The 53,226-nt window shown below is 62.6% G+C and carries 62 protein-coding genes (2 of these 62 running past the window's edge); 24 read left to right on the top strand and 38 right to left on the bottom strand.

Annotated elements, in window-relative coordinates; genetic code table 11:
- The 3 genes in view from AC3EMP_RS28995 to AC3EMP_RS28985 are tightly spaced (at most 3 nt apart) and all read left to right on the top strand, a layout consistent with a single transcriptional unit that may run on beyond the window.
- On the top strand, positions 1-1,450 hold the 3' portion of the coding sequence (locus AC3EMP_RS28995) for an ABC transporter ATP-binding protein (protein ID WP_352712000.1). 434 nt of this gene lie to the left of the window's left edge; only the last 1,450 of its 1,884 coding nucleotides appear in the window; its start codon lies off the left edge, out of view; it ends in the stop codon at positions 1,448-1,450.
- A gap of 3 nt (positions 1,451-1,453) precedes the next feature.
- The gene (locus AC3EMP_RS28990; RefSeq protein ID WP_352712002.1) at positions 1,454-1,930 is read left to right on the top strand and encodes a GNAT family N-acetyltransferase; all 477 of its coding nucleotides are present in this window, start codon (positions 1,454-1,456) and stop codon (positions 1,928-1,930) included.
- 1 nt (position 1,931) lies between these two features.
- Positions 1,932-2,240 (top strand): DUF6665 family protein, encoded by a 309-nt coding sequence (locus AC3EMP_RS28985; protein WP_023691589.1) that lies wholly within the window; start codon positions 1,932-1,934, stop codon positions 2,238-2,240.
- A 20-nt stretch (positions 2,241-2,260) separates the two neighbouring features.
- Here the strand turns inward: AC3EMP_RS28985 and AC3EMP_RS28980 are convergent, their stop codons facing one another.
- From AC3EMP_RS28980 to AC3EMP_RS28970, 3 genes are read right to left on the bottom strand one after another with little or no spacing between them, the layout of a single operon-like run.
- Positions 2,261-2,605: a cupin domain-containing protein gene (locus AC3EMP_RS28980; protein WP_023683696.1), complete on the bottom strand. Its 345-nt coding sequence runs from the start codon at positions 2,603-2,605 to the stop codon at positions 2,261-2,263.
- Positions 2,606-2,610: 5 nt separating this feature from the next.
- A complete protein-coding gene (locus AC3EMP_RS28975; RefSeq protein ID WP_023691588.1) occupies positions 2,611-3,033 on the bottom strand; it encodes a type II toxin-antitoxin system VapC family toxin in 423 nt (140 codons plus the stop codon).
- Positions 3,033-3,308 (bottom strand): type II toxin-antitoxin system Phd/YefM family antitoxin, encoded by a 276-nt coding sequence (locus AC3EMP_RS28970; RefSeq protein ID WP_352712003.1) that lies wholly within the window; start codon positions 3,306-3,308, stop codon positions 3,033-3,035. Before AC3EMP_RS28970 ends, AC3EMP_RS28975 begins: the two co-directional genes overlap by 1 nt.
- Before the next feature lie 259 nt (positions 3,309-3,567).
- Here AC3EMP_RS28970 and petA point away from each other — a divergent pair, with 259 nt between their 5' ends.
- From petA to AC3EMP_RS28945, 5 genes are all read left to right on the top strand, one after another.
- Complete coding sequence (gene petA, locus AC3EMP_RS28965; protein ID WP_023670027.1) at positions 3,568-4,128, top strand: ubiquinol-cytochrome c reductase iron-sulfur subunit; 561 nt, start codon at positions 3,568-3,570, stop codon at positions 4,126-4,128.
- 16 nt (positions 4,129-4,144) lie between these two features.
- Entirely contained in the window at positions 4,145-5,488 is a 1,344-nt protein-coding gene (locus tag AC3EMP_RS28960; protein ID WP_023683697.1) for a cytochrome b, read from the top strand.
- 23 nt (positions 5,489-5,511) lie between these two features.
- Positions 5,512-6,384, top strand: coding sequence for a cytochrome c1 (locus AC3EMP_RS28955; protein WP_023670029.1), 873 nt, complete (start codon positions 5,512-5,514; stop codon positions 6,382-6,384).
- Between the two features lie 186 nt (positions 6,385-6,570).
- The gene (locus tag AC3EMP_RS28950; protein WP_023686136.1) at positions 6,571-7,716 is read left to right on the top strand and encodes an alpha-hydroxy acid oxidase; all 1,146 of its coding nucleotides are present in this window, start codon (positions 6,571-6,573) and stop codon (positions 7,714-7,716) included.
- Between the two features lie 9 nt (positions 7,717-7,725).
- Positions 7,726-8,271 (top strand): adenine phosphoribosyltransferase, encoded by a 546-nt coding sequence (locus AC3EMP_RS28945; RefSeq protein ID WP_013529989.1) that lies wholly within the window; start codon positions 7,726-7,728, stop codon positions 8,269-8,271.
- A 116-nt stretch (positions 8,272-8,387) separates the two neighbouring features.
- On the opposite strand, the gene AC3EMP_RS28940 is transcribed toward AC3EMP_RS28945, so the two are convergent.
- From AC3EMP_RS28940 to AC3EMP_RS28910, 7 genes are all read right to left on the bottom strand, one after another.
- Positions 8,388-8,852, bottom strand: coding sequence for a MaoC family dehydratase (locus tag AC3EMP_RS28940; RefSeq protein ID WP_023828124.1), 465 nt, complete (start codon positions 8,850-8,852; stop codon positions 8,388-8,390).
- Complete coding sequence (locus tag AC3EMP_RS28935; protein WP_023670033.1) at positions 8,849-9,310, bottom strand: MaoC family dehydratase; 462 nt, start codon at positions 9,308-9,310, stop codon at positions 8,849-8,851. Before AC3EMP_RS28935 ends, AC3EMP_RS28940 begins: the two co-directional genes overlap by 4 nt.
- Positions 9,311-9,388: 78 nt before the next feature.
- Complete coding sequence (gene corA / locus AC3EMP_RS28930; protein ID WP_023701569.1) at positions 9,389-10,363, bottom strand: magnesium/cobalt transporter CorA; 975 nt, start codon at positions 10,361-10,363, stop codon at positions 9,389-9,391.
- A gap of 209 nt (positions 10,364-10,572) precedes the next feature.
- Positions 10,573-11,676, bottom strand: coding sequence for a redox-regulated ATPase YchF (gene ychF, locus AC3EMP_RS28925; RefSeq protein ID WP_023701570.1), 1,104 nt, complete (start codon positions 11,674-11,676; stop codon positions 10,573-10,575).
- A 95-nt stretch (positions 11,677-11,771) separates the two neighbouring features.
- A complete protein-coding gene (pth, locus tag AC3EMP_RS28920) occupies positions 11,772-12,512 on the bottom strand; it encodes an aminoacyl-tRNA hydrolase (RefSeq protein WP_352712006.1) in 741 nt (246 codons plus the stop codon).
- Between the two features lie 21 nt (positions 12,513-12,533).
- The gene (locus tag AC3EMP_RS28915; RefSeq protein WP_352712008.1) at positions 12,534-13,178 is read right to left on the bottom strand and encodes a 50S ribosomal protein L25/general stress protein Ctc; all 645 of its coding nucleotides are present in this window, start codon (positions 13,176-13,178) and stop codon (positions 12,534-12,536) included.
- 265 nt (positions 13,179-13,443) lie between these two features.
- Positions 13,444-14,676, bottom strand: coding sequence for an ROK family transcriptional regulator (locus AC3EMP_RS28910; protein ID WP_023701572.1), 1,233 nt, complete (start codon positions 14,674-14,676; stop codon positions 13,444-13,446).
- Between the two features lie 242 nt (positions 14,677-14,918).
- Here AC3EMP_RS28910 and AC3EMP_RS28905 point away from each other — a divergent pair, with 242 nt between their 5' ends.
- The 4 genes from AC3EMP_RS28905 (at position 14,919) to AC3EMP_RS28890 (ending at position 20,355) form a co-directional block, all read left to right on the top strand.
- Positions 14,919-17,480 (top strand): ATP-binding cassette domain-containing protein, encoded by a 2,562-nt coding sequence (locus AC3EMP_RS28905; protein ID WP_352712010.1) that lies wholly within the window; start codon positions 14,919-14,921, stop codon positions 17,478-17,480.
- Positions 17,477-18,466 (top strand): ABC transporter permease, encoded by a 990-nt coding sequence (locus AC3EMP_RS28900; RefSeq protein WP_023670040.1) that lies wholly within the window; start codon positions 17,477-17,479, stop codon positions 18,464-18,466. Before AC3EMP_RS28905 ends, AC3EMP_RS28900 begins: the two co-directional genes overlap by 4 nt.
- Before the next feature lie 46 nt (positions 18,467-18,512).
- Complete coding sequence (locus AC3EMP_RS28895) at positions 18,513-19,514, top strand: rhamnose ABC transporter substrate-binding protein (RefSeq protein WP_031203833.1); 1,002 nt, start codon at positions 18,513-18,515, stop codon at positions 19,512-19,514.
- Positions 19,515-19,593: 79 nt separating this feature from the next.
- The gene (locus AC3EMP_RS28890) at positions 19,594-20,355 is read left to right on the top strand and encodes a glutamine amidotransferase (RefSeq protein ID WP_023670042.1); all 762 of its coding nucleotides are present in this window, start codon (positions 19,594-19,596) and stop codon (positions 20,353-20,355) included.
- 22 nt (positions 20,356-20,377) lie between these two features.
- On the opposite strand, the gene AC3EMP_RS28885 is transcribed toward AC3EMP_RS28890, so the two are convergent.
- The gene (locus tag AC3EMP_RS28885; protein WP_023670043.1) at positions 20,378-20,809 is read right to left on the bottom strand and encodes a MarR family winged helix-turn-helix transcriptional regulator; all 432 of its coding nucleotides are present in this window, start codon (positions 20,807-20,809) and stop codon (positions 20,378-20,380) included.
- 150 nt (positions 20,810-20,959) lie between these two features.
- Between AC3EMP_RS28885 and AC3EMP_RS28880 the strand changes: the two genes are divergently transcribed.
- Positions 20,960-21,802: an alpha/beta fold hydrolase gene (locus AC3EMP_RS28880; protein ID WP_155923213.1), complete on the top strand. Its 843-nt coding sequence runs from the start codon at positions 20,960-20,962 to the stop codon at positions 21,800-21,802.
- Positions 21,803-21,899: 97 nt separating this feature from the next.
- Here AC3EMP_RS28880 and AC3EMP_RS28875 read toward each other — a convergent pair whose 3' ends face one another.
- Complete coding sequence (locus tag AC3EMP_RS28875) at positions 21,900-22,814, bottom strand: alpha/beta fold hydrolase (RefSeq protein ID WP_352843011.1); 915 nt, start codon at positions 22,812-22,814, stop codon at positions 21,900-21,902.
- Between the two features lie 141 nt (positions 22,815-22,955).
- Positions 22,956-24,200, bottom strand: a complete 1,245-nt coding sequence (locus tag AC3EMP_RS28870; protein WP_352712013.1) for an MFS transporter — start codon at positions 24,198-24,200, stop codon at positions 22,956-22,958.
- Positions 24,201-24,403: 203 nt separating this feature from the next.
- Here AC3EMP_RS28870 and AC3EMP_RS28865 point away from each other — a divergent pair, with 203 nt between their 5' ends.
- Positions 24,404-25,276 (top strand): AraC family transcriptional regulator, encoded by an 873-nt coding sequence (locus AC3EMP_RS28865; RefSeq protein WP_488494703.1) that lies wholly within the window; start codon positions 24,404-24,406, stop codon positions 25,274-25,276.
- 35 nt (positions 25,277-25,311) lie between these two features.
- On the opposite strand, the gene AC3EMP_RS28860 is transcribed toward AC3EMP_RS28865, so the two are convergent.
- The 9 genes from AC3EMP_RS28860 to AC3EMP_RS28820 all read right to left on the bottom strand — a co-directional run bounded on the left by AC3EMP_RS28860 (position 25,312) and on the right by AC3EMP_RS28820 (position 33,143).
- Complete coding sequence (locus tag AC3EMP_RS28860; protein ID WP_352712015.1) at positions 25,312-26,283, bottom strand: Bug family tripartite tricarboxylate transporter substrate binding protein; 972 nt, start codon at positions 26,281-26,283, stop codon at positions 25,312-25,314.
- Positions 26,284-26,429: 146 nt separating this feature from the next.
- Positions 26,430-26,945, bottom strand: coding sequence for a hypothetical protein (locus AC3EMP_RS28855; RefSeq protein WP_023686120.1), 516 nt, complete (start codon positions 26,943-26,945; stop codon positions 26,430-26,432).
- 92 nt (positions 26,946-27,037) lie between these two features.
- Positions 27,038-27,973 carry a ribose-phosphate pyrophosphokinase gene (locus AC3EMP_RS28850; protein ID WP_023686119.1) on the bottom strand — a complete coding sequence of 312 codons (936 nt, stop codon included), beginning with the start codon at positions 27,971-27,973 and terminating at the stop codon, positions 27,038-27,040.
- A gap of 141 nt (positions 27,974-28,114) precedes the next feature.
- Positions 28,115-28,702: a hypothetical protein gene (locus AC3EMP_RS28845; protein ID WP_352712017.1), complete on the bottom strand. Its 588-nt coding sequence runs from the start codon at positions 28,700-28,702 to the stop codon at positions 28,115-28,117.
- Positions 28,703-28,757: 55 nt separating this feature from the next.
- Positions 28,758-29,909: a M24 family metallopeptidase gene (locus AC3EMP_RS28840; RefSeq protein ID WP_023695794.1), complete on the bottom strand. Its 1,152-nt coding sequence runs from the start codon at positions 29,907-29,909 to the stop codon at positions 28,758-28,760.
- The gene (gene pgeF / locus AC3EMP_RS28835) at positions 29,909-30,703 is read right to left on the bottom strand and encodes a peptidoglycan editing factor PgeF (protein ID WP_023695793.1); all 795 of its coding nucleotides are present in this window, start codon (positions 30,701-30,703) and stop codon (positions 29,909-29,911) included. The genes AC3EMP_RS28840 and pgeF overlap by 1 nt, the downstream gene beginning before the upstream one ends.
- Positions 30,704-30,854: 151 nt before the next feature.
- The gene (locus AC3EMP_RS28830; RefSeq protein WP_031201313.1) at positions 30,855-31,919 is read right to left on the bottom strand and encodes a class I SAM-dependent methyltransferase; all 1,065 of its coding nucleotides are present in this window, start codon (positions 31,917-31,919) and stop codon (positions 30,855-30,857) included.
- On the bottom strand, positions 31,916-32,800 hold the full coding sequence (gene lgt, locus AC3EMP_RS28825; protein WP_352712019.1) for a prolipoprotein diacylglyceryl transferase: 885 nt from the start codon (positions 32,798-32,800) through the stop codon (positions 31,916-31,918). The genes AC3EMP_RS28830 and lgt overlap by 4 nt, the downstream gene beginning before the upstream one ends.
- A 103-nt stretch (positions 32,801-32,903) precedes the next feature.
- Positions 32,904-33,143 carry a BrnA antitoxin family protein gene (locus AC3EMP_RS28820; RefSeq protein ID WP_023821596.1) on the bottom strand — a complete coding sequence of 80 codons (240 nt, stop codon included), beginning with the start codon at positions 33,141-33,143 and terminating at the stop codon, positions 32,904-32,906.
- Positions 33,144-33,540: 397 nt separating this feature from the next.
- Between AC3EMP_RS28820 and AC3EMP_RS28815 the strand changes: the two genes are divergently transcribed.
- The 3 genes from AC3EMP_RS28815 to AC3EMP_RS28805 all read left to right on the top strand — a co-directional run bounded on the left by AC3EMP_RS28815 (position 33,541) and on the right by AC3EMP_RS28805 (position 35,026).
- Entirely contained in the window at positions 33,541-33,843 is a 303-nt protein-coding gene (locus AC3EMP_RS28815; protein WP_023711152.1) for an accessory factor UbiK family protein, read from the top strand.
- A 316-nt stretch (positions 33,844-34,159) separates the two neighbouring features.
- Positions 34,160-34,660, top strand: a complete 501-nt coding sequence (locus AC3EMP_RS28810; RefSeq protein ID WP_006202532.1) for a type III secretion system chaperone family protein — start codon at positions 34,160-34,162, stop codon at positions 34,658-34,660.
- A gap of 6 nt (positions 34,661-34,666) precedes the next feature.
- The gene (locus tag AC3EMP_RS28805; RefSeq protein WP_023672028.1) at positions 34,667-35,026 is read left to right on the top strand and encodes a tRNA-binding protein; all 360 of its coding nucleotides are present in this window, start codon (positions 34,667-34,669) and stop codon (positions 35,024-35,026) included.
- Between the two features lie 10 nt (positions 35,027-35,036).
- On the opposite strand, the gene AC3EMP_RS28800 is transcribed toward AC3EMP_RS28805, so the two are convergent.
- The 4 genes from AC3EMP_RS28800 to AC3EMP_RS28785 form a co-directional block, all read right to left on the bottom strand.
- Entirely contained in the window at positions 35,037-36,059 is a 1,023-nt protein-coding gene (locus AC3EMP_RS28800) for a glycosyltransferase family 4 protein (protein ID WP_023691567.1), read from the bottom strand.
- A gap of 222 nt (positions 36,060-36,281) precedes the next feature.
- Positions 36,282-37,697, bottom strand: a complete 1,416-nt coding sequence (locus tag AC3EMP_RS28795) for an ATP-binding protein (protein ID WP_352712021.1) — start codon at positions 37,695-37,697, stop codon at positions 36,282-36,284.
- Between the two features lie 88 nt (positions 37,698-37,785).
- The gene (locus tag AC3EMP_RS28790; protein ID WP_023672025.1) at positions 37,786-38,505 is read right to left on the bottom strand and encodes a response regulator; all 720 of its coding nucleotides are present in this window, start codon (positions 38,503-38,505) and stop codon (positions 37,786-37,788) included.
- On the bottom strand, positions 38,492-39,025 hold the full coding sequence (locus tag AC3EMP_RS28785) for a MarR family winged helix-turn-helix transcriptional regulator (protein WP_023683723.1): 534 nt from the start codon (positions 39,023-39,025) through the stop codon (positions 38,492-38,494). The genes AC3EMP_RS28790 and AC3EMP_RS28785 overlap by 14 nt, the downstream gene beginning before the upstream one ends.
- Positions 39,026-39,269: 244 nt before the next feature.
- Here AC3EMP_RS28785 and AC3EMP_RS28780 point away from each other — a divergent pair, with 244 nt between their 5' ends.
- The 3 genes from AC3EMP_RS28780 to AC3EMP_RS28770 all read left to right on the top strand — a co-directional run bounded on the left by AC3EMP_RS28780 (position 39,270) and on the right by AC3EMP_RS28770 (position 41,492).
- Positions 39,270-40,163 (top strand): branched-chain amino acid aminotransferase, encoded by an 894-nt coding sequence (locus tag AC3EMP_RS28780; RefSeq protein WP_488473729.1) that lies wholly within the window; start codon positions 39,270-39,272, stop codon positions 40,161-40,163.
- Between the two features lie 145 nt (positions 40,164-40,308).
- Positions 40,309-40,623, top strand: a complete 315-nt coding sequence (locus tag AC3EMP_RS28775; protein ID WP_023672022.1) for a hypothetical protein — start codon at positions 40,309-40,311, stop codon at positions 40,621-40,623.
- Positions 40,624-40,853: 230 nt separating this feature from the next.
- Positions 40,854-41,492 (top strand): MBL fold metallo-hydrolase, encoded by a 639-nt coding sequence (locus AC3EMP_RS28770; protein ID WP_023695789.1) that lies wholly within the window; start codon positions 40,854-40,856, stop codon positions 41,490-41,492.
- Positions 41,493-41,557: 65 nt separating this feature from the next.
- On the opposite strand, the gene AC3EMP_RS28765 is transcribed toward AC3EMP_RS28770, so the two are convergent.
- From AC3EMP_RS28765 to AC3EMP_RS28755, 3 genes are all read right to left on the bottom strand, one after another.
- Positions 41,558-41,983, bottom strand: a complete 426-nt coding sequence (locus AC3EMP_RS28765; RefSeq protein ID WP_023672020.1) for a BA14K family protein — start codon at positions 41,981-41,983, stop codon at positions 41,558-41,560.
- A 192-nt stretch (positions 41,984-42,175) separates the two neighbouring features.
- Positions 42,176-42,388, bottom strand: coding sequence for a cold-shock protein (locus tag AC3EMP_RS28760; protein WP_023672019.1), 213 nt, complete (start codon positions 42,386-42,388; stop codon positions 42,176-42,178).
- A 352-nt stretch (positions 42,389-42,740) separates the two neighbouring features.
- Entirely contained in the window at positions 42,741-42,953 is a 213-nt protein-coding gene (locus AC3EMP_RS28755; protein ID WP_006202520.1) for a cold-shock protein, read from the bottom strand.
- Positions 42,954-43,437: 484 nt separating this feature from the next.
- Between AC3EMP_RS28755 and AC3EMP_RS28750 the strand changes: the two genes are divergently transcribed.
- Positions 43,438-43,851 (top strand): Kazal-type serine protease inhibitor domain-containing protein, encoded by a 414-nt coding sequence (locus tag AC3EMP_RS28750; protein WP_023672018.1) that lies wholly within the window; start codon positions 43,438-43,440, stop codon positions 43,849-43,851.
- Between the two features lie 363 nt (positions 43,852-44,214).
- Here AC3EMP_RS28750 and AC3EMP_RS28745 read toward each other — a convergent pair whose 3' ends face one another.
- Genes AC3EMP_RS28745 through AC3EMP_RS28735 form a run of 3 tightly spaced genes read right to left on the bottom strand, consistent with a single transcriptional unit; the run spans position 44,215 to position 44,922 of the window.
- Entirely contained in the window at positions 44,215-44,352 is a 138-nt protein-coding gene (locus tag AC3EMP_RS28745; RefSeq protein ID WP_023683725.1) for a hypothetical protein, read from the bottom strand.
- A 37-nt stretch (positions 44,353-44,389) separates the two neighbouring features.
- Entirely contained in the window at positions 44,390-44,656 is a 267-nt protein-coding gene (locus AC3EMP_RS28740; protein ID WP_023683726.1) for a hypothetical protein, read from the bottom strand.
- Positions 44,653-44,922 (bottom strand): hypothetical protein, encoded by a 270-nt coding sequence (locus AC3EMP_RS28735; protein WP_023701590.1) that lies wholly within the window; start codon positions 44,920-44,922, stop codon positions 44,653-44,655. The genes AC3EMP_RS28740 and AC3EMP_RS28735 overlap by 4 nt, the downstream gene beginning before the upstream one ends.
- Before the next feature lie 332 nt (positions 44,923-45,254).
- Between AC3EMP_RS28735 and AC3EMP_RS28730 the strand changes: the two genes are divergently transcribed.
- Positions 45,255-45,428, top strand: a complete 174-nt coding sequence (locus tag AC3EMP_RS28730) for a hypothetical protein (protein WP_245260589.1) — start codon at positions 45,255-45,257, stop codon at positions 45,426-45,428.
- A gap of 203 nt (positions 45,429-45,631) precedes the next feature.
- On the top strand, positions 45,632-47,266 hold the full coding sequence (locus AC3EMP_RS28725; RefSeq protein WP_352712024.1) for a tetratricopeptide repeat-containing sulfotransferase family protein: 1,635 nt from the start codon (positions 45,632-45,634) through the stop codon (positions 47,264-47,266).
- A 7-nt stretch (positions 47,267-47,273) separates the two neighbouring features.
- Here AC3EMP_RS28725 and AC3EMP_RS28720 read toward each other — a convergent pair whose 3' ends face one another.
- Together AC3EMP_RS28720 and AC3EMP_RS28715 are read right to left on the bottom strand one after the other, a co-directional pair.
- Positions 47,274-47,627 carry a DUF1428 domain-containing protein gene (locus AC3EMP_RS28720; protein ID WP_023711158.1) on the bottom strand — a complete coding sequence of 118 codons (354 nt, stop codon included), beginning with the start codon at positions 47,625-47,627 and terminating at the stop codon, positions 47,274-47,276.
- A 71-nt stretch (positions 47,628-47,698) separates the two neighbouring features.
- A complete protein-coding gene (locus AC3EMP_RS28715) occupies positions 47,699-48,127 on the bottom strand; it encodes a VOC family protein (protein ID WP_023691563.1) in 429 nt (142 codons plus the stop codon).
- A gap of 200 nt (positions 48,128-48,327) precedes the next feature.
- Here AC3EMP_RS28715 and AC3EMP_RS28710 point away from each other — a divergent pair, with 200 nt between their 5' ends.
- Positions 48,328-48,942, top strand: a complete 615-nt coding sequence (locus AC3EMP_RS28710; protein WP_023672010.1) for a glutathione S-transferase family protein — start codon at positions 48,328-48,330, stop codon at positions 48,940-48,942.
- Positions 48,943-48,991: 49 nt separating this feature from the next.
- Here AC3EMP_RS28710 and AC3EMP_RS28705 read toward each other — a convergent pair whose 3' ends face one another.
- The 4 genes from AC3EMP_RS28705 to uvrB form a co-directional block, all read right to left on the bottom strand.
- The gene (locus tag AC3EMP_RS28705; protein ID WP_023672009.1) at positions 48,992-49,165 is read right to left on the bottom strand and encodes a hypothetical protein; all 174 of its coding nucleotides are present in this window, start codon (positions 49,163-49,165) and stop codon (positions 48,992-48,994) included.
- 145 nt (positions 49,166-49,310) lie between these two features.
- Positions 49,311-50,837: an ABC-F family ATP-binding cassette domain-containing protein gene (locus AC3EMP_RS28700; RefSeq protein WP_352712026.1), complete on the bottom strand. Its 1,527-nt coding sequence runs from the start codon at positions 50,835-50,837 to the stop codon at positions 49,311-49,313.
- A 305-nt stretch (positions 50,838-51,142) separates the two neighbouring features.
- Positions 51,143-51,478, bottom strand: coding sequence for a hypothetical protein (locus AC3EMP_RS28695; protein ID WP_023728225.1), 336 nt, complete (start codon positions 51,476-51,478; stop codon positions 51,143-51,145).
- Positions 51,479-51,693: 215 nt separating this feature from the next.
- On the bottom strand, positions 51,694-53,226 hold the 3' end of the coding sequence (gene uvrB / locus AC3EMP_RS28690; RefSeq protein WP_352712028.1) for an excinuclease ABC subunit UvrB. 1,638 nt of this gene lie beyond the right edge of the window; 1,533 of the gene's 3,171 nt are visible here — the last part of the coding sequence; the start codon falls outside the window, past its right edge; the stop codon is at positions 51,694-51,696.

Here is a 53,226-nt window from a genome sequence, read left to right as displayed (position 1 = left end):
CGCCGGCCGTATCGCGACAAAGGTCTGGCAGGCGGGGCAGGCGACCGGCGACCTGATGGAGAGCTTCATCGAGGTCATCTGGTTCATGCTCATCTATACGGTGACGACCTTGGCGCTGGTCGCCGGGCTGGATCTGCGCCTGGCCGTGCTGGTGGTGATCTGGATCCTCGCTTTCGCCTGGCTGGCCAAGCTCTATCTGCCCTCGATCCGCAGGCATGCCGAGGCCACGGCCGAAGCGGGCTCGATGATCAATGGGCGCATCATCGATTCCTATTCCAACGTGCAGACGCTGAAGCTGTTCTCGGCCGATGGCGACGACCGCTACATCAAGAACGGCTTCGACATCTATCTCGATGCACTACGGCCCTTCACCCGCCGACTGACCGGCGTGCGCATGGCGCTGACGACGCTGTCGGGCATCATGATCACCGCGATTGGCTGCTTTGCCGTCTATCTCTGGGTCGAAGGGTCGATCACCGTCGGCGCCGTCGCGTTCACGCTGTCGCTGGTCTTGCGGCTCAACATGCTGCTCGGGCGCGTGATGATGCAGCTCAACGGCATATTGCGAAATCTCGGCGTCCTGGAAAACTCCAAGGCGCTGATCTCGCAGCAGCTTGGCCTTGTCGATGCGCCGGATGCGAAAGAGCTTGTCGTCGCCGGCGGCCGCATCGAGGTGAAGAATGTCGAGTTCCACTACGGCAAGGGTTTTGGCGTGCTGAATGGCATCGACCTTGTGGTCAAGCCTGGCGAGAAGGTCGGGCTGGTCGGGCCGTCGGGCGCGGGCAAGACGACGCTCGCCAACCTCATCTTGCGCCTCTACGACCTCGAGAGCGGCAAAATCCTGATCGACGGGCAAGACGTCGCCGAGGTGACGCAGAACTCGCTGCGCGCCAATATCGGCGTGGTCAGCCAGGAGACGGCGCTGTTCCACCGCTCGCTACGCGACAACATCAAGCTCGGCATGCCGGATGCAACTGACGCCGAGGTGATCGCGGCGGCGAAGAAGGCCGAGGCGCACGAGTTCATATTGGGCCTGCGCGATAACCGGGACCGTACCGGCTACGAGGCTTTTGTCGGCGAGCGCGGCGTGAAACTGTCGGGCGGCCAGCGCCAGCGCGTCGCGATCGCCCGCGTCTTCCTCAAGGATGCGCCGATCCTGATCCTCGACGAGGCGACCTCGGCGCTCGATTCCGACATCGAGGCGGCGATCCAGGAGAATCTGGCCAGGCTGATGGAGAACAAGACGGTCATCGCCATAGCGCACCGGCTGTCGACCATCGCCGCGCTCGACCGTCTTGTGGTGCTGGACGGAGGCCGCATCGTCGAACAGGGCACGCATGACGAGCTGGTGGCGCTCGACGGGCTCTATGCGCGGCTGTGGAAGCGGCAGTCCGGCGGCTTCCTCTACCACGAGGAAAGCGTGCTGGAAGAGACACGGCCGGCGGAGTAGGGCATGGCAGGGTCGCCTGATGTCGGCTACGTCCTCAAGCGGCTGCGGCCAACCGCGCCGGCCTTCGACGCGCTGAAGGAGGAGAGCCGGCTGGAGGGCTACTGGATGCTGGTGCGGCTGGCGGATGGCTGGGCGGGCGGCCGCGACAAGTTCCTGAAACGAGGCGAGGCGCTGTTTGGCGCATGGCATGGCCGAGAACTCGCTGGTGTGTGCGGGTTGAACATCGATCCTTATTTCGAAGGCAGGGACCACGGCCGGGTCAGGCACCTGTTCGTCAGCGCGCGTCATCGCCGCAGCGGCATTGGCCGCATGCTGGTCGAGACCGTCATTGACAGGGCACGTCAGCATTTTGCCGTGCTGAACACCCGCGCGCCACAAGAAGCCTTTGGGTTCTATGAACGGCTTGGCTTCCAGCCGGTGGTGGGCGAAGAATTCGTCACGCACCGCATGATGCTCTCTCAAGACAGAAAAGGAGGCTGAGATGTCACTGCGTCCGCCATCCCTAGGCGCCTCGGCTGCCGAAGCCGCGTTCGACGCCCTCGGCCATGAGATACTGGCTGAAAAGGCCGCAGCGCTCGGCCGTGCCGGCCAACGGGTCGAGGAAACGCTGGCCAAGCTCCGTCAGAACAACGACGACGAGGAGCAGCGACTGCGGCTGCTCAAGGAGGCTGCCGCAGCGGTGCACGCCTATTTCATCCAGCGTGAACTCTGCGGCCTGCGCCGGCATGAGTCGGTCATCCGCGAATACGATATCCCAAGGGCCGTGCTGGTCAGGCTCGGTGCAAGCTAGAGGTCATCAGCCGGCAACAATCATTCCAGCCATTCGGTGATGAAGCTGCCGTTTTCGTGGATGTCGGTCGTTTCGAGCGGGCCTGGGCCGAGATTGGTGAATTTGTGCGGCGTATCAGGCGGCACGATCAGGATCTGGCCGGCCGTGGCCTCGATCTGCTGGTCGCCGATCGTGAACAGGCCGGTGCCTTGCCGGATGATGAAGATTTCACAATAGGGATGCGTGTGCAGGCGCGGGCCGCCGCCAATCTCTTCCTGATAGTTGAAAATCAGGCAGGAGTTGGAGTCGTAGGCGCCGCATTGCAGTTCGCCCTGCCAGCGGCCGGGCGTCCTGGTCCAGGTCTCGCGGTCGATGATGTGTGCCATAGCCTCTAACCCTTCGTCGGTATCCAGGGGTTGAAAAGCTTCACGCCGGTGCCTTCAAAATCCTTGGTGTTGCGGGTCACGACTGTCAAGTTTTTGACGAGCGCGGTAGCGGCTATGAGGGCGTCGCGCTCCGGCTTTGGATCGGGAACGTGGAGGTTTGCGCAACGCACGACAACAGCCTTGTCTATGCTCAATATCCGGTCGTCAAACTGTGGAATGAGTGTCTGATCCAACCACTCACGGTACATGGTGGCCTGGCGAGTATCCTTCCTCGACAAGAGCAATGTTCCGATTTCGAGTTCCAGGATCGAAATGACCGACATGAAAAAGCTGGCGATGTCGTGGGTCTCTGACCAGGCCAAAACGTTGCGATCGGCCTTGTCCCGACGACGCAGATTCGAAACGACATTGGTGTCAAGAATGAACATCAGTCGAGTTCGGGAATCTTGAAAAACGGTCCTTCCAGGCGAGGTGGTTCCCAGTCGAAATCTGCTTCGGGGCGATCATCGGCAATCGCGTCCGCGAGGCTTCTCGGCTTCTTCTCTAAACGCTGATATTCCTCCATCGACATCAGCACATGGGAGGGCTTGCCGCGGTCGGTAATGATGACCGGCCCGTTCTTGGCTGCCCGTTTGGCATGCGCCGTCTCCTGGTTGAATTCACGGCTCGACATGATGGTTATCGTCTTCGTCGAGATATTCATATCAACACCTCCATCCGGAAGATGTAGACATATTGCTACATTCGGCCAAGCTCGTCAAATTTCTCTTCGTGCGGAACGCCCGCGACAATCTGCCCTTGTGGCCTCAGCCCGCTGGACAAAAACGGGCTTCACGCATAAACCGAAATCCAAATGCCGGAGGAATTCGCTAGCTTGTTCGCCATGCGCTGTCGGGCCGGCGCGATGGAGCGGGGACAAAGCTCGGCCGCCGGCTCGGAAGAGGCGAAAGGATCAGGCACCCGTGAGCGCAACCGACACCCAGGATCCCAACCGTCGTGATTTTCTCTACGTCGCCACCGGCATGGCCGCAGTGGTTGGCGCAGGCGCCGTTGCCTGGCCCTTCATCGACCAGATGCGCCCTGATGCCTCGACGCTGGCGCTGGCCTCGGTCGAGGTTGATGTCGCCTCGCTGACGCCTGGCATGTCGCTGATCGTCAAATGGCGCGGCAAGCCGGTCGTGGTGCGCAATCGCACCGAGCAGGAGATGAAGGACGGCGAAGCCGTGAACCTTGCCGATCTCAAGGATCCTATTGCCCGCAACGCCAATCTGCCCGCCGATGCGCCGGCGACCGATGCCAACCGCACCACGCCCGGCAAGGAAGCCTGGATGGTGATGGTGCAAGTCTGCACGCATCTGGGGTGCATTCCGCTTGGCCAGGAAGGCGATTTCGGCGGCTGGTTCTGCCCGTGCCACGGTTCGGTGTACGATACCGCCGGCCGCATCCGCAAAGGCCCGGCGCCGGAAAACATGGCCGTGCCGGTATTCAAGTTCATTTCCGATACCAAAATCCTTATCGGTTGAGGCAGGGGATAATTCGATGAGCGAGGGACACTCGACCTATACGCCCAAGACCGGTATCGAACGCTGGTTCGACGCCCGCATGCCGCTGCCGCGCATGATCTATGACAGCTTCATCGCTTATCCGGTGCCGCGCAACCTCAACTATGCGTGGACCTTCGGCGGCATCCTCACGATCATGCTGGTGGCGCAGATCCTGACCGGTATCGTGCTCGCCATGCACTATACCGCCGACACCAATCTCGCCTTCAATTCGGTCGAGAAGATCATGCGCGACGTCAATTCCGGTTGGCTGTTGCGCTACATGCATTCCAACGGCGCCTCGTTCTTCTTCGTCGCCGTCTACATCCACATCTTCCGCGGGCTTTATTACGGCTCCTACAAGGCGCCGCGCGAGCTGCTGTGGATCCTCGGCTGCATCATCTATCTGCTGATGATGGCGACCGGCTTCATGGGCTATGTGCTGCCCTGGGGTCAGATGAGCTTCTGGGGCGCCACCGTCATCACCGGCTTCTTCAGCGCCATTCCGCTGGTCGGAAACTGGATCCAGGAACTGCTGCTCGGCGGTTTCGCCGTCGACAACCCGACGCTCAACCGCTTCTTTGCGCTGCACTATTTGCTGCCGTTCATGATCGCCGGCGTCGTCGTGCTGCACGTCTGGGCGCTGCATGTGGTCGGCCAGTCGAACCCGACCGGCATCGAGGTGAAATCGAAAACCGACACCGTTGCCTTTACGCCCTATGCGACCATCAAGGATGCATTCGGCATGATCGTGTTCCTGTTCTTCTTCGCCTATTTCGTCTTCTACCTGCCGAACTTTCTCGGCCATCCGGACAATTACACGATCGCCAACCCGCTGAAGACGCCGGCCCACATCGTGCCGGAATGGTACTTCCTGCCGTTCTACGCGATCCTGCGCGCGATCACCTTCAACATCGGGCCGATCAACTCCAAGCTCGGTGGCGTGCTGTGCATGTTCGGCGCCATCGTCATGCTGTTCCTGGTGCCGTGGCTCGACACCTCCAAGGTGCGCTCGGCGGTCTACCGGCCCTGGTACAAGCTTTTCTTCTGGCTGTTCGTCGCCGACGCTGTCCTGCTTGGCTGGCTTGGCTCGCAGCCGGCGGAAGGTGGCGGTCTGTTGACCCTCCTGATAGGTGAGGTCTCGGGCAACTACGTTGGCTACGCTCAAGCGGCGACACTGTTCTACTTCGCCTTCTTCCTCGTCATCCTGCCGGTGCTTGGCCTGATCGAGACGCCACGCAGACTGCCGAATTCGATCACCGAGGCGGTGCTGGAGAAGAACAAGGGTGCCGGAGGGGGACATCCGGCCGGTGCGACCGCGGCGCCGGAAACCAAAGGCTGAGTGAGAATCTAAGGGGATTTGGCATGAAAAAGATTCTCACCTCGCTCGCCCTGCTAGGCGTGTTTGCCGCTGGCATCGGAGCCGTCGGCAGTGTGGCGATCGCCGCTGAAGAGGCGCACAACGCGGCGGCACCGACGCATTTCCCGATCCACGAGCCGAAGGAGATGGACTGGACTTTTGCCGGTCCGTTCGGCACCTACGACAAGGCGCAGCTGCAGCGTGGCTTGAAGGTCTACAAGGAAGTCTGCTCGGCCTGCCACTCGATGAATTTGGTGGCGTTCCGCACGCTAGAGGACCTCGGCTATTCGGAAGCGCAGATCAAGTCGCTGTCGGCTGAGTACACCATCCATGATGGACCCAACGATGCCGGCGACATGTTCGACCGCCCGGGCAAGCCGTCCGACCATTTCCCGGCGCCGTTCGCCAATGAGGAGGCGGCTGCCGCTTCCAACGGCGGCGCTGCCCCACCGGATATGTCGCTGCTGGCCAAGGCGCGCGGCGTCGAGCGCGGCTTCCCGCGCTTCGTCTTCGACATCTTCACGCAATATGCGCAGGGCGGCCCGGACTACATCCATTCGCTGCTGACCGGCTACGACGAGACGCCACCTGCCGGCATGGTGATCCCCGAAGGCACCCACTACAATCCATACTTCATGTCCGGCGTGTCGCTGAAGATGCCCAAGCCGCTCTCCGACGGCCAGGTCACCTACGATGACGGTTCGCCGCAGACGATCGACCAGTATTCGCGCGACGTCTCGGCGTTCCTGATGTGGGCGGCCGAGCCGCATATGGAAGACCGCAAGAAGACCGGCTTCCGCGTTCTGGTGTTTCTGCTTCTGTTCGGCGCGCTGATGTATCTGACCAAGCGCAAGGTGTGGGAAGGCGTGGCGCACTAAGCCGCATCTTATTCCTCGGAAATGGAAAGGGCGTCTTCGGACGCCCTTTTTGCTTGCCAAACCGGGCATGGTTCGCATCTTGGCGCAGCAGCCGTCCAGTAAGAAGTCCGTTGGCACGGCGCCATGCGATTGGTATTGCACGCGCGCCCGGCGGATCGCCGGCTAAAGGGGCATTTGGGATCGATGATGCGGCTACGCGACTGTCACAACTTTTCCGATTTCCGGCGCATGGCCCAGCAGCGGTTGCCGGGGCCAATCTTCAACTACATCGATGGCGCGGCCGACGACGAGGTCACCTACCGCCGCAACACCGAGAGCTTCGAGCGCTGCGACCTCGTTCCCAACGTGCTGCGCGGGGTAAGCGAGATCGACATGTCGGTGACGGTGATGGGCCAGAAGCTGGCCATGCCCGTCTATTGCTCGCCGACCGCCTTGCAGCGGCTGTTCCATCATCAAGGCGAGCGCGCGGTGGCCAAGGCTTCGGCCAAATTCGGCACGATGTTCGGCGTGTCCTCGCTCGGCACTGTCAGTCTTGAGGAAGCGCGCAAGATCAGCAGCAGCCCGCAGGTCTACCAGTTCTATTTCCACCGGGATCGCGGCCTCAACCGGGCGATGATGCAGCGGGCGAAAGCGGTTGGAGTCGAAGTGATGATGCTGACCGTCGACAGCATCACCGGAGGCAACCGCGAGCGCGACAAGCGCACCGGCTTTGCCATCCCCTTCAAGCTCAACCTTGCCGGCATGCTGCAGTTCGCGCTGAAGCCGGGCTGGGCGATCAACTATTTCACCCATGAGGGGTTCAAGCTGCCGCAGCTCGACGAGCATGTCGACATGGGCGGCGGCACGATGTCGATCAGCCGCTACTTCACCGAGATGCTCGATCCGTCGATGACCTGGGACGATGTTGCCGAGATGGTCAGACTGTGGGGAGGTCCGTTCTGTCTCAAGGGCGTCATGTCGGTGGAGGATGCCAAGCGCGCCGTCGAGATCGGCTGCAGCGGCATTGTGCTGTCCAACCACGGCGGCCGGCAGCTGGACGGCTCGCGGGCGGCGTTCGACCAACTGGCCGAGATCGTCGATGCCGTCGGCGACAGAATAGACATCATCATGGATGGCGGCGTGCAGCGCGGCACCCATGTGCTGAAGGCGCTGTCGCTCGGCGCCAAGGCTGTTGGCGTCGGCCGCTATTATCTGTTCCCCCTGGCGGCGGCCGGACAGCCGGGCGTCGAGCGGGCGCTGGAGCAGATGCGGATCGAGATCGAGCGCGGCATGAAGCTGATGGGCTGCAGTTCGATCGAACAATTGTCGCGCAACAACCTCCGTTTCAGGTAATCTCGACCCATGAAATCCTCGCTCGAAGACACGCTGCTCGCCGCGATCCGCACCATTCCGGACTACCCCAAGCCCGGCATCCTGTTTCGCGACATCACCACTTTGCTCGGCAATGCGCGCGCCTTCCGCCGGGCCATCGACGAGCTGGTGCATCCCTATGCCGGGCAGAAGATCGACAAGATCGCCGGCATTGAGGCACGCGGCTTCATCCTCGGCGGTGCGGTCGCGCACCAGCTTTCGGCCGGTTTCGTGCCGATCCGCAAGAAGGGCAAGCTGCCTTACGAGACGGTACGCGTCGCCTACAGCCTGGAATACGGGCTGGACGAGATGGAGATGCACAAGGACGGCGTTGCGCCGGGCGAGAAGGTGATCCTGGTTGACGACCTGATCGCGACCGGCGGCACGGCGGAGGCGGCGGTCAAGCTGCTGAGGCAGATCGGCGCCGATATTCTTGCCGCGTGCTTCGTCATCGACCTGCCGGATCTCGGCGGACGGGCGAAGCTCGAAGCGCTGGGCGTGCCGGTGCGGACGTTGATCGGGTTTGAGGGGCATTAGGGAGTAGGGAGTAGGGAGTAGGGAGTAGGGAGTAGGGAGTAGGGAGGGAAGCTCCGCATTCCGTGCAAGGAGCAGCACCCACTGCTGCCTAATCCCTACTGCCTAAAACCTACCCCCTACCCAGCCTTCACCAGCACCGCGCTGTCGAACTCCAGCACCTTGTCGCCCGTAGAATCGAATCCTTCCGAGCGCAGCGCGAGCAGCCGCCAGCCGGGGCGGGTGGCGAGCGGGCGGTGGGACAGGGCCGTGCGCATGAAGGTGACGGTTTCTCCGGCATAGACCGGCTTTGGCCATTTCAGGTTCCTGAAGCCGGGGGAGGGGCCGAATTCTGGTACCGGGCCGGGTCCGGTCCATTGAGAAGCGTCCATAGGATTTTTGAGATTGAGCTTCATCCAGGTGGCCGCGGTGTGCCAGCCTGAGGCGCAGAGGCGGCCGAACACGCTTTTCTTTGCGGCCTCCTCGTCGACATGAAAGACCTGTGGATCGTATTTGCAGGCGAACGCCTTGATCGCCTCGGTTTCGAATGTGTGCGAACCGAGGTTGATGGTATCGCCGATGCGGAAGAACGCGTCGAGGCTCATGCGCCGGCCTCGCGGGTCAAGAACATGACAGTGTTCTCAAGTTCGAAGACGCTTTCACCGCGCTGGTTGAACAGTTCGCTGCGCAAGGTGACGAGGCCGAGCTGAGGCCTGGATTTCGACAGGCGCCTGGCAAGCACGCTGGTGCTGCCGGCCAGTGTGTCGCCGGCCAGCACCGGCTTCTTCCATTTGACCTGGTCGATGCCGGGCGCGCCTTGCGCGGTCGAGTCGAGCAGGAAGGCGTCGCACAGCATGCGCATGAAGATCGCGCAGGTGTGCCAGCCGGAGGCGGCCAAGCCGCCAAGGATGCTGGCCTTGCCGGCGGCTTCGTCGAGATGCATCGGCTGCGGGTCGAATTCGGTGGCGAATTCGATGATTTCGGCCGCACTCACCTGCTTGGCGCCGAGGTCGATCGATGCGCCCTCGGTGAAATCCTCGTAGGCCCAGCTTTTTGCGGTCATGATCTCAATCCGGTTGTACGATCACCGGGCATCCGGATGCCGTCCGGGCGGCGTTTGGTCAAGCGAATTCTATTGGGCCTACAACCAGCCGCGGCGGCGGAAATACCAGAACGGCAGGATCGCCGACAGGATCATCAGGCCGATGGCGAAGGGATAGCCGAGCTCCCATTTCAGCTCCGGGATGACGTCGAAATTCATGCCGTAGATCGAAGCCACCAGCGTCGGCGGCAGGAAGATGACGGCGGCGACCGAGAAGATCTTGATGATGGCGTTCTGCTCGATCGAGATCATGCCGAGCGTCGCGTCGAGCAGGAACGAGATCTTCTGCGACAGGAAGGTGGCATGGTCGGCGAGCGACAGCACGTCGCGCGATACTGTCTTGATGCGGGCGCGGACGTCCTTGCTCATCTTGATCTGGGTCGCGACGTGGGCAAGGAAGCCGGTGAGGCGCTGCAGCGAGATCAGGCTGTCGCGGATCGAGGAGGCAATGTCTTCCTTGCGGCCTATGGCCTTGAGCAGTTCCTGGAAATCGCGATTGCGCTTGTTCACCTTGGTCGACCGCGCCTCGAAGATGTCGCGCGAGATCGTCTCGATGTCACGGCCGGCGCGTTCGAGAATATCGGCTAGGCGATCGACGATCGCCTCCAGCAGGCCGATCAGGATGGTGTTGCCGGTGGTGCAGCCTGTCGCCACCTTCTCGGCGCGCAGGGGGAAGGTCTTGAACGCCTTCGGCTCATGATAGCGGATGGTGACCAGTCTCGGGCCGGCAAGCACAAAGGTAACCGGTGACATCAAGGGATCATCGATTTCGGTCTGCGCCGGCAAGGTGGCGGTCATGAAGTAGGCGCCGTCCTCGATGTAGAGGCGGCTCGAAATCTCGATCTCCTCCATCTCCTCGCGCGTCGGGATGGCAACGCCGAGCCAGGTCTCGATCGTTGTTTCTTCTTCCTTGGTCGGGTTGAGAAGGTCGGCCCAGACGACCTGATCGCCATTGGCCACGAGATCGTCGGCGAGGCGCAGGCGATCATTGTCGACGACGAAGGCCTTGATCATCGCCGGTCTCCGTTGGTTGAGCCCAAGGTTTCGTTTAATAGCGATGGGTCTTGCACGCGCCGCCGTTCCCACGGGGACGGCCAAGTCGCATGCAAACGGCCATAGACCCGGTGCCAAGGGCAGTCAAGCGAAGCGGCATGCCGGCTCCTCCACTTGACGAAGCCGTGATCGGCCGCCGTCAGCGCGCGAGCCGCGAGAGCCTCGGCGTCTCAGGTGTTGAACTTGAACAGCAGGACATCGCCATCCTGGACCACATATTCCTTGCCTTCGTCGCGCGCCTTGCCGGCTTCCTTGGCCGCCACTTCGCCGCCTAGCGTGATGTAGTCGTTGTAGGCGATGGTCTGGGCGCGGATGAAGCCGCGCTCGAAATCGGTGTGGATGACGCCGGCCGCCTGCGGGGCCTTGTCGCCCTTGTGGATCGTCCAGGCGCGCGTCTCCTTCGGCCCGGCGGTGAAATAGGTGATGAGATGCAACAGATCGTAGCCGGCGCGGATGACCTTGTTGAGGCCAGGCTCGTCGAGGCCGAGCGAGGACAGGAACTCCATCTCTTCCTCGTCGGAGAGCTGGGCGACTTCGGCCTCGATCGCGGCCGAGATCACCACGGTGCCGGCGCCTTGCGCGGTCGCCATCTTTTCCACGGCTTTGGTGTGCTCGTTGCCGGTGGCGGCGTCGGCTTCGGCGACGTTGCATACATAGAGCACGGGGTGCGAGGTCAAGAGGTTCAGTCCCTGCAGGATGCGCAGGTCTTCCGCTGAAATGCCGTTGAGCAGGATGCGGGTCGGCTTGCCGGCCTGGAGGAGCTCGAGTGCTGCCTCCATCATCGGCAGCACGGTGGTTGCTTCCTTGTCCTTGCTGCCGGCGCGCTTGCGGATCTGCACGATGCGGCGCTCGAGGCTGTCGAGGTCGGCGAGCATCAGCTCGGTCTCGACCGTATCGGCGTCGGCGACAGGGTCGATTTTGCCCTCGACATGGGTGATGTCGTCATCCTCGAAACAGCGCAGCACATGCACGATGGCGTCGACCTCACGGATGTTGGCGAGGAACTGGTTGCCCAGCCCTTCGCCCTTGGAGGCGCCGCGCACCAGGCCGGCGATGTCGACGAAGGAGATGCGGGTCGGGATGATCTCCTTAGACTTGGCGATTGCGGCGATCTTCTGCAGCCGCGGATCAGGCACCGCCACCTCGCCGGTGTTCGGTTCGATGGTGCAGAACGGATAGTTGGCGGCCTGCGCCGCCGCCGTCCTGGTCAACGCGTTGAAAAGCGTCGACTTGCCGACGTTGGGCAAGCCAACGATGCCGCATTTGAAACCCATGTGTCCGGTCCTATCGGGAAACTAGAAATTTGATGAGGGCTATGGGCGATAGGAGTGAGCAACGTCAAGCCCCGCGGTCCCGATCCTGTCGACGCTCAGTCCTTCTTGCCGAACAGTTTCTTCAGCATGGCGGCCATCGGGCCGCTTTCCGGCAGCTTGGCCGGCGCCTGCTGTGGCCGTGCCTGGCGGATGTGGCTTTGAGCTTTCGGGCCCTCAGCCTTCGGCGCCTTTGGCGGCGGCCGGTCGTCGTCGCCGGTTGGCGTTAGTTTGTCGCGCAAGGCCAGCGTCACCCGGTTCATGAAAGAACTGTCGTCGCCCTTGGCCAGCAGCCCGGCATCGTCGGCGATGGTGTCGAGCAGCACGTCCAGCCATTCGCGGTCGGCCTTGGCGAAATCGCCGAGCACATGGGACTGCACCATTTCCCGGACGCCGGGATGGCCGACGCCGATGCGCACGCGGCGAAAGTTCTTGCCGACATGCTGGTCGAGCGAACGGATGCCGTTGTGTCCGCTGGCGCCACCGCCGACCTTAACCCGCAATTTGCCGGCCGGCAGGTCGATCTCGTCGTAAAAGACGGTCAGCGCCTCGGGGCCGAGCTTGTAGAAGCGCAGGGCTTCGCCGACCGGCTGTCCCGACAGGTTCATGAAGGTCTGCGGCTTGATCAGAAGAATCTTTTCGCCGGCAATCGTGCCTTCGGCGATCAGGCCCTGGAACTTCTTCGACCAGGGCGAAAACGAATGGCGGCGGGCAATTGCGTCCGCCGCCATGAAGCCGACATTGTGCCGGTTATCAGCGTATTTCGCGCCCGGATTGCCGAGGCCTGCAAAGACAAGCATCGTGAACTCCGGGCCCGAAAATTACTTCTCTTCGGCAGCAGGAGCCGCCGCTTCGGGGGCTGCCGCTTCCGCCGTCTCTTCCGTCTCCGGCTTCATCGCCGAGGAGCCGGCAATGGTCGCGATGGTGAAATCGCGATCGGAGATCACCGGCTTGACGCCGGCCGGCAAGCTAACCGCCGAGATGTGGATCGAATCGCCAATGTCGGCGCCGGTGAGATCGACGGTGATGAATTCCGGGATCGCATTGGCCGGGCAGTGGAACTCGACTTCGTGACGCACGATGTTGAGCACGCCGCCGCGTTTGATGCCGGGCGACTTGTCTTCATTGATGAAGTGGACGGGCACGTCGACGTTGACCTCGGTGTCCTTGCCGATGCGCAGGAAGTCGACATGGACCGGGAAATCCTTGACCGGGTCGAGCTGGAAATCCTTGGGCAGAACCTGGATTTTCTTGCCGTCGACATCGATCGTGGCGATCGTGGTCAAAAACCCGCCGCCATGGATTTTGTAGAAGACGTCCTTGTAGTTCAGCGCAATCGCCAGGGGAGGCTGTCTGTCGCCGTAGATAACTGCAGGCACTTTACCGTTGCGGCGAACTGCACGGGCGGACCCCTTACCGACCTGTTCGCGCGCTTCGGCCTTGAGCTCGTAAGTATCGTGGCTCATGGCATTTCCTTTCGCGTTTTATGGAGCGTTTGCGGTGGCAGTGTGCCTGGACCGTAAACGTCGAAAGCCGCCAGGCCTGGATGTCCGAATGCCAGAAACCGCATACGCGGAGCTTTGTTCGGGATCACAAGGGAAGGCAGCCTTCCGCCGCGTTGCCTCCAAGGGTGTCTACGCGGGTGGCGGCTCTATAGCGGAAGGCGGGCAGGCGTGCAAGCCATGGCGGGCAAGGGCGGCCGATGCCTGCGTTGGGCGCGCCGCATTGCGCTCAGGCCGGCAGGTCGGTGGGCGGATTTGATCCGTTTCCCTTGGCGCCACCCAGCGTGGACAGAGCGCTCAGCAGTTTCGTCCGGTCCTTGCCGATCATGAGCACGCCGCTGTCGGGCGCCAGCAGCGCCGAGAACGGAAGCATGGCAGCGCCGATCGAGGAGGCCTCAGGGCCGAATTGCCCCGACACGATCTCCGGCGCCACGATGCCGATTGCGCTGGCCTGGTTGAACTGGGTCTGCACCCTTGCCAGCAGTTCGAGATGGATCGGCCTGGGCAGGATCGAGTCGAGAACGATGGCCTCGATGTCGATGATGGAGGTGATGGCGATGATCGCCTCGACCAGCGCGCTCGCACAATCGTCGATCCATTCGAACAGCGGCACGCGCGCTTCGGCTGGCAACGGATCGAGTTCCCGCACACGATTGATCACCACGCCGCGCGACCTCAGGTGATTGACCAGCACATAGATCGAGGCGCGATGCAGCAGGCTCTGGTAGCGCGCAGGCTTCGCCGCCACCGAATCGAGGCTTGAGGGCGAGACCGGCAAGGGTCCGAGGGCAGCGCTGTTGCCATGCGGCCCGGTATGGACCCTGCCGCCTTGCACCAGGCCGCCGCCGACAAAAGTGTCGATCGAGATGTGCATGAAATCGCGAAAGCGGGCGCCGGCGCCCTGGACAAGTTCGGCCAGCGCCGCCGACGTGGCGTCGTTTTCCACGAACACCGGCGTCTTCGCCGGCGTGGCAAAGCATGTCGTCAGGTCGATCGCCTCCCAGCGGCTGCCGAGATCGTCGGGAAAGCCGAGTTCCTCGCTCCAGCCGCCGAGGAAATAGGGTGAGGCAATGCCGACGCCGACGATGCTGGCATCGCCAAGCCCATCCACCAGCTTTTCGAAGGTGGCCAGCGCCATGTTGCCGGCCTTCAGCACCAAATCAGGATCGGGGAAGCGGTATTCGTGCGACTCTCTTGCGCGGATTTCACCGGCGAAGTCGACCAGAACGGCTTCAAGCGCACGCCGGCCGATCTTGATGCCGACGCTGTAGATGCGCTCCGGCGTCAGCCGGTAAAGCGTGGAGGGCGAACCGCGCTGCCCGAACCTTTTTCCCACTTGCTTTACGAATCCGGAAGATTCCAGGCCGTCGACGATGGCAGCGACGGCCGCCGGCGTCAGGCTTGCCGCGCGCGCCAGATCGGACTTGGAGGCTTCTTTGAGGCGACGGATGGCGTCGAGCACGAAACGCTCATTATAGTGCCGAACTTTGACAGAATTGCTGCCTTTCCCTGACAAAACCCGCACACTCCCCAAATGTCCCGTTCCCGGCGCGAAGCCCGCAAACCACCTGCGGCCGAGCGCACCCTGCGGTGCCTATGTTGGCGGCGACAGTGCGCGTCGGAACCATGGAAGTCAATTTTGCCGTTGCGCCTTTGCGCTATTTAATATAGCAAATTGAAAAAATAACTAGTCAGGGAGGAGACGTGCTGCACTCGAGCACACAAAGCGAAGCCGACGCTGCGGTGGTGCGGGCTGTTCCTGTTGCCCTGGTTCAGGCGACGAAGGCTTTCGGCGGCACGATTGCGCTCAAGGACGCCTCCTTCGAATTGCGCTCCGGCGAGGTGCTGGCGCTGCTTGGCGAAAACGGCGCCGGCAAGAGCACCTGCGTGAAGCTTCTGGCCGGTGTGCATTCTCCCACCAGCGGTCATGTCGAGGTTGACGGCAAATCAGCCGTCTTCCATTCGCCGCATGACGCGCAGGCGGCCGGCATTGCGGTCATGCACCAGCATCCTGGCCTGTTTCCCGATCTGTCGGTGGCGGAGAACATCTATCTCGGCCACATGCCGCGCGACCGCTTTGGCGGCATCGACAATGCCGCCATGCTGGCCGGCGCCCGCAAGGTGCTGGCGACCGTCGGCCTCGACGTGCCGGCGGCAACGCGGCTGGGAACCCTGCGTACCTCAGAACAGCAACTGGTCGAAATAGCCCGGGCGCTATCGCTGGATGCGCGCGTGCTGATCATGGACGAACCGACGGCGGCGCTGTCGCAGCGCGAGGTCGAGCGGCTGTTTTCCGTCGTTGCCGATCTCAGGCTGCACGGCGTGGCGATGATGTTCGTCGGCCACCGTATGGACGAGATCTTCCGCATCGCCGACCGCATCGCGGTGCTGCGCGACGGGCGCCTGATCGGCGTCAAGCCGAAGGCCGAGCTTGGCCGTGCTGCCGCCATCAGCATGATGGTCGGGCGTGAAGTCACCGACCTCTATCCCGAACGGCGCCATGCCTCAGGCGCGCTGGTGCTGGAGGGGAAGGGACTTTCGCGCGCCGGCGGCTTTACCGGTATCGACCTCAAGCTTCACGCCGGCGAGGTGCTGGGGCTTGGCGGCCTGGTCGGCAGCGGACGCACCGAGATTGCGCGCGTGCTGTTCGGTATCGACCGGCCCGACGCCGGCGAAATCCTGATCGACGGCAAGCCCGTGCAGTTCGCCTCGGCGCGCGACGCCATGGATGCGCGCATCGCCTATGTGTCGGAAGATCGCATGGGCCAGAGCCTGGTGATGGATTTCTCCATCCTCGACAATGCGGTGCTACCTGTTCTCGACAAGGCCGCACAACGCGGTCTCTACGGCACCGACCGCGCCATCGGTCTGGTGGCGGACTGGCTGAAGCGCATGAAGCTGCGCTTTTCCGGCTACGGGCAGCCGGTGAAAGAGTTATCCGGCGGCAACCAGCAGAAGGTGGTGCTGGCCAAATGGCTGCGCACCGAGCCGCGCGTGCTCATCCTCGACGAGCCGACGCAAGGCATCGATGTCGGTACCAAGGCGGAAGTGCATGCAATGATCGCTGACCTTGCCGCGCAAGGCATGGCGATCCTGCTGATCTCGTCAGAGATGCCCGAGCTGATCGGCATGTGCGACCGCATTATCGTGCTGCGCGAAGGCCGCCAGACTGCTGAGTTTTCGCGCGGGCAAGCCACGCAGGAAAAGGTACTGGAAGCGGCGACCAGGACCGATGAACGTGCCGGCCAGGCAGCGCAGATAGAACGCGCCGCCGAGGAGGAAAAGGCAAAAGGACCGTTCGATTTTCTGAAGCGGCGGGAATTCGGCCTGCTTGCGGCGATGCTCGCCGTCGCCATTCCGGTCACCATCATCAACCCGCGCATGGTGAGCGCGGCGAACCTCACCGCTGTGTCGATGGACGCGGCCTTGCTGATTGTCGCCGCACTGGCGCAGATGCTGGTGCTGATCACCCGCAACATCGACCTGTCGATCGCAGCTGTGATCGGCCTCTCCGCCTATATGGCGGCCAGCATGGTTCAGGCCTATCCCGGATTGGACATCGGCATCGGCCTGATCACCGCCTGCGCGGTCGGCGGCTTTGCCGGACTGCTCAACGGCCTTGTCGTTACCAGGGGAAAGATCCCGGCCATCGTCGTTACGCTGGCTTCGATGTCGATCTTCCGCGGTTTCAACTCGATCTGGGCGGCGGGCGACCAGGTCAGCGCCGACGAAGTCACGCAAGCCTGGCTCGACATGACCGGGCTGAAGATCGCAGGCGTGCCGCTGATCGTCATCATCGCTATTGTCATCCTGTGCGCCGGCTATGTGCTGCTCTATCGCACCGCAACCGGGCGCGAGCTGTTTGCCACCGGTTCCAACCCGGACGGCGCAAGGCTGATCGGCATTCCGGTCGACCGGCGCATCCTGCTGGCCTTCGGCATGGCCGGCCTGCTAGGCGGCCTGTGCGGCGCCCTGTGGGCTTCGCGCTACGCCACCATCGATGCCCGCGTCGCGCTCGGCTTCGAACTCACGGTGATCGCCTCTGCGGTGGTCGGCGGCGTCGCCATCCGCGGCGGCTCGGGCACGCTGCTCGGCATCATCCTTGGCGCGCTCACGCTCTTGGTCATCAAGAACGGGCTGACGCTGGTGCGCGTCGATCCGCTCTGGCTGCAGGGCGTCTATGGCCTGGTGATCCTGGTTGCCATCGGCATCGACACCTTCATCGTGCGGCGCGCCGAACAGGCGAGACAGGCGAGGGCGAGATGAGAAAGTTTATCCGCTCGATCGACTTCTGGGATCTGCTGCTGGCGACCGCCTGCCTCGCCGTCTTTATCTATGCGGCGGTCTTCGTGCCGAATTTCGTCTCCGGCTTCAACCTCTCGCAATTGGCCGCAAGCGCCTCGGAAAAGGCGTTGCTGATCCTGCCGATGACGCTGCTCATCATCACCCGCGAGATCGACCTGTCGATCGCCTCGGTGCTGGCGCTGACATCCGTGGTGTTTGGCCTGCTCGTCCAGGGCGGCGTGCCGACGCTGGCGGCCATTCCGCTGACGCTGGTCTTCGGCGGCCTGCTCGGCGCCTTCAATGGCTATCTGGTTTCAGGGCTGGGGCTGCAGTCGCTGGTGGTGACGCTCGGCACCATGGCGCTCTATCGGGGCATTGGCTACATCCTGCTCGGCACCGGTTCGGTCAACATATTGCCGCCGGCGGTCGTCGATTTCGGCATCAGCAATCTGCCGGGCACACAAATCCCGTGGACCATCGTGCCGTTCCTGCTGCTGGCGCCGATCTTCGCGGTGGTGCTGCAGAAGACGCCGACCGGCAAGCGCATCTATGCGCTCGGCGGCAGCCCCGAAGTGGCGCGTTATTCCGGCATCGATACGCGCAAAATGGTGCTGAAGCTGTTCGTCGTTTCGGGCATGGTCGCAGCCATCGCCGGCATCGTCTATACCGCGCGCCTCTCCAACGCCCGCGCCAACAATGCGCTCGGCATGGAGCTCGATGTCATCACCATCGTGCTGCTCGGCGGCGTCAGCGTCTTCGGTGGTAAGGGGCGGCTCACGGGGGTCATGCTGGCGCTGCTGTTGATCGCCATCATCCGAAATGTGCTGGCGCTCAACCAGATCGGCGGCGACGCTCAAGGCATGATCATCGGCCTGCTTCTGATCGGCTCGCTGCTGGTCGGCAATTACTGGCGCTCCCTGGAGGAGCGGCTGTCAAGATCGCGCGTCCTGCGCGAAACCAAGGGGTGATCTCGGGCCCCTTTCTTCAAGCCCGAATTCTGACGGAGGAGACACAATGAAAGCGTTTAGAATAGCCCTGCTCGCATCCGCGGTTCTGCTTGCGCCGGCCTCGCTGGCCTACAGCCAGGAATGCGCCAAGGAACCGGTGACCGTCGGCTTCCTGCCCAAGCTCGACACCGATCCCTACTTCAAGGTGGCTTTCGGCGGCGCCGAGGAGGCTGCGAAGGAAATTGGCGGCACCGCCACCCAGGTTGCCCCGTCGCAAGCGACGGCCGAGGCACAGATCGAATTCATCAACAGCCTTGTGTCGCAGAAGGTCGGGGTCATCGCTATCGCCGGCAACGACGCCAATGCGGTTGCGCCTGCGCTGAAGCGCGCCGTTCAGCAAGGCGTCCGGGTGATCTCGTACGATTCCGACGTCGCGGCCGATGCGCGCGCGGTGTTCGTGAACCAGGTGAAGGGCGACAGTCTGGCCGAAATGATGCTGGAAAGCGCATTCAACCTCAGCGGCGGCGAAGGCGAGTTCGCCATCCTGTCGTCGACGCCGACGGCGACCAACCAGAACGCCTGGATCGACTTCATGAAGGCGAAGATGGCGGCAGAGCCGAAATACGCCAAGATGAAACTGGTGCAGGTCGCCTATGGCGAGGAGAGCGAGCAGGTCAACCAGCAGCAGGCCTTGGCGCTGGTGCAGGCGTTTCCGGATCTCAAGGTGATCATCGTGCCGGCAGGCATTGGCCTTCCGGCGGCCGCGCGCGCACTCGAGGAAGCCGGCATGATCGGCAAGGTCAAGCTGACCGGCCTTGCGCCGGCCACTTTGATTTCGAAATACATCAAGGATGGCTCTGCCCAGGATATCTGGTGGAATGTCACCGATCTCGGCTACCTGACCTATCAGGCGGCCCAGGCGCTGGCGCAGTGCAAGATCACCGGCAAGGAAGGTGAGAAGTTCACGGCGGGCAGGCTCGGCGAATACACGATCGGGGCCAGCGGCGAACTGATCCTTGGCCCGGCCAAGATCGTGACGCCGGAAAACCTGGCCGAGTTTAAGTTCTAAGCCTCCCAAGGCCCGGCGGGCGCCGGTTCAAGCCGGCGCCCGCTCGTTCAATTGTCAGTCGAAAAGCGTGAGGGCGACGATGAAACTCTTGCTGGCAGGCGAGACCTTCGCGGCGACGACCTCGGTCGCCGCCGGCGGCGATGTGCTGACGAGTGCGACGTGGGTAAACGGCGCGACGGCCTTCAATGCCGCACTTGCCGCAGAGGGCATAGCGGTGACGCAGATCGGTGGCGATCGCTGCGCGGCCGAATTTCCGTATGACCTCGACGCGCTGGCCGAATACCAGGCGGTGGTGATCTCCGATGTCGGCGCGCTGACCTTGCTGGTCACGCCGGAGGCCCGCGCCGGGCGCATCGGCGTCAACCGCCTCGACGTCCTCAAGGCCTATGTCGAAGGCGGTGGCGGGCTGATGCTGGCCGGCGGCTATATGGGGTTCCAGGGCATGTTCGGCACGGCGCGTTTCCACGACACCCCGGTCGAGGACATCCTGCCCGTGCGCTGCCTGCCATTCTCGGACGGGCTGGAAGTGCCGCAAGGCCTGCAGCCGTCGATCCTTCAGGCGTCGCATCCAATCCTTGCCGGTGTCGCGGGCCCGTTGCCGCCGATCCTCGGCATGAACAAACTCGATTTCAGGCGCGATGGCTCGTCCCAGCTGCTGGCGACCTGCCATTATCGTGGCACGGACTGGCCGCTGCTTGCTGCTCGCAGCGTTGGCCACGGCCGCACTGTCGCCTGGGCGACGGATATCGGCCCGCACTGGCTGTCGCAGGACTTTCTCGGCTGGCCGCTCTACGGCAAGCTGATGGGCAACGTCGTGCGCTGGCTGGCCGGCAAGGATTAAGCCTGGCGTGTTTGTAGGGCAGCTAGTCCGGCTTGCTGCTCAACGCTTCGCGCAGCGCCTGGATCCGCCGATTCAAGGCATCGAGATCAGCCATCGTCATGCCCGAGCGTTCGATTAGGGTTTCGTTGAGGCAGTTGCACTGGACGAGCAGCGCGCGGCCGGCAGGCGTCAGGTCGACCTGCACTTGGCGCTCGTCCGTCTGGCTGCGCTGGCGGGTGACGAGACCGGCCTGTTCCATGCGCTTCACCAGCGGCGTGATGGTGCTCGATTCCAAAGCGAGCCTGTGCGCAATCGAGCCGACCGACATCCCGCCGGCTTCGGCAAGTGCGTTCAGCACGAGATATTGCGGATAGGTGATGCCCATCTCGTCCAGCATGGGCTTGTAGGTGCGATTGATTGCCATGCTGGTGGCGTAAAGCGTGAAGCAGAGCTGGTTGTCCAACGGGAGAGGCACGAGGCATTCCTTTGCCGACTGAGCACATCAATATGTACCACGAAAAATGATATCGCGATACATATTTTCTGTAGACAAGGATTTGGACCTGCGCTAGTCGTATGGTTATCGCGATATTGATTATCGCGGAAGCAATCAATGGAGAGCGAGATGACCAAGCCCGGCAGCAGCACGATCACCACCAAGGACGGCACCGAAATTTTCTACAAGGATTGGGGAACGGGACAACCCATCGTCTTCCATCACGGCTGGCCGCTGAGCAGCGACGACTGGGACGCCCAGATGCTGTTCTTCCTGTCCAAGGGCTATCGCGTCATTGCCCATGACCGGCGCGGCCATGGCCGCTCCACCCAGACCGATACCGGCAACGAGATGGACACCTACGCCGCTGATGTCGCGGAGCTTGCGGCGCATCTCGACCTCAAGGACGCGATCCATGTCGGCCATTCCACCGGTGGCGGCGAAGTGGCCCGCTATGTCGCGAAGTACGGTTCCGGTGGCCGTGTCGCCAAGGCCGCACTGCTCGGCGCGGTGCCGCCGATCATGCTGAAGACGGCGGCCAATCCGGGTGGCCTGCCGATCGAGGTGTTCGATGGTTTCCGCTCCGCCCAGGCAGCCAACCGCGCCCAGTTTTTCCACGATATTGCGGCCGGCCCGTTCTACGGCTTCAACCGCCCCGGCGCCCAGGTATCGCAGGCTGTCGTCGAGAATTGGTGGCGCCAGGGCATGATGGGCGGCACCAAGGCGCATTATGATTGCATCAAGGCGTTCTCGGAAACCGACTTCACCGACGATCTGAAGGCCATCGACGTGCCGGTGCTGGTCATGCATGGCGACGACGACCAGATCGTTCCGATCACCGACTCCGCGCTGCTGGCTGTCAAGCTCCTCAAAAAGGGCGAGCTCAAGGTCTACAAGGGTTTTCCGCACGGCATGGCGACCACCCACGCCGATGTGATCAACGCCGACCTGCTGGCGTTCTTCAAGGCGTAGAATCGTTCAGTTGAATAGACATCGTCCAGTTGGATAGGCAAGGCACCCGCCGCCGGGCGGGTGCATTTGCTTTCGTCGAATGTCAGCGGGACAGTGCCTATTTATCGAGAAAACCAGTGATCAGTTTGACGGTGTCGTCGGGGTTTTCCTCCATGATCCAGTGTCCGGAAGCGGGCACGATGCCGTCCGTGACATCGGTCGCAACAAGCCGCAGGAGATCGGCCTGCGTAGTGCCAGCGGATTTTTCACCGCCGACAGCCAGTACCGGCATGGTCAGTTTGCCGCCGGCGGCAAGCATCGCCTGGTTGTCGATCGCGTCCTGGTCAAACGCCTTGAACTGCTCGAAGGCGTCATGCATCGCATGCGGGCGGGCATAGAGTTTGGCGTAGTGCCTGCGCGTCGCCTCGTCGATCTTCTTGGGGTCAGCCGACAACTCGTTGTAGAAGCGGTCGAGATAGATGCGCTCGCGCCCCGCGACCAGCCGCTCCATATCAGGGCCGCGGAAGTTGAAGTGCCAAAGCAGCGGGCTTTGCTTGATCTTTTCCCAGTCGCCTATGCCGGGCAGCGGCGCGTCGATGATAACCCATTTGGTGATGCGCTTGGGATACTGAGCGGCGAGCGCATAGCCGACCATGTTGCCGATGTCGTGGGTGACGAGATCTGCCTTGTCGATCTTCAGGGCATCCAACACGCCGGCGATGTCGACGGCCTGGTTCTTCTTGGCGTAGCCCGCTTCCGGGTGGGCCGACAGACCCATGCCGCGCAGGTCCGGCACGATGACGGTGTGGTCCTTTGCGAGGGCGATGGCCGCGGCGCCCCACATGTCTCCGGTATCGGCAAAGCCGTGCAGCAGCACGACGGCGGGACCCTTGCCGCCAACGCGCACATAGAGTTTGGTGCCGTTGGTTTCGACGGACTGCGTCTTGAAACCCGGCGGAAAGGGAACGATGCGTGCCGTCGCCGGCAAGGTAACAAGAAGCACACCCAATACGGCCAATACGATCTTGCGCATGTCATCCCCCAGAGACGTCGAACGCCCCAAGCCTTCGTTGATGACTATCTCTAGCAGGCTTTTCAACCAGCGCATGGTGAAAGAATTACAGAGGGCGCAGCAATGCCGCGCCCTGCGTCAAATCCGCAAAATCGACCGGTTTTATCTGGCCGCCGCTTGCGCCTTCCTGGCTTCCTTCATGTTGGGCAGGAACACCGTCAGCAGGCCGAGCAGCGGCAGATACGAGCAGATCTGGAAGACGAAATCGATGCCCTTCATGTCGGCGACGACGCCGAGCACGGCGGCTGCAATGCCGCCCATGCCGAAGGCGAAGCCGAAGAAGATCCCGGCGATGGTGCCGACACGTCCCGGCACCAACTCCTGCGCAAACACGACGATGTTGGAGAAGGCCGAGGACAGGATCAGGCCGATCAGCACCGTCAGCACCATCGTCCATTCGAAATTGGCGTACGGCAGCGCCAGCGTGAACGGCAGCACGCCGACGATCGAGAACCAGATCATCGCCTTCTGGCCGTAGCGGTCGCCGAACGGTCCGCCGAGCAGGATGCCCAGCGCCGAGGCGCCGAGGAACAGGAACAGCATGACCTGGCTCATCTGCACCGACACGCCGAACTTATGGATGGAATAGAAGGTGTAGTAGCTGGAGAGCGAGGCGATGTAGGCGTTCTTGGTTAGCACCAGCAGCGTCAGCACCGCCAGCGCTCCCATCACCTTCTTGCGCGGGAAGGGGGAGACGAAGCTTGCCGCCTTGCGATTGCCCTGCGCGGCGCGCATCCGGCTGTACCAGCCGCCGACCCGCGACAAAACGATGATGCCGATCAGAGACCCGACGGCGAACCATGAAATGCTGGTCTGGCCGAAGGGCACAACGATGAAGGCAGCGAGCAGCGGCCCCATCGACTGGCCGAAATTGCCGCCGACCTGGAACAAAGATTGCGCCAGGCCAAAGCGGCCGCCGGAGGCAAAGCGGGCAATGCGCGAGGATTCCGGATGGAAGATCGCCGAGCCGATGCCGATCAGCGAGGCGCCGACCAGAAGCAGCGCATAGTGGCCGGCATAGGCCAGAACGATCAGGCCAAGCAGCGAGGACGCCATGCCGTAGGGCAGCGAATAGGGCATTGGCCGCTTGTCGGTGATCATGCCGATGACCGGCTGCAGCAGCGACGCCGTGACCTGGAAGGTGAAGGTCAAAAGACCGATCTGCCAGAAATCGAGACCGTAATTCTCTTTCAGTAGCGGATAGATCGCCGGCAGCAGCGATTGCATGATGTCGTTGATGCCGTGGCAAAAGCTCACCGCCAGAATGACGGTGAAGGCGGTCGCCTGGGCTGAAGGGAGGCTGGCGCTTGGCTGCGGTGCAATGCTGGTGGCTGTCGTATCGGGCAAGGCAGGCTCCGAGGTCTTTTTGGCGGGTGTTTGCCCGCGGGCAGGCTTGGCGGCCGCTCCCGCGGACCGCCTTAAGGACGCTCGTCTGAAGCGCTTGGGCGACGCCCCTGCGGAGCGCCTTGGGGATGGCTGCCTTATAAGCCGCTTGCGAGGCGACTTCTTTCGTGGTTTGGTCCAATAGTTTCGCAAGTGGGCCATAGCCGATGCCACATGGCAGGGACATCTTCCGCGCCGGCAATGCCGATCTCGGCCGATTGCACGAAAGCCGCTGGCAGTGGCTGGAGGAGGTTTCCGGGCCGGCGGTGGCTTTGCCGACCGAATATCCGGACGGTTACCTCGTGCCGCAACACCGCCACAGCCGCAGCCAGCTGCTGCATGCGCTGGTCGGTGTCGTGCTGGTGACGACCAGGTACGGGCGCTGGATGGTGCCGCCCGACCACGCAATGTGGATACCGGCCGGCACCGAGCATTCTGTCGAAATGCTGGGCGACGTCTCGATGCGCTCGGTCTATGTCATGCCGGGCGCTATCCCCGGCCTGCCGGAAGGCTTGCGTGTCGTCGGCGTCACCGAGCTGATGCACAGCCTGATCGTAGAATTGGAAAAGCTGCCGCAAGGCGGCGAACTGGAAGGCCGCGGCGGGCTGATCATGAACCTGTTGCTGCACGAGATCCCGACCTTGCCGGAACGGCCGCTCGGGCTGCCGTTCCCGTCCGACCCGAAGCTGGCGGCGCTCTGCCGACGCTTTGTCGCGGCACCTTCGCCGCACGCCACGATCGACGAGTGGGCGGATGCCGCAGGCATGAGCCGCCGTTCGTTCACCCGCGCCTTCCAGCGCCAGACCGGACTGTCCTTGTCGACTTGGCGCCAGCAGGCCTGCCTGTTTGCGGCCCTGCCCAGGCTCGCCGATGGCGAGCCGATCACCAGGGTGGCGCTCGACCTCGGTTATGACAGCGTGCCGGCATTCATAACCATGTTCAAGCGCATGCTCGGCGCCTCGCCGCGCGGCTATATGCGCGGCGCCCGCGACGAAGGCATGCGGCGGGCTCAGCCTCGGCTTGAGCCCCCGGCGCCGTAGCGCCAGGAAAAGCCCGCCGCACTTTGTCGTAGGCCCTAGTCCAGCTGAACGCCGCTGGCCTTGACGATCGGTTCCCATTTGGCGAGTTCGGCCTTCACATGCGCTCCAAGCTCTTCCGGGGTGGAGGCCACGATCGAGGCGCTGAACTGGGCCATGCGGGCGATCACATCAGGGTCTTTCAGGGCTTCAACTGCCGCCTTCTGAAGAACGGCGACGACCTCCGGCGGCGTGCCTGCGGGCGCGAACAGAGCGTTCCAGCTGTAGGTTTCATAGCCGGGAATGGTTTCGGCAATGGCCGGTATGTCGGGGAAGGAGGGAACGCGCTCCTTGGTGGTGACGCCAAGCGCTCTCAGCGTCCCGCTCTTGATATGGCCCGATGAAGAGGGGAGGTTGTCGAACATCATCGGCACCTGATTGCCGATAACGTCGTTCAAGGCCGGTCCGGCGCCCTTGTAGGGAATGTGCTGCATACTGACGCCGGCCATCGTCTTGAAAAGCTCGCCGGAGAGATGGAGCGGGGTGCCATTGCCTGATGAGGCGTAGGCATATTTGTCCGGGTCCTTCTTCAGCATCTCGATCAGTTCCTTGACGTCCTTGGCAGGGAATTCAGGGTTCACGACCATGACGTTTGGCACCAGCACGAGCAACGATATCGGCGCAAAATCCTTCTCCGCGTCGTAGGGCTTTGTCTTCAGGATCAGCGGGTTGAGCGCGTGGGTTGCGACCGTGCCCATCAGGATCGTGTAGCCGTCCGGTTCGGCTCGGGCGACCTGGGCAGCGCCGATGCTGCCCCCGGCGCCGCCGACATTTTCGACGACAATCTGCTGGCCCAGCTTTTCGGACATCTTGTTGGCGACCAGGCGCGCGACCAGATCCGTCGAGCCACCGGCGGAAAAGGGGACAACCATGGTGATGGTCCGGTCCGGAAAATCGGCGGCCCAGGCCGCTGGTGCTGAAAGGGTGGCTGCGATGGAAACCGCGAGCCCGAGCAAAGTCCTACGCCGCATCTGCTACTCCTCCGTTGATTGGAGGGGCAGTATGGCCATGGTGAACTCCTCGCACAATGCAACCATGGACTGACTGCCCGCCTCAGGAGATCGGGCTTGACACCGATGCTTCGGTTGGCGTGCGCGAGAACGCCTCACCCCTCAGTTCAATCAGCCTTGGTCCAGCTGAAAACAAGCCATTTGTATCGTGACGTCTCTTCAGGCTCGGCCGTGTAGGTCATCTGCATGTCGCCGCCCTCGGCGTAGATGTCGAGCCTGGGCGCCGTGTCCAGTTCGAGCCACAGGGAATCGTTCTTGAACGACCATGTCCCGCACCAGACGCAAGGCCCCGATGCCGGGTCACCCGGTTGGTGAAAATTGTAGCGGCCGTCCGCCGTGATCTCCAGATAGTCGAAGGCGCCATAAAAGGCGGTCACAGTCTGCTGAAATTCGGTCGCAGACGCTTCCTGGTCGGGCTTCGCCGGCTCTTTCAGATCACGCGGTGGCCGGATTGCGGACCCTGCGATGCTCCATTTGCCGATGAAATCCTTTTCGGTGGGAAGATATTCCGTTTGCGCCTGCGCGGTCGAAACCGGAGCGATTGTCGGCGCATAGGCCGCGCTGGCGATGCCGATTGCGAGAAGCATTCCTGCGATGCCTGCAGCCTTGATTCGATTGCGCATCAGCTGGCTCCTTTCACGACGGTTTGGGGCAGATTCCAAAAAGGAGATTACCCCCGAGCCAGGCCCGTGGGCACGCTTTTGGGCAACATGGATTAATCGAACAGGCTCGACACGGACTCTTCGGTCGCTGTGCGCGAAATCGCCTCGCCCATCAGGTCGGCGATGGAGATGACGCGGATATTCGGGGCGTCGAGCACGCCTTGCGTCGGCTGGATGGAATCGGTGATCACCAGTTCCTGCAGCTTCGAGCCGCTGATCCGGGCGACCGCACCGCCCGACAGCACGCCGTGGGTGATATAGGCGGTGACGCTGGTAGCGCCGTTGGCGAGCAGCGCATCGGCGGCGTTGCACAGCGTGCCGCCGGAATCGACGATGTCGTCGATCAGCAGGCAATCCTTGCCGGCGACCGCGCCGATGATGTTCATCACTTCGGATTCACCGGGACGTTCGCGGCGCTTGTCGACGATGGCCAGTTGTGCGTCGAAGCGTTTGGCGAGCGCGCGGGCGCGCACCACGCCGCCAATATCGGGCGAGACGACGACGACATTGGCAAGCTGTTTGTATTTTGCCTTCACGTCGCGGGCCATCACCGGCACCGAGAACAGATTGTCGGTCGGAATGTCGAAAAAACCCTGGATCTGGCCGGCATGGAGGTCGAGCGTCAAAACGCGGTCGACGCCAGCGCGGGTGATCATGTTGGCGACCAGCTTGGCCGAGATCGGTGTGCGGCCCGAGGCCCGGCGATCCTGCCTGGCGTAACCGAAATAGGGGATGACCGCGGTGATGCGCTTGGCCGAGGAGCGCATGAAGGCATCGATCATGATGAGCAGTTCCATCAGATGATCGTTGGTCGGGAACGAGGTCGACTGCAGGATGAAGACATCCTCGCCGCGCACGTTTTCCTGGATTTCGACGAAGATTTCCTGATCGGCGAAGCGTCTGACGCTGGCCTTGCCCAGCGGGACATTGAGATAGCGGGCGACCGCTTCGGCCAGCACCCGGTTGGAATTGCCCGCGAAAAGCTTCATGCACCGTTCCTGGCGAAGGATGGGGAGGTCCTCTTAATCGGGCTTGTAGCGAGCCGTGCCGGTATTGCAAGCCTCGTTGACGGGAATCCGCCGGCTAATCTCAAAAACGTCAACAGTGAACGGAAGCCGGTAACAGGCGGATCAGCCGGAGCTGCCGCCGAGCCAGGCCGCGAACTGGTCGATCGTCTGGTCGGCGATCGCCTGCATGGTAGCGGGTGCAACCGCGGGCCAGCCTTCGGCGGCATTGACCGAGGGCGCCTTCTGCTGGCCATTGATGCGGTGTAGCCGGTTGCCAGCGGGGTCATAGACGTCCCAGACATAGATAACGGTGGTATCCTTGCCTTCCGTCATGGTCGAGAAGTAGCCCTTCAGCACATGGGTGGCGGCCTGGTCGGCGCTGCCGGCAAGGGTGATGCCGCGCTGCTTGGCGCGTGTCTGCAGTTCGGCCGTCAGCGGCGTTGCCGCTTCCACCGAGGCGCCGACGATCGGCGCGATCTGCAGCCGGGTCTTCGACGAAGCGGCGGCGCTCTGCGCGGGGTTGGCGGGTGTCGTGGCGCCGACGGCCGGCGCTGGTGTGGCGGCGGGCGCAATGCCCGGGGCAGCCAAGGGCTGAGCCGAGGCTGCCGGCGGCGTGATGGCGGACGGCTCAAGGACGTCCTTGGCGTTGGTGCAAGCGGCTAGCACAAGCGCTGCGAGCAATGACACGGTCGTCACATGCGATCGTCTCATCTGCCCGAAAACTCCTTAGTCGTGAACGCCCCCGCGTGGACCAACCATTATGGATTCACTGTACGATCAAGTCGAGATCATGGCGTGAAAGCGGCTTCGGCTGGGATTCGGTGGTCAGGTAGGTGCGGCCAAGCGTCATCGCCGTCTCGGTTTCGGAGTCCATGATGATCATGTGCGCGAACAATGTCATGTTGGGCGCGATCGGCTCGGGATTGCCCTGGTAGAACATCGGCATGTCCATCCAGGACGGGGTGAAGCGGGCGCCGACGGAATAGCCGCAGGCATTCAACCGATGCTTGGTCAGGCTGTGCGCCTCCAGCGTGCGGGCATGCGCGTCGAAGACGTCGCCGAAGGTGTTGCCGGGCGTCATCGCCTTCTCGACCGCCAGAAGAGCCGCGCGGGCGGCGTCGAACAGCTCCTGATGACGCTTCGACGCCTTGCCGGTCAGCACGGTGCGCATCATCGGCGCGTGATAGTGATGGAACACGCCGGCCCATTCGAGCGTCAGCTGATCGTTCTTGGTCAGCTTGCGGCGCCCGGCCTTGTAGCGGCAGAGCAGCGCGTCGATGCCCGAGCCGATGATGAATTCATTGGCCGGATAGTCGCCGCCGCCGGCAAACACCGCGCCCTGCATGGCGGCAAGGATCAGCGCTTCGTCGCCGCCCTGCTTGATCAGCGGCAGGGCCGCTTCGAGCGCGTCGTCGGAAAGGTTGGCGGCCTTTTCGGCCTTGGCGATTTCAGCCGGGCTCTTGAACAGGCGCAGACGGCCGACAATACCGGAGGCGTCGGCGATCTGGCCGAAGGTCTGCAGCTGCTCGTCGACGCGGCGGCCATTGAAGGCGGTCAGGCCATGGGTGTCGTATTCGACGCCGATGCGAGCGCCGAGGAGATTGAGGTCGTTGAGCAGGTTGCGCAGGTCGACCGCCGGGTTGGCGCCGTCGCGGTCGGTCCACAGCACGATGTTGTCGATGATCGATGTGTGGCGCGCCTGGCGCAAATCGGCCGAGCGGGTGAGCAGCACCATAGAGCCGTCAGCCTTCATAACCAGGCACTGGAAGAAACAGAAGCCGAACGTGTCGTAGCCGGTTAGCCAGTACATGCTCTCCTGGGCGAAAAGCAGTACAGCATCGAGCTTCTTTTCCGTCATCTCGATCATCAACCGGTCACGCCGGGCGTCAAATTCCGACCGTTCGAAATGCAGCGCCATTATCCGTTCTCCAAAACAATTGCCGAAACCTGCCGACCGTAGTCCGGTTCCTTGCGATGCGTCGCGCGCCGGTAGGAAAAGAAGAGATCCTCCTCAGCATAGGTGCAGCGGCCAAGCCCCTGCGCGGTCACGCCAGCCTTCTTCAGCCGGTCGACCGTATAGAGGTTGAGATCGAACATTGCATGCGCCGGATTGGCCGAAGGCGCGAAATAGCCGATGTTTTCGGCATCGGCTTCGACGAAACGGGCGACGAATTCCGGCCCGACCTCGTAATTGTCGGGGCCGATCGAAGGACCGAGAACCGCAATGATGCGCTCACGGCGGGCGCCAAGGCTTTCCATCGCGGCAATGGTGTTTTCAAGCACGCCGGTAAAAGCGCCCTTCCAGCCGGCATGCGCTGCGCCAATGATGCGCGCTTGAGCATCGGCGAACAGCACGGGGCCGCAATCGGCCGTCGAGGCGCCGATGGCGATGCCCGGCCGGTCGGTGACGATGGCGTCGGCCTTGGGCCGCGGGCCGGGAAAGGGTTCCCTGGCAATAACGACATCGGGCGAGTGGACCTGATGCGCGGTCAGGAGATGGCTGGCCGGCACACCCATCCAGGCAGCGACGCGGCGGCGGTTCTCGGCGACCAGCATCTGATCGTCATCCGAGCCGGTGCCGATGTTAAGTCCCTGATAGATGCCGCCGGAGACGCCGCCGATACGGGTGAAATAGCCATGGCGGATACCTCGCGGCTTGGCCGCTTCCAGCAGCGGCGAGCGAACAGGATCCGGTTTGGTCTGATTCAGCATGGATGGGTTTGTTGTCCGCGCCGGCGTTTTCGTCAAGGCGAAGTTCGGCCGAGTGATTGCGACAGTGCTGCCGCGTTGACTTTGCATTGGCCAAAAGCAGGCATGCGACCATAGGCGGCGTCGCGGGACGGCTTGTAACGATCTCTGAGGGTCAGACTGGCTGATGCGGCAGGATTTTCAGGATTTTGAACAGCGTGCCCATGCCGTCGGATCCGGCCAGGCGCTCGACAGCATCGGCAATGGTTTGTCGTGCCTCTTGGCTTGCCTGGCTGCCCAACTGGCCAGCTCGCTCAAGCAATCCCATGCCAAGCAGAAAGTCGCCCTGCGTCGCCAATTCCACATCGAGGCCATGTGCCCGCACGACGGCGGCCAGTGCAGCGAAGTCGACATGGGCGGTGAGATCGGCTTCGCCGGGATTGGCCAGCACATCTTCGGGGGCGTGCCTGCGCACGGCCTGCAATGTGTCGCCGAAACCGGGCTGGAGATGGCCGTAATCGGGGAACAGCCCGGCGCCGCCGTGGTCGGCTATGCGTTCGGCAATGGTCGCCATCAGTGCCGCGCGGGCCGGTGCTATTTCGAAAATAGAGCCTTGTGGCGCCTCGGCGGCGTCTTCCGGCAGCAGCGTCGCCTCGACGGAGCCGGCGCCGGCGAAGAAGCTCAACTCGTCTGAGACGTCAAGGCCGATCACCCGTTCGCGCCAGCCGGCGCCGGCGCGGATGAACTGGCGGATCGGCACAGCGTCGAACAATTCGTTGCCGACAATCAGCAACGGCGCCTGCGGTAGTGTGGCGATGGTTTCGTGCCAGCCGAGCTCAACCGAAGTTTCGGCAAGCGTCTGCTTCTGGATTTCAGTCAGCCGCGGACTGGTCTCGACCAGGGCGAAGGAGGCTCCGGCGGCGATAGCCGGATCGAGCCGCGTCAGGGTGCGAAGCATGTCCTTCATCAGCGTGCCGCGGCCAGGCCCGATCTCCGCGATGGTGACCGGCAGCGGTCGGCCGATCGCCAGCCAGGCCTGATAGAGCCAGACGGCGACGAGTTCGCCGAACATCTGGCTGATCTCGGGTGCGGTGACGAAGTCGCCGGCGGCGCCGAACGGCTCGCGCGTGGTGTAGTAGCCGTCGCTGGGATCGAACAGGCAGAGCGCCATGTACTCGTTGACGGGGAGGGGCCCGAGCGCGCCGATCAGGTCGACGATGCGGGTCTTCAGCCGTGTCATGCCGGCTGTGGTTGCGGCGCCGGTTTGGCGGTGGCCATCGCCCAGATGCCGGCCAGCACCATCGGCAGCGACAGCACCATGCCCATGGTGAGCCAGCCGCCGAGGAGGTAGCCGAGCTGCTGGTCGGGCTCGCGGAAGAACTCGACGAAGATGCGTGACAGGCCGTAGCCGCAAATGAAGGCGCCGCCGACAAAGCGCGACGTCTTCAGCTTCAGCCGCGAATGGGTGAGGAAGCGCAGGACCAGGAACAGCACCGCGCCCTCGAGCAGCGCTTCGTAGAGCTGGCTCGGATGGCGAGGCTCCAGGCCCGCGACACAACCCGCCACGGTCTGCTGGAGACGCTCGTTGCAGAAGACGACGCCCCACGACACGTCGGTCACGCGACCCCAGAGTTCGGCATTGACGAAGTTCGCGATGCGGACGAGGCCGAGCCCGACCGGCACGCCGGCTGCCACCACGTCGAACAGCGTCCAGGTGCGGATGCCGCGCTTGAGGGAAAACAGCGTCATGGCGAGGATGACGCCAAGCAGGCCGCCATGGAACGACATGCCGCCCTGCCAGACGGCGAAGATGTCGAGCGGGTGGTCGATATAGCGCTTTAAATCGTAGAACAGCACATAGCCGGTGCGGCCGCCAAGCACGACGCCGACGGCAGCCCAGACGATGAAATCGTCGAGGTCGATCGGCTTCATCGGCAAGACGCCATCAGGCCACAGCCTTGTGTTGGTGATGAGCCGCTTGGCGTACCACCAGGCGAACAGGATGCCGACGATATAGCCGATGCCGTACCAGTGCACCGCCAGCGGGCCGATCTGAACCAGGATCGGGTCGATGTTGGGGAAGGACAGCGACGCCATCGGCAGCAGGAAATAGTCGTTCAACAGGATCTCCCGGGAGGGCTCGCGTTAGGGCGCGGACCATGCGGCAGGGTTTTGGCGGGGTCAAGGCAAGGTGACGACAGCCTGATCGTCAGAGATAACGGGCTCAACCCTGCGGCTTGCCGGCGACCAATTGCCTGAGCGCATCGTTGATCCTGTCTTGCCAGCCGGGGCCATCTTCCTGGAAATGGTCGAGCACGGCGCGATCGATCCTGATCGAGACAAGCTCGCGAACGTTTGGTGCGGCGGAGGGTTCGCGAACGGGAGGCGCGGGTCTCTTGACCGGCTTGAAGGCCGCTTCAGCGGCTTCCATCGGATTGGTCGGTCGGCGCGGGGGCGTTGCCATTGGTTGATCCTGAATGAGAGTGACTCTTGCCTGGAGCAAGTCGTGAGGAAAACTAGGCCGCTGGTCTGTGAAGACCAGTAACTTCACTTGGTTCTCTCTGCCATTGCCCTGTATTTGGCTTCAAGCCTGTCCAGCACCTCGTCGCCAGGCTAGACCCGGCCCGCACTGGCATCCGAAATGCCCTTTGCGAGTGCTGCATCGAGTGCTGCAAAGCGCTTCTCCAAGTCCGCACTGTCCGTCACGGCAACCGTCGTTCCAAGAATCCATTTGCGATAATAGCAATCTGTCGGCCGGACCGTGAGCCAAATCGCGTCCGACATGAAGCCGCACCAGCTTCAACGTTCTTGCATTCCGCAGGCAGTGCCACTACGTCAATTCCAGCAAGCGAGGATTTGCCATGTCGACCGGACCGAACCGCATTCTCGATGAATTCGCCAAGCTGATGACCGATGCCGCGGGTGCCGCACAAGGCGTGCGCCGCGAGGTGGAGACTGCCTTCAAGGGGCAGGCCGAGCGCATCCTCAACACCATGGATGTGGTGCAGCGCGAGGAGTTCGAGGCTGCCCGCGACATGGCTGCCAAGGCCCGCGAAGAAAACACCAGGCTGGCCGCCCGCATCGACGCGCTCGAGGCCAGGCTTGCCGAATTGACCGGACAGGCCGCACCTGCGGCTGCGGCAAAGCCCAAAGCAAAAAAATAAAATTTGAACTTTTCCACAAAGCACAATCCGAAAAAATGCTTTGCCGTGAATCGTTTACCGGCAATGCATGAATCTTTGTGACAGCGCCTTTCCACATGCTGATGACGCAGTGCGAAAAATTAGGCTGTTCACGCGACTCCCGATCAATAGACTGAATTTGTTGCATGATTCGGAGCAGGGTCATGCGGCCGGGCGGTGGGGTCCGGTCCGGGGTCTTTGTGTCGTGAAGTCCTGGCCGTCCGAGTTCAAGACAAGATTGTTCGTCGTGTGTGCCCCGCGGAGCGTGTGGCGCTCCCCTGAACACAGGAAGCATTCCATGGAACTTCTCGAACTCGAATTCTCCCGCGAAATCCATCCGGTGGATGTCATCGAGCAGGTCGCCCATAACAATGACTGGTCCTTCGAACGGGCCGGCGATGACGAAATCTCGATCTCGGTTGCCGGCAGCTGGACCGATTATCACGTCTCCTTCTCGTGGATGGAGGACTTCGAGGCGCTGCATCTGGCCTGTGCTTTCGACATCAAGGTGCCGGAAGCCCGCGCGCTGGAAGTGATGCGGCTTTTGTCGCTGATCAACGAGCAGATGCTGTTTGGCCATTTCGATCTCTGGGAGCAGGAGGGCGCGATCATGTTTCGCCAGTCACTGCTGCTCGCCGGCGGGGTCGAACCGTCGAGCCAGCAGGTCGAGGTGCTTTTGTCGTCGGCGCTTGAAGCCTGCGAATGCTATTTCCAGGCCTTCCAGTTCGTTGTCTGGTCGGGAACCTCGGCCAAGGATGCGCTGGCCGGTGTCCTGTTCGAGACCTATGGCAACGCCTGAGCTTCCATGAGTTCGAGCAGCGCGCGCAAGCCCGAGATCAGCTTTGCCGATTTTGATCGTGTCGACATCCGTGCCGGCACGATCGTCGAGGCCGAGCCTTTCCCCGAGGCGCGCAAACCCGCGTTCAAGCTGAAGATCGATTTCGGCCCTGAGATCGGCGTGAAGAAATCCTCGGCACAGATCACGAAATACTATGCGCCGGAAACGCTGGTGGGACGGCAGGTGTTTGCGGTGGTGAATTTCCCGCCGCGCCAGATCGGTCCGTTCATGTCGGAAGTGCTCACGCTCGGCTTCCCTGATGAGGAAGGCGCCGTGGTCCTTGGCGCCATCGAGCGCAAGGTGCCGGACGGCGGCAGGTTGTTTTAGGAAGATTGCGTCAGGCGGCCAGCTTGCGCCTTGTGCTCAGCGCCTCTTCGACCGTGTCCATGAACATTTCGGCGCAGGCTTTCCAACTGTAGCGCATGGCGCGTTCGCGCGCCTCGGCGCGGTCGACATTGAGCGCGGCGAGCGAGGCCTCGCGCAGATCGGTCGACACCGCGCCGCCGATGCCGTCGCCGACAATGTCGATCGGTCCGGTGACCGGATAGGCGGCCACCGGCGTGCCGCTGGCCAGCGCCTCGATGATCACGTTGCCGAACGTGTCGGTGCGGCTGGGGAAAACGAAAACATCAGCCGAGGCGTAGATCTCGGCCAGCTCATCGTTCGGGCGATGGCCGAGGAAATGCGCCTGCGGGTATTTCGCCCTGAGCCTGGCCAGTTCCGGTCCTTCGCCGACGATCACCTTGCTGCCGGGCAGGTCGAGATCGAGGAAGGCGCTCAGGTTCTTCTCGATGGCGACGCGGCCGACGCACAGGAATACCGGGCCGGGAAAGCCGAGGTCCTTCTTCTTGTCCGGGCGGAAGTGATCGGTGTCGACGCCCCGCGTCCACGGCCTGAGCTTGGTGAAGCCTCGCGACGCAAGGTCCTCCGCCAGCGACTGGGTGGCGACCAGCGTGCCTTGTCCCGAATTGTGGAAATCACGCAGCCAGCGATAGGCCCAGCTCTCCGGCACCGGCAGGCGGGCGCTGAGATATTCGGGAAAGCGGGTGTGATAGCTGGTGGTAAAGGGACGGCCAGCATTGCGGCAATAGCGCCGCGCCATGATGCCGAGCGGGCCTTCGGTGACGATATGGATATGGTCGGCCTTGCGAGCCTCGATCAGCCGCGCGACATGACCGGGCGTGGTCATCGCCAGCCTGATGTCGGGGTAGGTCGGCAAGGGCAAGGTGCGAAAGATGTTCGGGGTCAGGAAGTCGACCGCAACGTCGAAGGTTTTCAGCGTTTCGGTGAGCCGCTCCAGCGTGTGGACGACGCCGTTGACTTGCGGCCGCCAGGCGTCGGTGACCATCAGGATGCGCATGGCGGTCCTTTGCTCGGGTCGACGGTTGCCTTGATGCGATAGCGGTACGGCCCGGCTGCCCTCGCTTCGCTCCACCGCACCCGGGCAGGCACCAGGTCGAAGTAAGGCGGCTGAGCCGAATCAACTGAGGTCGCGCGCTTCATGCGCGCTCTTGACCATGGTTTCATGACGCGCGGATGAAGGTGGTTTTTGGCCGAGCCCGCCTCCCAGATCATGCTTTGGTCAGGCGGGCACCTTGATCACCGCCCGCAGGCCGCCGAGCGGGCTGTCTTCCAGCATGATGTCGCCGCCATGGCTGCGGGCAATATCGCGGGCGATAGAGAGACCAAGGCCGGTGCCGCTGGCGTCGAGGTTGCGCGCCTCGTCGAGCCGCACGAACGGTTTGAACACGTCCTCGCGCTTTTCCGGCGGGATGCCCGGACCGTCATCGTCGATGGTGACGACGAGTGAGCCGCGGCCGTGATCGGCGCTGATCTCCACCGTCTTGGCATAGCGCAAGGCATTGCCGGCGACATTGGACAACAGCCGGGCGAAAGCGTGCGGGCGCACATGCACGTCCGGATCACCGGCAAGCACGGTCGATAGCTTGCGCTTGTGCAGCGACGCCTCCTCGCCGAGCTTTTGGAAATAGGCCTCGAGATCGAAATGGCCGGCATCTTCCGACGCTTCGCCGCGGGCAAAGGCGATATAGCCTTCCAGCATCGACTGCATGTCGTCGATGTCCTGGTTGAGCGCGGCCTTGGTCTCGGGCTTGCCGCCAGCCAGCGCCAGCTGCAGCTTGAAGCGGGTGAGGATGGTTCTGAGATCGTGGCTGACGCCGGTCAGCATGGCGGTGCGCTGTTCCAGCTGGCGTTCGATGCGCTCGCGCATCTGGATGAAGGCAAAGCCGGCCCGTCGAACCTCCTCGGCGCCGCGTGGGCGGAAATCGCGCGGCATCGGCCGGCCCTTGCCGAAGCTTTCGGCGGCCTCGGCCAGAGACAGGATCGGCCGGATCTGGTTGCGAAGGAAGGGGATGGCGATCGTCAGCAGCACCAGCGACGTCCCGACCATCCAGATCAGGAAGATGTGGGTGTTGGAGGCATAGGCCTGGCTGCGGCGCACGAAGACGCGCAGCACCTTGCCCTCGAGCTGGATGCGGACCTCGACGATGTTGGAATTGCCGACCGTGTCGATCCAGAACGGGCGGTTGATCTGGCGGGTGATCTCGGTGGAAAGGACGTCGTCAAGGATCGAGAAGAAGGGCTTGGGTCCAGGCGCCGGCAACGGGTCGGGCGGCAAGAGGTCGACCTTCAACTGCATGCGGTCCTGGGCGATGCGGATGATGTTGGCGTAGTCGCCATCATGCGGATAGGTCTCGATCATGTCGATGATCGCGGCGATGTCGCGCACGGTGGCCTGCGACAGGCGCTGCGTCACGGTTGCCCAGTGGCGTTCCATGAAGTCGAAGGCGACGACCGACTGCAGAAGGATCATCGGCGCGATGACGATGATCAGCGAGCGGGCATAAAGCCGCTTGGGCATATAGAACGCAACCAGCCGCCAGAACCGCTTCCAGGCACGCGGCATTGCTTTCAGCGCGCGTGATACGCGCGCGCCAAAGCCGCCCTGTTCCGACCGTTCCAGTTGCGTGGTCGCCATTTGTCCTTTCGCTGGGTCAATGGCCGCTGGTCGATGCCGCTGGTCGATGGCCACACATCTATGGCCAAGGGCGGCCGTCAGCGGCATTCTATTCCACGCTGAGCCGATACCCAATACCGCGCACCGTCTGCAGCCAGACCGGATTGGACGGATCGCGCTCGATCTTGCGGCGCAGGCGGTTGATCTGGACGTCGATGGTGCGCTCGCCGACTTCCGAATCGTCGCCGACAAGCTCGTGACGCGGGATCGTTTCGCCGGCCCGCGCGGCAAAGATCGCCAAGATCTCCTGCTCGCGGTCGGTCAGCTTCAGCGCCTCGCCGCCCCGCTTCAGCTCGCGCCTGGCGATCTGGAAGGTGTAGGGGCCGAAGACCAGCTGCTCGACCTTGGGCGTCGTCGCCGGGCCGCCGCGGCGCAGAATGTTATTGATGCGCAGGATCAGTTCGCGCGGGTCGAAGGGCTTGGGCAGATAGTCGTCGGCGCCGGCCTCGAGCCCAGTGATGCGGCTGTCGGTTTCCGATAGCGCGGTGAGCATCAGGATCGGTACGTTCTTCTCCGCCCGCAGCGCCTTGGTGAGGTCGACGCCGGTCTCTCCGGGCATCATGACGTCGAGGACAAGGAGGTCGAAGTCGAGTCCTGCAAGCTTTCGCCTGGCCTCGCCGGCATTTCCGGCGACTGTGACGCGAAAACCATTTTCGGTCAGATACTGCTTGAGCAAATTGCGAATGCGGGTGTCGTCGTCGACCACAAGCAGATGCGGCGCGTCATCGTCCGGCGCCGTCGGCTGGTCCACCCTCTCAATGGTCTCCATGGCTTTTCCCTGACATGTTTGCAGGCACAATGTCGATCTGCGCCCTTAGTTCCGGATTGACCATGGCTTCCAGGAATCGTTCGATCAAGGGACGCTCGCTGGCTCCGGAATCTTCCAATGCAGCACGGATGCGGCGTGACTGTGGCCGCGCCAGGGCCAGCGCCAGGGCGCGCCCCTTGGCTGTCGGATAGAGCTCCCGCTGGCGGCGGTCGCGCGGACCCTGCAATTGCACGATATGGTCGGTGTCGATCAACTGCTTGAGCACCCGCGCCAGGCTCTGCTTGGTGATCTTGAGCACGTCGAGCAGTTCAGCGACCGTCAGTCCCGGCCGGCGGTTGACGAAATGCAGCACCCGGTGATGGGCGCGGCCAAAGCCGTAATCGGCCAGGATCTGGTCCGGATCGGAAGTGAAATCGCGATACGCAAAGAAGAACAGTTCGATGATGGCGAAGTCGATGCCGTCCTCGTCGGTGATCGGCGTCTTGATCGGTTTTCCGGCAGCTGGGCTTCGATCCGTCATCATTTCTCCGTCCATAGAGGGAAATTATGTCAGTACTATTGACGTAATTTCCCCGCAATGGTAATTTTTGACAAGCTTTTCGGCTGAATGCGAACGAAAAGGCAAGGGAGTGCGGTTTTTCCGGAACTTCCTGAGTTTGCCAGAGTTCGATTCTCCGCTTACGCTTCAAGGGCCGCCCGACGCGGCTGTCGCGCAACAAGAACAACACTAATGATGTGCGGGTCGCCGCCCGCGGGAGGTTTCCATGGCATCCGTTCCCTTCGACCAACTGGACGGCTTCATCTGGATCAACGGCGAGTTCGTCAAATGGGCCGATGCCAAGATCCACGTGCTGACCCACGGCCTGCACTATGCCAGCGCCGTCTTCGAGGGCGAGCGCGCCTATGGCGGCGCCATCTTCAAGCTCAACGAGCACACCGAGCGTCTGCATGAATTGGCGCGCCTGCTCGGCTTCAATATTCCCTATTCCGTGGCCGAGCTCAATGACGCCTCGACCACGCTTCTGAAGAAGCAGGGTTTCCAGGACGCCTATGTCAGGCCGATCGCCTGGCGCGGCAGCGAACAGATGGGGGTGTCGGCGCAGAACAGCCGCATCAACTGCGCCATCGCCATCTGGCAATGGCCGAGCTATTTCGACCCGGCGCAGAAGCTCAAGGGCATCCGTCTCGATCTGGCGGAATGGCGCCGGCCCGATCCGCGCACCGCGCCGTCGAAGTCGAAAGCCGCCGGCCTCTACATGATCTGCACCATGTCCAAGCATGCCGCCGAGGCCAAGGGCTATGCCGATGCCATGATGCTCGACTGGCGCGGCCAGGTCGCCGAAGCAACGGGCGCCAACATCTTCTTCGTCAAGGATGGCAAGATCCACACGCCGAAGCCCGATTGCTTCCTCGACGGCATCACCCGCCGCACCGTCATCGGCCTCGCCAAGGACCGCGGCCTTGAAGTCGTCGAGCGCGCCATCATGCCTGAGGAACTCGAAGGCTTCGAACAGTGCTTCCTCACCGGAACGGCAGCGGAAGTGACGCCGGTCTCCGAGATCGGTCCGTACCGATTCGAGGTCGGCGAGATCGCCAAGACTTTGATGAACGACTATTCTGCTGCGGTGCAACCTAAGCATGCGATAGCCGCAGAATAACGAAAGTCACAGCTTTTTTCGCAAGCAGGGGCGGTTTTGAGGCCGGCCCCTTTATTTCAGCATCTGTGCATTTGACTTTCGTACAATTCAGCGTCTCATGATGGTGTCGGCCCGGGAGGCTGGCAGCTATGGAGGGACTAGGTACATGGATACGAATACGCTCATTGCGCTCGTTGTACAGGTAATTGCAGGTGTTGTCGGTGGTCAGGCGGTCGGCGTTGCGCTGAAGAATGCGGCGATGGGCCAGTTGACCAAAATCCTCGGCGGCGCGGTTGGCGGCGTTGGCGGGGCGGCGATCCTCGGCAGCCTGCTCGGCGGCACGGCCGACCCGGCAGCGGCTGCAACGGCAGCGGGCGGATTGGGCGATACGCTGAACCTCAAAAACCTGCTCGGCGGCGCCGGCGGCGGCGCCATCCTGACCGGCATCATCGGTGCGGTCATGGGCGCGATGAAGAAGTAAGCCTCTAGATCATTCACCGTTTCACGGCGAATGATCTAGTTTGTTGTTTTACCCAATTCCGGACGGAAAACCGCTTTACACTTTTCCTGGAATTGCTCGAGACTCAGGCTTCGTCAAATGGGCGGCCGTTGGGCCGCCCATTTCTGTTTTGGGACGGACTGTTTGCCTTTCAGCAGTGGACGGCCTTCGCCCGCGCCTCTACATCACGCTGGAACAGCGAAAGGACAATCATGGGTCAGCTCAATGCCGGCATCGTGCCGGTCACGCCTTTCCAGCAGAACTGCACCATCCTGTTCGACATGGATGACAAGCATGGCGTCGTCGTCGATCCGGGCGGCGACATCGACAAGGTGCTGGCGGTGCTGAAGGACAATGCGATCACCGCCGCTGCGATCTGGATCACCCATGGCCACATCGATCACGCCGGCGGCGCCATGGAGCTGAAGGAAGCACTCGGCATCGAGATCATCGGCCCGCACGAAGCCGACAAGCTATTGCTCGACAATCTCGAGAACCAGGGCCAGCGCTACGGCATTGCCGGGGCGCGCAACTGCGTGCCCGACCGGTTTCTCGCAGAGGGCGAGACGGTTTCGTTCGGCTCACATATGTTCGAGGTGCTGCACTGCCCCGGCCATGCGCCCGGCCATGTCGTATACTACAATCGCGCGGCGAAGTTCGCTCATGTCGGCGACGTGCTGTTTCGCGGCTCGGTCGGGCGCACCGACCTGCCGGGCGGCGACCATGCGGCGCTGATCGCCTCGATTAAGAACAAGCTTTTGCCGCTCGGTGACGAGATCGGCTTCATCTGCGGCCACGGCCCGGGTGGCCGCTTTGGCGAGGAGAGGCGGACCAATCCCTTCCTGACTTAGCGATGTCTTTCTGCCAAAAAAAAGCGCTGGCCTTGCGGTCAGCGCTTTTTGTGGGACAGGGAAGCTCAATTCGCGACGCAGAAATGCTGCTCACCGTCATTGCCGGTGAACGTGCCGCTGCGGGCATTGAAGCTCCGGTAGCGGTCCGAGCAGTATTCGTACCAGTCGCGGGTCCACGGCTCGGCATAGCGGTCGGCATAGACGACCCGCGGTTCGGCATAGTAACGGCGCACCGGCGCCGGCCGCACTTCGCGGTAGTCGTAATCGTCATCATAGCTGCTGTAGCGCGGCTGCGGGTTGCTCAGCGCACCGGCGATCAGAGCGCCGGCCGCAAGGCCGACGACACCGGCCGCAAGCGCGTCGCCATTATGATGACGACCATGGCCATGATGCCAGCGGTTCCAGTCCTTGGCATTGGCGGCAGGCAAGGTGGCGAGGGTGGTCGCGGCGAGAGCGGCGCCCAGGATGGCGGTCTTGAAAATGCGATTCATTTTGGTCTCCTTCGTGCCGGCCCGGATAGTTTTCGGGGATGCGGTCCAGCCTAGGGGACGATTAATAGAAGACCGTGGCTGAACGGGGGCTGAACGGAATTGGCTGATACGATCCAGTTCTTGCGGCAAAACCAAGCGCGTACGCAAGGCGCTCCGCCTCGTCAATCTCCGTCCGGACTGTCTTGAGCCGGCTTAGCCGACCGACAGGTTGACGGCCTTCGGACCCTTGCCGCGCTTGTCCGGCTCGGTGTCGAATGTCACTTTCTGTCCATCCTCCAGACCGGAAAGACCCGAAGCCTGCACGGCCGAAATATGAACGAAGACATCCTTCTGCCCGTCGTCGGGTGTAATGAAGCCGAAGCCTTTGGCATGATTGAAGAATTTGACGGTGCCGGTCTGCGGCATGGGAAGCTCCCTTTGATCCCATAAAGTCCAGTTTCGGGCCGGCAAATGCCCGAAGGGAAATTTGTCCTTTATTTTAGCGCTATCGGCAAGAGAAAGTTTTGGCCAGGGCGGCAACGCTGAAGGCTGGTCAAATAGATTGTTGCACCGAAGGCAATTCGCGCCAGACGATTGCTCCGGCGATCAGCCACGCCATGGACCGGTAGAGCGTCCTTTGCCTGCGGCGACGGCGGACATGAAAAAGGCGCGACCAGAAACGTCGCGCCTTCGAAACTCTGGACGGCTGACAAAGCCGGTTCAAACACGCTTGAGGTGCTTTTTCGAGCGCCCTGACGGGCGCGCGGGCACCGCCGGTTCAGGCCGCGCGGAGGTTGACCGCCTTCGGACCCTTGCCCATGCGGTCGGGTTCAACGTCGAAGGTGACCTTCTGGCCGTCGACGAGGGTACGCAGGCCCGAGGCCTCGATCGCGGAAATGTGGACGAACACATCCTTGGCGCCGCCGTCGGGCGTGATGAAGCCGAAGCCTTTGGTCGCGTTGAAGAATTTAACGGTGCCGGTCTGGGCCATTGGGGAAACTCCTTCACCCGTGTCAGTCTTATGGTTTGCCCGCCGCCTGGCATCGTGGGCAAGTCCCGGTGGTTGCTTCGGCAGTCCTGCATTTGCGCATGGTAAAACCCCCCGCCGAAAACGGGGCCGTCAGAGATTCACAGTATCGGGGAAAGGTCGTCCAAAACGTTCCGCTCTCCGGGTCGCAAATGCCCGAACACAAAATTTATCGCACGGAAACGTGATAGTTGCAAGATAGCGCCGCGGGCCGCGTCCATCGACGCATCCCAACGAAGGCGCTTCGATAAACCTGGGTTCTTAAGAGTTCATCAGCCAGAGCCCGGCCACGCATGGTCCAGCGGTCTGGTCCAGGGCCAAACCAATGCGCGGGCCGGGCATCGCATGGCTCCCGCGCCGCAAACGGGGGTTGCATTTGGCAAGGCAATGGCGAGGATCGACAGGCGCGTTTTGCGCCGGGGACGGGGGTCTCGAGGGAGGCATATTCATGAGATTTCTTGCGACGATCTTCTCGCGCCAGGGTTTTACTATTCTCTTCCTGTCGGGTCTTCTTGCGGCCTGCACCGTCGTCGTCGATGACGGGCCGGGACCACGTCCGCGCCCGCCACGGCCGGAACCGGAATTCTGCACCAGGCAATACGAGCCGGTCTGCGCGCGGCGCGGCGGTGACCGCCAGACCTTCGCCAATGCCTGCCTTGCCGAACGGGAAGGCTACCGCATCGTTCGCGACGGCCCTTGCCGCGACGGCGGCGGTGGTGGCGGTGGTGGCGAAGAGCCGACATTCTGCACGCGCGAATACGCCCCGGTCTGCGCCCGCCGCCATGGCGAGCTGCGCACCTTTCCCAACGCCTGCGAGGCCCGTGCCGCCGACTACCGCGTCGTCGAGGACGGCCCCTGCTGATTTTTCCTTCTCCCCTGTCGGGTAAGTCCGCCGGAGGCGAATTCACCGTCCCACTGACACGATAAAAAAGGCGGCGAATGCCGGGACCCTGCGAAGCAGCGGGGACCGGGCGGGTGGACCGGACCACCCTTGGTCCTTCGCAGGCTCAGGGCGTTCGAAACTCGAAAAGCCAACAATTGGCTTTTCGTCTGCTGCGCGGACCGCTTCTCACCTCCAAGGGAAGAAGGATACCTTGTCGAGCGTGGCTTCGTCGACGTCGCGCGAGCGGCTCGACGAAGAACGTCAAGCAAGCCTCCGTTGCAGAGTTTTGCGCGAGATCGTCAGTCCATTGCTGGCAGGTACGCCAGGCGCGTCCCTGCCTTGTCAGCCCTTCGACTTCGGCTTCAGGCTGCTCTCGGCTTGCTTGACCGAGGAACCGAACGGGGAGGCGGCCTTGGCCACCACCTTGTCTTTCTTGGGCTTGCGAGTTTCGCGATTGCTGCGCTGCTGACCCTTGGCCATCTGTCTGCTCCTTCGTACGTGCTGGGTGGGTGCGGTGTCAGACGGCCGGGCTGTCGGGGACAGCCGGGGCGTCCGCCACTTCGAGGTTGTCTTCCGTGGTGACCCGCTCATAGGTCTCCTGCTCGCTGCGGATGCGATATTGCGGCGAGCCATCCTTGACCGGCAATCTGCTCTTGATCTGAAACAGCTCGGCGGTCTTCTGGGCGAGCCCGCTGCGGCTCTTCATGCGCACGGTCTGGCCGACGGCGAAGAGGTGCGAGGGCGTGTCGGTGCGCGGACGCGCATTCTGCTGGAAGCGGATCATGCTGCGTTCTCCTGGTCGCGCCTCAGCGCTGTTTCGAGTTCGAGGTAGTCGATGGCGACAAGCTGGCTGGTGGCCGGGTTCTTCACCGCCCTTGCCGGCAAATGGATGAAGGTGGCGACGCGACGCCAGGCAAGCCGCGACATGCCCTCGATCAGCTCTTCGTCGTGATCGATGTCATAGTCGCCGGCCGGCAGTTGCCCTTCCAGCCCGCTAAGCACGAAGGGTGCCGCGAAATGGGCGATGGAACGGGTGGTGCGATCCGGCATTGGCTTGGCTCTGGTTCGTCGATGCTTTCCGGCATCAACCGGGAACTCAACCATCGGCGATTGGAATGAGTTTGGCGGGTCGAGTATCTCCGACGCCGCTATATGCCAAGCTTGACCCAAAAAACGATCTCAGATCAATAATCCGAAATTGTTGGCTATTCAAGCTGATTTCCGCCACGGCTCGACCGGTATAAAAAATTTCTCGTATAAACCCCTAATAAATCTGCTATCGTGGAACAATATCAGCCAATTTCTTATTTAGAGCGCATCGGAATAATTATTCCGGTGCCCCTAAGATTATTTTTTACGAAAGGCAAAAATATATGAGATTCATGAAAACGCCGGATCGTCCGACCGCAACAATCGAGCCAATCGTCCTCTTCCCCAAGGCAATGTCAGTGCGCCTGACGATAAGAAGCGACGAAGCGGCACGGCGCAAGATTGCCGACACCGACGGCACGCAGCGGCGGGAGCGCCGGCTCGCCGAAAGCAACCGGTTGATTTGACCGGGCTGCGCTGCTTTGGGTTCAACCGCAGCAACACCTTGTCCGGACCGAAGAGGATATCCGGCGGCACCCTTGAATCTGTCTCTTCCATGCCTTAGGTCCGGCAAGCGGACAAACACGGCAGGTTTCCCATCAACAGAGATCAGAGAAGAGCGGCGGGTGCTGGAGCTGGCGGACAGGCGCCGCTGGGCCTCGACCAATATGTGCAGCAGGCGCTGCAGCTGCATCAGGCCGGGCGCCGGCAGGAGGCCGAGACGCTGTACCGGCAGGTGCTGGCGCGCAAGGCCAATCACCCGGCAGCGGCGCATTTCCTGGGCCTGTTGCTGCACCAGACCGGGCGCAGCCCCGAAGGGCTGGAGCTGATCGAGCAGTCTGTGCGTCTGCAGCCGAAGAATCCCGATTTCCTCAACAATCTCGGCACGGTGATGCGCGATCTAGGCCGCATTGCAGCGGCCGCCGATTTCTTCCGCGGCGCGGTCGATCTCAAGCCCGACCAGCTCGCGGCACGCGATAATCTGGGTTCGGCGTTGAAACAGCTCGGCCAGTTCGAGGCTGCGGAGGACATCTATCGCGGCACAATCGGGCGCAATCCCTTCCATGTCCGCGCCCGCATCGGGCTTGCCGAAACGTTGCAGGAAGCCGGTCGTCTGGACGAGGCGCTGGCGACCTTTCGCGAGGCGCTGACGATCCGGCCCAGGGATGCCGACCTGTTGCACGGGCTCGGCGTCGGGCTGATGGAAAAAGGCAAGCTCGATGAAGCGGCGGACCTGTTTCGGCAGGCGTTGGCGATCACGCCAGGCATGGCAAAGGCCTGGCTGATGCTGACGCAGGTCAAGCGCCAGAAGGAGCGCGACGCCGAACTCGCCGGCATGGAGGCCCAGCATGCCAAGGCGCCGGCCGACAGCCTGGCGCGCATGCAGCTGTCCTTCGGTCTCGGCAAGGCCAATGACGATTTGAAGGACTATAACAGGGCCTTCGACTATTTCGCTGAAGGCAATGCGATCCGCCGCAAGGGCATCGATTATGATCCGGTCAGGACGCGGGCCGAATTCGAGGCGATGAAGACGGTGTTCAACGCCGGCTTTTTCGAAAAGCACAAGCCAAGTGCAATCTCCGACGACACGCCGATTTTCGTCGTCGGCATGCCGCGCTCCGGCACCACGCTGGTCGAACAGATCATCGCCAGCCATCCACAAGTCTATGGCGCGGGCGAGCTCAGCATGTTGAAAACCGCCGTCGGCAAGCAATTTCCGCTGACCATGCCGGGAGGTTTCCCCTGGGGACTGGTCGATGTATCCGACGCGGAGTTTGCGGAGGCGGGCCAAGCCTATCTCGACATGCTGCATGAGCGCTATCCCAACTTCAGGCATGTCACCGACAAGATGCCCGGCAACTTCCTGCTCATCGGCTTCATCCATATGATGCTGCCGAAAGCCAAGATCATCCATTGCGCGCGCGATGCGGCGGCGACCTGCCTTTCGATCTACAAGGTGCATTTCCGCGGCGACAACCACCGCTACGGCTATGATCTGGGCGAGCTCGCCGATTTCCACAACATCTACACCGACATCATGGCGCATTGGCACGATGTTCTGCCGGGCGTCGTCCATGACGTGCGTTACGAGGATTTCGTGGCCGACCAGGAGGGACAGACGCGGGCGCTGATCGGGCATCTCGGCCTGTCCTGGGACGACAAGGCGCTGTCGTTCCACGAGACCGACCGCCCGGTGCGCACGGCCTCGGCCGCGCAGGTGCGCCAGCCGATGTATCAGGGCTCGGTCGATCTCTGGAAGCGCTATGGCGACAGGTTGAAGCCGCTGCTGGACAAGCTGGCCTGAGCAGCGGCTAAAGCTCGATGAAGGGCTGGAAGCCGCCGAAGATCATGCGCTTCATATCGAAGGGCATGGGCCCCGAATCGGGCGTCAAACGCGGATCGGCCATAACCTTGGCCATTACCGCGTCGCGGCTTTGCCTGGACGAATAGACGGCCCAGGCGAAGACGACGATCTCGTCGTCTTTTGCCTGAACGGCACGCGGAAACGAGGTCAACTCGCCATAGGGCACGTCGTCGGCGGTACATTCGAGGTAGGCGAGCGCTCCGTGTTCCTTCCATATCGGGCCTGCGAGGTTGGCCAGCTTCTTGTAGTCATCGATATTTGCCTTCGGCACGGCGAGCACGAAACCATCGACATAGGACATGAGGTTCTCCTTGGAGTATCTCACAAAGCTCCTTACCGGCGTCAGCCGGTGAGGAGCTTTGTCAGCGGTGGTCAGTCTTTCTTCGCCGGCGCGTTCATCGCCCATTCGACCCCGAAGGGGTCGCGCATGTTGCCCCACTGGTCGCCCCAGAACATCAGCTGCAGCGGCACTGCGACTTCGCAGCCGGCACCGACCGCGCGCTTCCACCAGCCATCGATCTCGTCGGCGCCGAGATGGAGCTGCATGGTATAGCCCTGCGGCTTGACGGCAGGCATGCCGTTTTCGGGGTAGAAATCGGAAATCATCAGCGTCGAGCCGTTGATGTGGAGATGGATGTGCATCGTGCGGCCCTGCTCATCGGGCGGATAGAAGAACACCTGTTCGGCGCCGAAAGCCTTCTTGTAGAATTCGGCGGCCTTGAAGGCGCCGTCCAGCTGCAGATAGGGGGTCAATCCACCGAGAACTTTCGCGGCCGGCTGAATGGGGGTCTGGTCGGTCATGTCTTGTTCCTCTTTGGGTTTGGTCTGGGCATTTGGTTTGGCCTTGCGAACCCTAGGACGAACGAGCCGGCCGCGATCCTACATGTCTGATGCGATTTTCTGGCGAAACGAACTTGCGTCGGCGGCGCCCAATCAGAGCGCAATGCTCGCTGTCAGCAGGCTAGAAAGGGGACTGCTCCTTTAACCCCGCTGAGACGACAATGATCCTCTATTACCAGACCCATTCGCCCTTTGCGCGCAAAGCGCTCGTCTTCGCCCATGAGGTCGGGCTTGCCGACCGGCTCGAGGTCATTCATCACGAGACCAGCCCGACCTTGCGCAATGCCAGTGTCTACGCCGAAAACCCGCTCGGCAAGGTGCCGGTGCTGCTGCGGCCGGATGCGCCGCCGCTCTTCGATTCCGATGTCATCTGCGCCTATCTCGATACGCTGCATGACGGCCGCAAATTGCTGCCGCAGGACGGCGAAGCGCGCTGGCAGGCGTTGCGGTTGCAGGCGGTCGCCCAAGGCCTGGCGCAGACGGGCATAGGCCTGCGCTGGGAGACGGAAAGGCGGCCCGAACAGTTGCGCTATGCAGCGCTTGCCGAAGGCTACCGGGAAAAAATCGAGGCCAGCTATGACTGGATCGAAAGCGCGCTGGACGACGAGACACCGCTCCATGTCGGCCATATAGCGCTTGCCACCACGCTGTCCTGGATGGCGTTCCGCCAGCTGCCGTCCTTTCGCGCGCGGGCGCGGCTGACGCGCTGGTTCGAGGCGTTCGAAAAGCGTCGATCGATGCAGGCGACGCCGCTGTCGGGCGATACGCATGACTGAGCAACGGTCGCCCCGCGGCGGCCTGCATCGATCTTTCCCGACCGCATGGTCAGGGCGCCCTGCAGATCCGCGGGCCGTTTTGCGCGTCGATGAGGATTTCCGGCCAGCCGATATCCTTGCGCAGTTCGATCGGCAGGGCCAGAAGCTCGCGCTCGCTGCGATAGCGGGCGCGGTTCTGTGCGTAACGGGCGGCGACGCGGCCTATGGATGACAGGATGGACATGATGCGTTCTCCTCAGATGAAGCCGGCATCATCGTGTCGGCATCCCAAGGACGCAGCAGGTTCAGGCGATCCGACAGAGCGCTGAAAATATTCTGGGAGATGAAACCATGGGCCGCAACACAGTGCGGCCCATGGTGGTAGTTCCTCAGCCCGCCGTTTCAGCCACTGAGCGGAAGAAATCCTCGGGGTCTTCGACTTCGGTCAGCTTCCGCTTGTCGATCAGCCAGAAGCGGTTGCCGATGGCGCGGATGAAGGAACGGTCGTGCGAGGCGAGCACACAGCTCGCCTGGTGCTTGAGCAGTTCCTCCTCCAGCGCTTCCTGGCCGTCGATGTCGAGATGGTTGGTCGGCTCGTCGAGCAGGTAGAAGTTGGGGTTGGCGAGTCTCAGCGCCAGCATCATCAGCCGCGCCTTCTGGCCGCCGGACAGCACGCCGATCTTCTTCTCCTGCATCTCAATGACAACGCCGGCGCCGGCAAGCAGCGAGCGGGCGCGTTGCTCGCCGACATCGTAGCGGTGCGAGACCAGGGCCAGCGGCGTGTCGTCGCCACTGATGCCGGCCAGCGCCTGGTCGCTGTAGCCAAGCACCGTCGACGGCGTCACCTTGACGTTCGGCACCGTGTCCGGCTCGGCGATGGCGTTGCGGATCAGATCGACGAAACGCGACTTGCCGACGCCGTTGCGGCCGAGCAGCACGATGCGGTCGCCCTGGCAGATGTGGCGCTTGCCGGTCTTGAACAGCAGCGTGCCGTCCGGCGTTTCCACTGCGGCGTCATCCAGCGTAATCAGCACCTTGGCATGGGTGCCGCGGTTGGCCAGCCGGATCGCGCCGGCCGATTTCTCGCGATGCGCCGATACCGCGGCGTCTTCCAGCTTCTCCGCCCGTTCCCTGAGTTGCTTGGTCTTCACCGTCAAAAGGTCGCTGCCGGAATTGATGCCGATGTTGTTGAGCTTGGCGGCCTGCTTGCGCAGTTGCTGCGCCACCTTCATGTCGCGCTCGAACCGGCGCGCCGTCGAGGCGTCCAATTCGTCCAGGGCCTGCCGCGCCCTGGAATAGGGCAGTGCAAACACCGGCGAGTCCTCCGGGCGCAAGAACAGCGTGCGGTTGGTGACGGCGTCGAGAAAGGCGCGGTCGTGACTGGCGATGACCACCGGCACTTCGCGCGGCAGGGCGTTCAGCCAGCTTTCCAGCTGGCTGATCTTAGCGAGGTCGAGATGATTGGTCGGCTCGTCGAGCAAAAGCACATCCGGATCGGTGACCCAGACGCGGGCGATCAGCGCCAGCCGCTGCCATCCGCCGCTCAGCGCCTGCATCGGCCGTTCGCGCATCGGCTCGGGCACGTCGAGCGAATCCAGCACCACGTCGACGCGCCACATCTCGCTGTCGGCCTGCTCGGCCGGCAAGGCATCGGCCACCACCTGATGGAAGCTGCGGCTGAGAAGGGCTGGCGGAACCGACTGCTCGACATGGCCGACACGCAGGCCGCGCGTGCGAGAAATGTCGCCCGAGGTCGGCTCCAGCGCGCCGGTCAGGCATTTAAGCAAGGTCGACTTGCCGCGGCCATTGGCGGCGACGATGCCGAGCCGGTCGCCGGCGCCGATGGTGAGGTCGAGATTGGAAAACAGCGGCGCACTCATGGTGACGCCGAGGGATTTGAGGCTGATCAGGGCCATTGCGATTTCTCTGGTCTTGCCGGAGACAACTCCGGATGCACTTTGACGGTGTGCTTGCCGGCCGTCAGGCTCAGCTTTGCGCACCACGAAGGGCAGACCAAAAAATCGAAACGGGAAAAAACCCGTGATGTCCCTGGTCAGCCCTGCAAGCGAACTCGCAGGGCAGAAATCGGGCCACGCTGACGATGGTGATCGATAGACACGCAGCCCTCCTTTCAAGACAAAACTTTGAGTGTGTGGAGCGATTACACCAAAGGCGGGGGTGGAGGCAAGTGGGCGGGTCGGTTGGCAATCGGCCGCTACTGTCACACGGGCCTCAGATGGCCTCCGCTCACTCCGTATTCCCTGTTTGGATCCAGCAGGAAATGTCCGAACACTGCGCTCCTGTGAAGATCAACAACGATCACAAGCAGGGCGTTGAACCTGCCGGTGCCAATCAGAACTTGATCGAACCGGTTTTGGGCATCCCGGTAGACATAGTGGACGTCGTTCAAATAGGGCAGGCCGATCTCATCGAGATCCAGCGCCTCGACATACGGCCATATGTCCACGGCAGCCTCTGCCTTGGCGGTGACGTTCGTCATGGGCTCGGCGAAGCAAGCCTTGAACTCGTCTTCCTGAAGTCTGCGCGTGACGATCATCACGCATTCTAGTGGCCGGCGTCGAAAATTCGCAACGGTGCAGCGGGTCGGTTCTTACCTTCTCCCCTTGTGGGAGAAGGTGGCCGAGCGAAGCTCGGTCGGACGAGGGGTGTTCCAGAAAACACCAACGTCTCACTCCGCTGGAACACCCCTCAACCGTCTCGGCGCTGCGCGCCGATCCACCTTCTCCCACAAGGGGAGAAGGGAAAGGGCGCTTACTTTCCTGGCCGTCCCGTCTTCCCCGGCCGCCGCTTATCACGACGCGCATCGCCTGGGTCCTCGTAGGAGCCGATGCCAGCACGCTGGCGAATGATTGGCTTGGGGGAATCGTCGCGATCCTTCGCGCCCCCCTCTGTCCTGCCGGACATCTCCCCCACTTGGGGGGAGATTGGGTTTGGCTTGGCCGGCAATTTTCCTTCGACCGGCTTTTCGGTCCGCCGCACGGTCATCTCGTCCAGCGAGTTTTTCTTGAACAGCGGCTTGGTGGCATCGCCCGGAATGCCGAAGTCGGAGCCGTGCGCCTCTTCGGCCGACTGTTTCTTGAACAGCGAGCGCGATACCGCTCCGGCCGGTGTCGGCATGTCGGTGCCTGGGCCCATGTCGTCGATCGAGGGCTTGGCGAACAGTGGCTTCTTTACCGGCACGGCGCCGTCGGCGCCCATTTCGTCGAGCGCCGGCTTGCGGAAGAGGTTGGACCGGGCAGCCCTGGCCGCCTCTTCGGCGGCACGTGCCTCATCGAACTTGCGGAACCGCTCCTGTTCCTCAGCCGTACGGTGCTTGGCCACGCCCTTGTTGTGCTTGCCCTTCTCGCGGCCCGAAACCGGGCTTTCCATGTCGGCATATTTGGCCAGCGGGTCTTCCGAGATGGACAGTTCCATCTCGCGCAGCCGCTTGATCTCGTCACGGATGCGGGCGGCCTTCTCGAAGTCGAGATTGGCGGCGGCGTCGCGCATCTGCTTTTCCATGGCGTCGAGATGAGCCTTGAGATTGTTGCCCATCATCGCACCGGCGCCGTCGGTGAACTGCGAGATATCGGCGCGGACATGGTCCTTCTCGTAGACCGAGTCCAGAATGTCGGAGATGCGCGACTTCACCGATTCCGGGGTGATGCCGTTGGCCGCGTTCCATTCCATCTGCTTTTCGCGGCGGCGGTTGGTCTCGGCCATCGCCCGCTCCATCGAGCCGGTGACCTGGTCGGCATAGAGGATGACCTTGCCGTCGACGTTGCGGGCGGCGCGACCGATGGTCTGGATCAGCGACGTCTCGGAGCGCAGGAAGCCCTCCTTGTCGGCGTCGAGGATGGCGACGAAACCGCATTCGGGAATGTCGAGGCCTTCGCGCAGCAGGTTGATGCCGACCAGCACGTCGAAAGCGCCGAGGCGGAGATCGCGCAGAATCTCGATGCGCTCCAGCGTGTCGATGTCGGAGTGCATGTAGCGAACGCGCACGCCTTGCTCATGCAAATATTCGGTCAGGTCTTCGGCCATGCGCTTGGTCAAAACGGTGACCAGCGTGCGGTAGCCGGCGGCCGTGGTGTCGCGGATTTCGCCGACGACATCGTCGACCTGGCTTTTCGCCGGGCGGACTTCGACCGGCGGATCGATCAGGCCGGTCGGGCGGATGACCTGCTCGGCGAACACGCCGCCGGCCTGTTCCATCTCCCAGGCGCCGGGTGTCGCAGAAACCGCGACCGAGAGCGGACGCATGGCGTCCCATTCCTCGAAGCGCAACGGGCGATTGTCCATGCA

Source organism: Mesorhizobium sp. P160219 (genome assembly GCF_057786095.1).
The sequence above is the reverse complement of the archived record's forward strand: the minus strand, read 5'-3'. Positions and strand labels throughout refer to the sequence as shown.

Bases quoted from the DNA above. Each gene is read 5' to 3' on its own strand.
- AC3EMP_RS28875 (WP_352843011.1), bottom strand. From the start codon at position 22,814: ATGCGCAAGATCGTATTGGCCGTATTGGGTGTGCTTCTTGTTACCTTG.
- AC3EMP_RS28980 (WP_023683696.1), bottom strand. From the start codon at position 2,605: ATGGCACACATCATCGACCGCGAGACCTGGACCAGGACGCCCGGCCGC.
- AC3EMP_RS28990 (WP_352712002.1), top strand. From the start codon at position 1,454: ATGGCAGGGTCGCCTGATGTCGGCTACGTCCTCAAGCGGCTGCGGCCA.
- AC3EMP_RS28730 (WP_245260589.1), top strand. From the start codon at position 45,255: ATGAAAACGCCGGATCGTCCGACCGCAACAATCGAGCCAATCGTCCTC.
- AC3EMP_RS28795 (WP_352712021.1), bottom strand. From the start codon at position 37,697: ATGGCGACCACGCAACTGGAACGGTCGGAACAGGGCGGCTTTGGCGCG.
- AC3EMP_RS28780 (WP_488473729.1), top strand. From the start codon at position 39,270: ATGGCATCCGTTCCCTTCGACCAACTGGACGGCTTCATCTGGATCAAC.
- AC3EMP_RS28760 (WP_023672019.1), bottom strand. From the start codon at position 42,388: ATGCCGCAGACCGGCACCGTCAAATTCTTCAATCATGCCAAAGGCTTC.
- AC3EMP_RS28820 (WP_023821596.1), bottom strand. From the start codon at position 33,143: ATGGCAACGCCCCCGCGCCGACCGACCAATCCGATGGAAGCCGCTGAA.
- AC3EMP_RS28775 (WP_023672022.1), top strand. From the start codon at position 40,309: ATGGATACGAATACGCTCATTGCGCTCGTTGTACAGGTAATTGCAGGT.
- AC3EMP_RS28750 (WP_023672018.1), top strand. From the start codon at position 43,438: ATGAGATTTCTTGCGACGATCTTCTCGCGCCAGGGTTTTACTATTCTC.
- AC3EMP_RS28790 (WP_023672025.1), bottom strand. From the start codon at position 38,505: ATGGAGACCATTGAGAGGGTGGACCAGCCGACGGCGCCGGACGATGAC.
- AC3EMP_RS28865 (WP_488494703.1), top strand. From the start codon at position 24,404: ATGCCACATGGCAGGGACATCTTCCGCGCCGGCAATGCCGATCTCGGC.
- AC3EMP_RS28860 (WP_352712015.1), bottom strand. From the start codon at position 26,283: ATGCGGCGTAGGACTTTGCTCGGGCTCGCGGTTTCCATCGCAGCCACC.
- AC3EMP_RS28770 (WP_023695789.1), top strand. From the start codon at position 40,854: ATGGGTCAGCTCAATGCCGGCATCGTGCCGGTCACGCCTTTCCAGCAG.
- AC3EMP_RS28740 (WP_023683726.1), bottom strand. From the start codon at position 44,656: ATGATCCGCTTCCAGCAGAATGCGCGTCCGCGCACCGACACGCCCTCG.
- AC3EMP_RS28810 (WP_006202532.1), top strand. From the start codon at position 34,160: ATGGAACTTCTCGAACTCGAATTCTCCCGCGAAATCCATCCGGTGGAT.
- AC3EMP_RS28940 (WP_023828124.1), bottom strand. From the start codon at position 8,852: ATGAGCCTCGACGCGTTCTTCCGCATCGGCGATACCATCAACCTCGGT.
- AC3EMP_RS28970 (WP_352712003.1), bottom strand. From the start codon at position 3,308: ATGAATATCTCGACGAAGACGATAACCATCATGTCGAGCCGTGAATTC.
- corA (WP_023701569.1), bottom strand. From the start codon at position 10,363: ATGATCAAGGCCTTCGTCGTCGACAATGATCGCCTGCGCCTCGCCGAC.
- AC3EMP_RS28955 (WP_023670029.1), top strand. From the start codon at position 5,512: ATGAAAAAGATTCTCACCTCGCTCGCCCTGCTAGGCGTGTTTGCCGCT.
- AC3EMP_RS28705 (WP_023672009.1), bottom strand. From the start codon at position 49,165: ATGTCCATCCTGTCATCCATAGGCCGCGTCGCCGCCCGTTACGCACAG.
- AC3EMP_RS28720 (WP_023711158.1), bottom strand. From the start codon at position 47,627: ATGTCCTATGTCGATGGTTTCGTGCTCGCCGTGCCGAAGGCAAATATC.
- AC3EMP_RS28700 (WP_352712026.1), bottom strand. From the start codon at position 50,837: ATGGCCCTGATCAGCCTCAAATCCCTCGGCGTCACCATGAGTGCGCCG.
- AC3EMP_RS28800 (WP_023691567.1), bottom strand. From the start codon at position 36,059: ATGCGCATCCTGATGGTCACCGACGCCTGGCGGCCGCAAGTCAACGGC.
- ychF (WP_023701570.1), bottom strand. From the start codon at position 11,676: ATGGGTTTCAAATGCGGCATCGTTGGCTTGCCCAACGTCGGCAAGTCG.
- AC3EMP_RS28850 (WP_023686119.1), bottom strand. From the start codon at position 27,973: ATGAAGCTTTTCGCGGGCAATTCCAACCGGGTGCTGGCCGAAGCGGTC.
- AC3EMP_RS28890 (WP_023670042.1), top strand. From the start codon at position 19,594: ATGAAACTCTTGCTGGCAGGCGAGACCTTCGCGGCGACGACCTCGGTC.
- AC3EMP_RS28900 (WP_023670040.1), top strand. From the start codon at position 17,477: ATGAGAAAGTTTATCCGCTCGATCGACTTCTGGGATCTGCTGCTGGCG.
- AC3EMP_RS28755 (WP_006202520.1), bottom strand. From the start codon at position 42,953: ATGGCCCAGACCGGCACCGTTAAATTCTTCAACGCGACCAAAGGCTTC.
- pgeF (WP_023695793.1), bottom strand. From the start codon at position 30,703: ATGCTGAATCAGACCAAACCGGATCCTGTTCGCTCGCCGCTGCTGGAA.
- AC3EMP_RS28765 (WP_023672020.1), bottom strand. From the start codon at position 41,983: ATGAATCGCATTTTCAAGACCGCCATCCTGGGCGCCGCTCTCGCCGCG.
- AC3EMP_RS28745 (WP_023683725.1), bottom strand. From the start codon at position 44,352: ATGGCCAAGGGTCAGCAGCGCAGCAATCGCGAAACTCGCAAGCCCAAG.
- AC3EMP_RS28960 (WP_023683697.1), top strand. From the start codon at position 4,145: ATGAGCGAGGGACACTCGACCTATACGCCCAAGACCGGTATCGAACGC.
- AC3EMP_RS28785 (WP_023683723.1), bottom strand. From the start codon at position 39,025: ATGACGGATCGAAGCCCAGCTGCCGGAAAACCGATCAAGACGCCGATC.
- AC3EMP_RS28710 (WP_023672010.1), top strand. From the start codon at position 48,328: ATGATCCTCTATTACCAGACCCATTCGCCCTTTGCGCGCAAAGCGCTC.
- AC3EMP_RS28915 (WP_352712008.1), bottom strand. From the start codon at position 13,178: ATGAGCCACGATACTTACGAGCTCAAGGCCGAAGCGCGCGAACAGGTC.
- AC3EMP_RS28935 (WP_023670033.1), bottom strand. From the start codon at position 9,310: ATGACCGCAAAAAGCTGGGCCTACGAGGATTTCACCGAGGGCGCATCG.
- AC3EMP_RS28695 (WP_023728225.1), bottom strand. From the start codon at position 51,478: ATGATCGTCACGCGCAGACTTCAGGAAGACGAGTTCAAGGCTTGCTTC.
- pth (WP_352712006.1), bottom strand. From the start codon at position 12,512: ATGCTTGTCTTTGCAGGCCTCGGCAATCCGGGCGCGAAATACGCTGAT.
- AC3EMP_RS28815 (WP_023711152.1), top strand. From the start codon at position 33,541: ATGTCGACCGGACCGAACCGCATTCTCGATGAATTCGCCAAGCTGATG.
- AC3EMP_RS28840 (WP_023695794.1), bottom strand. From the start codon at position 29,909: ATGGCGCTGCATTTCGAACGGTCGGAATTTGACGCCCGGCGTGACCGG.
- AC3EMP_RS28880 (WP_155923213.1), top strand. From the start codon at position 20,960: ATGACCAAGCCCGGCAGCAGCACGATCACCACCAAGGACGGCACCGAA.
- AC3EMP_RS28830 (WP_031201313.1), bottom strand. From the start codon at position 31,919: ATGACACGGCTGAAGACCCGCATCGTCGACCTGATCGGCGCGCTCGGG.
- AC3EMP_RS28975 (WP_023691588.1), bottom strand. From the start codon at position 3,033: ATGTTCATTCTTGACACCAATGTCGTTTCGAATCTGCGTCGTCGGGAC.
- AC3EMP_RS28985 (WP_023691589.1), top strand. From the start codon at position 1,932: ATGTCACTGCGTCCGCCATCCCTAGGCGCCTCGGCTGCCGAAGCCGCG.
- AC3EMP_RS28735 (WP_023701590.1), bottom strand. From the start codon at position 44,922: ATGCCGGATCGCACCACCCGTTCCATCGCCCATTTCGCGGCACCCTTC.
- AC3EMP_RS28950 (WP_023686136.1), top strand. From the start codon at position 6,571: ATGCGGCTACGCGACTGTCACAACTTTTCCGATTTCCGGCGCATGGCC.
- AC3EMP_RS28715 (WP_023691563.1), bottom strand. From the start codon at position 48,127: ATGACCGACCAGACCCCCATTCAGCCGGCCGCGAAAGTTCTCGGTGGA.
- AC3EMP_RS28855 (WP_023686120.1), bottom strand. From the start codon at position 26,945: ATGCGCAATCGAATCAAGGCTGCAGGCATCGCAGGAATGCTTCTCGCA.
- AC3EMP_RS28845 (WP_352712017.1), bottom strand. From the start codon at position 28,702: ATGAGACGATCGCATGTGACGACCGTGTCATTGCTCGCAGCGCTTGTG.
- AC3EMP_RS28945 (WP_013529989.1), top strand. From the start codon at position 7,726: ATGAAATCCTCGCTCGAAGACACGCTGCTCGCCGCGATCCGCACCATT.
- AC3EMP_RS28805 (WP_023672028.1), top strand. From the start codon at position 34,667: ATGAGTTCGAGCAGCGCGCGCAAGCCCGAGATCAGCTTTGCCGATTTT.
- AC3EMP_RS28895 (WP_031203833.1), top strand. From the start codon at position 18,513: ATGAAAGCGTTTAGAATAGCCCTGCTCGCATCCGCGGTTCTGCTTGCG.